The following is a 57,671-nucleotide window of genomic DNA, read 5'->3' as shown; positions in this document are numbered from 1 at the left end:
GCTGTTTTCGCCAGATCACCGAATAAACTGGTTTGATAGATTGACATAAATTTCACTGCCTAGATGGTTACAATCGGACACGCAAACATTTTTTTAGGTAGTTCCGCCCGGTACGCATTGAGATCATTTTCAATCTCAGCAGAAGAACGGCCGAACGGATCTAAACCATGATTTTTGGTTGCTTCCTGTAACCTTGCAGTTTCCAGATCAACCAGAAGTTGTGCCAACGGTTTAATAACAGCCCAGTCAGATTCACTCAGAACCGTAGCAGCCGTTATTAATTTGGCATTATCGATTATTACCGGGCAATTATCTTCTGATGTCACGACACGTCCGTTAACTAAATCACCGTAGCCGGAAGCTTCATTAACCGCTTCTAAAAATAGGTTTTCAATCTGTTCCTGACTAAAGAAATTAATCTGCCGTGTAGTGATATAAGTAGCGGCCAGCTCGCTAATGCTTTTACCGTTGACACTTGTTTCCATGCTTAAATATTACCCTTTTCATGTCCGTAATAATGATAAGATATCTGACCGTTGTACTTAAACGGACTGGTGCGGTCTTCGGCTTCCAGTTCGGCAGCATCAAAGCCATGCAGATAAGCATTTTTGCACGCGAATTTAAGCGTGTATTCTTCCGGAGTGCCGCGATAGACATCAAAATCGAACATATAACGCGACGCAACCGTTCGTTCAGTAGCATGTAGCCGTAAAAACTCTGCAACCGGTCCTTGTACCGTATCTAAGAATGAAATAGAGTTCGTAAAAAATGTTCGTGGAGCCTGTGATGTGCCGGTTTGTATGCCGCCACCAAGAAATACAGGTATAGATTCTTCAGAAATGTTATTCGGCAGAGGAAAACTAATAGTTAAAGCAGATAACTCTTCATGGCCATGAATCACCATGGTGTGTTCTGAAGCTAAAGCAATTACTCCGTACTTTGCTACATTCTCAAGAACATTTTTTTGTGCTTTAGGAGTATACATATTACAACTTTCTTTAAAACAAATTTGAAACGGCACTAACAGTGTCATTAATCAGCTTACCGGTAGCACTTAACCGGCTGTTTTCGACATCTTTGGCATCCCATGAACGCTGCGATCCCAAACTAATCTGTACAGTGGCAAAAACATCGCCTAATGCACAGGTCGGATTGGTTAACGGACGACTGATATTTTCAATAACCATTGGCGCATAAGTAATACCACGGTATTTGAGCGCAACATAGGAAGGTGCCTCGGAAGGAAAAACCAGCTTAACCAGACTGTCCGTTCCGGACATATCGCCACTGAGAAGGCTGCCGGCATCACTCAGGGCATCCTGCACGTTGTTTAACAACATTGTGCCGTCTGCCAGTGATTTCGGATAAGCCATTTTCCATAATGTCTGTATTGGCTGCTCAACTTCACTTACAGGATCTGCATAAGCTCTGAAAACCAAAGTCCCATCAATTTTCAAAGGCTCATGCCCGGTAAAAACCTGTGTTGAATTCAACTTGGTAATACCAGTCCTGCCTTCGCCAAGTTTCAAAAAATTAGAGATGGCAGACAGCGCACCATTTTCAGGGTTGTTACTGTCTGCCTGTTTTGCATCAATAGCCTGTATCAGGTTGGGAATCATGCCGGTTTGCAGCATGGCAGCTAAAGTCGGACTTTTGCTGTCAGCAGTGTAATTCTCAAACGGAGATGACCAGCCGAACTGCTGTGCCAGTGATGAATCAATCAGCGGAGCACTGACAGCCTGACCGGTTATATTGCCTGCTTTATCGCATGGTGCTATAGAAGCAATCAGTTGCGAGTTCAGGCTCCCCCAGTTTGATGTCAGAGTGTATTGCTTTGAAAGCACCTCCACTCCGGCATCAACAAGTGAATTAATCCACGACATGATTGACAGCCTATTTATTCAAGCCAAGTTTTTCACGTTTGCGCATTGATTTGAGACGCTTTAAATTCGCACGACCGCTGTGAGATTTCAGATGCATTTTTCTGACAGCTTTTTTCTGCCCTGCGCTCAATATGACATGTCCTGATACCCGCTTTCTGATCTTCAGCTTTTTACCTTGTCTGACCACCCATTTTTTCTTGTAAACAGCATCCATAACTGCCTGCTGATTACCATTGGATTGTGCTGAATCTAAAACAGATTCTGTACTTCCATCATTCTCATCGAAAGCAAATTTCTCAATATCATCCAAACAGGCTTCTTTTCCTTCCGGCAAAGCATGAAGCAACAGTTCCTGTATATTGGCTGCGGCTTTTTCATCATCATCATTGATAAACGCTTCAAGCTCATCAGGATTGACACCAAATCTCAACATATATGTAGCTGCTGCTTCATAAGCAAGATCGATGTACTGTGCTTCTTCATCGCTTATTTCGCCATCTTCATTTTCATCACAGCCCTCAGCTAACAATGACAAAAAGCGGTCACAAAGCGTCTCACCTTCGTCCAGTTCGCTTTTATCAGTTTCAGCAAACTGATGAACGGCTGATGCGGCTTTCAGTTTTAGATCACTCATAGCGTAAGCTGAACGGCTGTCTGTTGAATCAAACACCACACCATCTGTGACCATTGTTTGCTGTACCGGTTCCGGTAATTTTTGATGAAAAATTTGAGTTATTTGGCGTATTTCTTCTGGTATTTGCATATTTTTTTCCTTAATCAGATGAGTACATATTGGTATTACCAACTACCTGACGTACCACACCTTCGATGCCAAGATTCATTACCCAATCCATGCGGTCATCCGGGTAACGTTCATTACGATATACACTGTAGGTATAGGCCACGCCGCCTAAGCTCTTACTTATAGTCAGCCAGCCGGAAGCCTCCGCCCAGTTCAGAACCTTTTCCAGTTCTTCTTTCTGTTTGCGGATCCGTTCTCCCATCGGTTTTTGTAAGTGCGATTTGCTATAGCGTCCAAAGTAATGCATTAACCAGAAAGTGATTTCGGCTGCACTGGTTAATTTACTGATACCCGTTTTTTGCGTACCGGAAAGGCTGTCTGCCCAAACGTAACCACTGGCGTTGTGATATTCCTCATAGATACAAGGATTAATCCGTGCTTCAGCCAGTGCTGCGATTTCAACCACATCAGGCTGATAAATCTGGGTAAAGTTAGTACCGGTAAGCATATAGTCACTACCTGCTATCGGCTGTTGCAGCGGCGGAAGTCCGAAGCCGTTCAGATTACCGTTACGCACACAGGAATAACCGACTTTCTGACCTACCGAAGATAACAGGACAACGCCGTTTTTATAGGTCGGATCCTGTCGTTTGATGGGTGTCCATGTCCAGTCTATATACATGGATTGCTGTTCATCCCATTCAAAATGAGATTTCCAGCGTATAGCGGCATCAGGTGATAAATTACCCGGAATATCGGCAAACATTTTGCGATTGTTGTATACCGCCGCTCTGAACAATGCATCAATCAAAGCCAGATTTGATGAATCTGTCATGATGTAATAATATTGCAGACTGGTTTTTTTGATCTGCTCGGCAGCCGCCTGAAAGTCTTCATTCGTGATATAGTTAGATCCTTCATAGAAAGGTTCTACACCTTCACCAATCATTTGACTGCTGAATGTGTCACTAGTTAGTACCTCTTTAGCCTGCTGATTAGCTTCAACCTTTAACCAGTCACCATAAAACCGTTCAGCAACATCACCCAGATAATATGATTGCCCGAAATCATCAACGGCATTGATATCTGTCGAACCGGTAATTTCATACAGTATATTGCCGGTGGCGATTTCGGTACCCTTGCTGTTGTATTTGCGTTCTCTGATTTTTAAGGTAACCTCAGTATCTGTTTTACCTCGTTGAAGCTGTACATAGACACCTTCATTAATACAGTCCGCAAGTTTAATGCTCAGGAACCAGTCATCATTTTCTTCAATTTCTTCCGGTGCATCTTCAAAGATAGAAATATTATCGTTTGGACCATGTCTGATAACGATATAGTTGTTTACTGCCTCACTGCTGACTAGCCGCATGACCACAGCGGCCGGTGCTCCAACGGTAAAAGCATCCACTACCTGAATATAGGTGCTGTTCAGCTCTGATTCACGCAACGATTGAGCATCACCCAGATAACGCTTTAATTTATCAGATGATACAAGCATAGGCTTATCAATGCGGCCGCGTGAGGCTTTCAAGACAGTAGCAAACGTCTGATCACCGGTCTGTTGTAACAACCGGTCTGTACGATCAACAGGTAAGTTGATTTGTACGCCCGGCTGCTGGCCGACAAGCGGTGTTGTCTGATAGATATTCTGTCCGCTCATGGCTTATCCTTTATGAACATCAACAATAATGCCGAGGGTTTTACCATCCCATCCGTTAACGGCATTGAATGTATCTGCATTATTGCGAATCTGAGTTAATGTATCCTTAGAAACAGAGGCTGATACATCCATTTCACCGGGGCGCATTTCTATATTAAGCTGTGGAATCACATAAGATGTCGGCGATATATTGCTGATAAAAACCTCTTTAATGGTTTTGGTTTTAGTACCTTTCTGCGGTACCACATCAGTGTTATCGGCTTCGTCCACTTCCGGTGGTACCGCATCAGTGTTATCGGCTCCGTCCACTTCCGGTGGTACCGCATCAGTGTTATCGGCTTCGTCCACTTCCGGTGGTACCGCATCAGTGTTATCGGCTCCGTCCACTTCCGGTGGTACCGCATCAGTGTTATCGGCTTCGTCCACTTCCGGTGGTACCGCATCAGTGTTATCAGCTTCGTCCACTTCCGGCGGTACCACATCAGTGTTATCGGCTTTGCTACCCTTTGTTTGCTCATCTACAGAGTTATTTACTTGCAGTAAAGTATCTTCATTGTCTGTACTTTTCGGGGGACGACCACGTTTCTTTGGCGCATCAGACGAAGTATTTGATGGATTTTTGGCCATTATTACCTCCCTTTATTCAATATCGGTTACGGTTATCAATGCTGCTGCTGAAGCCATATTTGCGAGAGGATTCATCGTGTCTGTGATAGCACCAAAATAGTATGCGCCCTGTTCACCCGCACTATTAATACTGAATGGTGTGATAATAGGGGCTACTGCTTGTCCAGTAAGATAAGGATTACCGGCAACCTGATCTGAGCAGCCAATGGCAAGCATCTGGAATGAATCCCTAACAGGACGATTTAATTTAGGTGAAGGTGTATAGAATACGTCGTATAAGCCAGCCCATTTACCTATCCGGTAAATACCCGGTCGTTTTCTTTCGCCGCTCTTAGTAAATATGCTCGGATCCATTGCCTCAAAATATTTAACGGCAGCCATACCTACATAAATTACGCCCAGACTGCTAAGTTGAGTACGCGCAACCATTTCGGTGTCAACCTGTGACAGGCTGTAAGAGAGGTCTTGAACAATGCTGGCAATATTGCGCTGGCTTAAACGATTTAACCAGTCAAGAGAAAATTGATGCTGATATGATTGGGCTACTTCATACATACAATCAATAGCCACCATATGGCGTTCGTTATAAGACTGAGTACGCAATGCGATTGTGGCTTGTGTGGAAGGATCAATATTCACCTCACTCTGCCATTGTGCTCTTGCTTCAGAGGTAACGTTATAATATCCGCTGAAATAATGAACACCGAAGTGTTTGTATTCAGCATGCGTAACAACTTTAGGCCGTTTATCCTTCATAGTGGCATGTTCATAATTAACATCTGCACTAACACGGATTCTTGTACCGGCAGGTAATGGCGGATTTACCGTTACATCTATTTTACCGGTATCAGTATTCTGGCAAAGTATAGATACATGATATGAGGTTGCATCACCAGGAAAACTAAAAGTAGCAGAACCAGTAAATGTGTTGCTGTTAGTACCGGAAGGTTGCACGATTACAGCAGGAAGCCCGTTAATATAAGCAGTAGCTGTATTACTCCGGATCGGACAGCCCTGAGTATCATTTTCGTGCAGGGTAATTAAAGCAGTATATTGTCCGTTATCACCTTGTGTAGCATCAGCAAAACGTTTGCCTTGCAAATAAGGTTTACCGGAATTCAGCCCGTCTAAACTATCGCCATAATTATAGCCACCAACGTTACTATCAGCCCGATGACTAACCTGAATAATGCGTCCTTCAAGTCCGCCATTATTAATACCTACAGGACATACACCAGAAAAAGGTATCTGCTCATTAAATGCAAGTAAAATTGCAGTCAAAGCCTGTCTTACTTGCAAGGCACCGCCGGATACATTAGACACTTCATCATATACACCAACCGATTTAAGGTGGGTATCTAAACCTAAAGCGCGGGCATAATTCGGATTAATCAGCGGCAGTGCTGAACGTATTGCACTATCTAAAACAGCATCTGGAACATCACGACCGAATTTCTGTTGGAATATTCCTATTTGTTTAACTGTTGAATCCAGAATCAGTTGCTGAGTATTAATGACACGATTGCCCGGTTCCTGAACTGTATCCGGTAACGAATGCAACAAATTCTGAAAAACCGGCGTCAAGGACTGGCTCACTGTATCTGAGGCACTGTCAAAAACACCACTCTTTTGTTTTTCCTGTTGTAATCCCCGGATAAACTCACCGGTTTCAGCCTGATCAGCTAAAGTCACATTATTCGGATTTAATGTTGAAGAACCATTGTTATTTATATCTGCATTTGCACCCATTTAAATCTCCATATTTAGGGTAAAGAATCGCAGTAACTATTTTCTGATGGTTCAATCACGCTTTTTCCGGCTGTTCCCTTTTTTTAAAAATCAGTTCGTCACTCAAGTTAGCACTTTGTTCTACCGGCTGTAATGTATACAGTTTGGTCTGTCCGTTAATTAAACTGAGTGTCGATGTAATGTCTACAACTTCATAGCTTAAGTTAATATTCGGCATCATCAGATAAATGCGGTCATATTTCTGAACCGTAAACTCACCTTCATTGCAAGGTTCAATCATGGCTGTATATATCTGTACGGAATACGTTGAGCCTTCACCTGCAATTTCTGCCATATCCAGATTATTAGTAAATTTCACATGACAGGAACCCTGACATGTCAGCTCATATTCTGATTCATCACCAATACCACCCAGTACACCAGCTCCGCCTATCGTCGGCTCATTTCCATCTCCACCTCCCAGTTCCTTCGGTTTTCTCAGTTCCTTGCGGTATACCGCTGCTTCAATAGATAAAGGGTGATGACTGGTTACTGTTTTGACGGCGTGATTAATAGAATCACTGATTATTTTCATATCAATCATGGTGCTAATTTTCTTTGCTAATCTGGTCTTTAATTAATTTGACGGCAGCTTGTAAATCCGGAGGTAAATCGGTACTACTGAGCAGACGGGCAATTGCACTGATTTGTTCCTGTTTTGACATTTCATCAACCCGTTTTTTTACCAGTTCTTCAGGACGCAAGTTTGTACCGCGTATACTGGCTTTTTTATTCGGGTTAAAAGCATCGGCAAGACGATCAGGAAGCTGGCTGTTGCGTGACTGGCGTACTTTGATATTGCGCCAGTCTTCTTTATCTATTTTTTCTGCAAATTCTCTGGCCTGTTTACGTCCAATTGTTCTGGCTCGTGAGTTAGGATTATTACGATAGGTATTCAGATAGTTCTGCATATCCCTGATCATCGACGGGGAGCGCATACACATACGTGCCACATATAAAACATGCTTACAAGCAAGTCCTGTTAGCTGCGGATTACGTATTTTTGGATAACCTGTTTCAGGCTTTCCGTAAGCAAAACCACCCAGCGTGGCCAGGTAACGGTACCAGTAACGATGCCGGCCGCAATCACAATCAAACCTTACCGGCCCTCTCAAAACATCTGCTGCAAGTTTTTGGGTAATACTTCCGCCGCCACTCAAAGCAGCCTGAAAATTCAGAAACTGTACACTTACCATATGGTGGGTATCAGTAGATCTGGCACTGGCGTTTACCCGGAAAGTAATAACACCATTACGATCTTTACGTGCGACAATAGCCGTATTAATCTCTTCCTGAAAACGTTTGATGTCTTCTTTACGACTACGGTCTATAACGGATTTAAAGGAAATACCTATTCCTATGCCGCTGCGTTTGAAATCCTGCTGGCGTAACTGCATTTGTTTTTTAAATGCACGCAAATCAGCAAAATCTAATTTTCTGGTATTAACACCACTATTCAGATTGATGTTCTTTAAAACTTCCTCAGCCTGAGTTGTACGGCGCAAATCTATATTACCCAGATTCAGAATATTCAATGCACCCGAACGTATCCCGTCTGCCCGTTTTTCTCTGTCACGAATAATTTTCAGAGATTCGGCAATGGTTGGAGGTCTGACCATCTCAATACAAACTCATGCCGTTATTCTGCTTACGTTTACCACTGGCAGCTTTAGTGATTGCGATTGCATTACTCAGTGGAATAAATCGCCTTGCACCGGTCTGAACGGGTAAATCAACATCAACTTTGCCCGTAATCGCGGCAGAAACGAACCAATCAGCACGATTACCGTATACAAACTGATTCGTCAGACTGGGATCCATAGTTTCTCTGGGCATAACATAGTGAGTAATACAAGGATCATATGGCTTTGTATTTCTGCTGGTTTCGGCGATATTACGGAAAGCGACACCAACTGCTATAGCATCAATAGGCATGGAACAAATAAAAAAAGGAATTAATAAGCACCCATAATAAAGGCGTTATATAGCCTTTAATCTAATGTTCCACACTTACAGAAAGTCAGAAATGAATGATGATGTTATAGATCTGTGCGCATCTATAGGTCACTATGCTGAAAAGCCGTTATCAATAACCTCTGCTATCACGACCGAAGAAAACGGCAGAGCACTTTTACTCTTTGACTGCGCTACCGAATATGATTTTGAGGGAAAGGATAAATTTATCCTGATTACTGATTCTACAATTTCAGAAGAATTCGATATGTTATTCAAACCGAACGAGTTCCATGAAGCACTGGAAGCCTATCACGAGCTGAAAGTAAGGGATCAGATTGATCTGGGCGAAGAATTAATGCGATTCGATATCAGTCAGAATATTCAGCCAAACGGTGTCACAGACAACGGTAAACTTCAATATGATATTGATGGTTTAAGTAACGGCAATATAGCTATTCTGGCTACCTGTCTTTATTTCATCAGATATATAAAAAATGCAGGAGTTCTGGAAGCGTGTACCAAATTTGCAGAAACCAGCAAGTCTCTGTACGAACCGGGCACGATTCTGTCATTTTGACAAACCACAGCTAAGTTAAGGGTTTTCTCCCTTTTTTCTGTCTGAAATAAAACCGCCCTTAAAGAGCGGTTTTTATATCTTATCTAGAATCTCTGCTGTATCAGTCTGCGCAGCTCATCATGGTTTTTCCTGTATATCACTATCATAAAGTGTCCAGATATTACCCAGCTCATCAATTTGAAAGCTATTGCTACCCTTCAAATAAGCTTCCTTATAAAACTCCCTGAACTGTTCTGCGGCAGCAATAACTGCTGCTTCACTGGCAAAATTACCATAAATGCCGGCTATCGGATCATTGATTAACTCTTTGCCTAGTTCGGCATGGTGATTATTCAATACCTTTTTCAGAGCCGGCCAGTAAACGCCATACTCCAGATACACCAATGGATTCTTGGCAATCCGCTTGATAATGACATCAGCGGCAAACTGTACAAAGTCGGAATTTCCGGTATTGGTTTTTAGCTCGTCGGCTAATCGGGCAGCTTCGGTATTTGCCTGTTCCTCGGTAATCATATACTGGTATTCCATCATCAGTTCCCCTCTTCAATATCAAGATTAAATTCTGAAATAAGTTCAGAATAATTTTCCTGTAAGTATTGCCACATTTTACGCTGGAATATCCAGACATTATTCGGTGCTTTGGTCGCTTTGTCTATGACTTCATTATCCCTTGCACGTCCTTGACCTGATTTATTACGCCAGCCGATTTCAGAACCGGCACGCTCGGCAATCATGCGGAAACTGTCTGCATTATCGTCCAGTGCCTTTTTAGCCTTCCAGGTATCTCCGGTCATATAAACATAATCTTCCGGCGAGCTGACCTTAAACCGTTTACGCGCCTCTTCAACAGCAGCTTTAATTGGCTGGTATTCCTGTTCCATTAATTTACCGGATCTGCCGATTGAAAAATCATCAAAGTTGGGAATGTCTTCAAATAAATTTCCCATTAATTCTCTGACCCAGCCGTTAGCAATTTCTGTGACCGTATCCATCGTTTCTGCTGCATTAATCTGGGCAATAATATGATCAGCCCGTGATTTATCAGGAGTGAAGATCAGATCTCTTGAAAATCCCAGTCCAGGTGAAAAATATTTCAGGCTGAAACCCATATCTTTAAACTTAAGATTAAATTTTTGCGCAGCATTTATAATTTTAACCACAAAATCTTCTGATTCAATTTTTATAAAATTATCCAGATTATCAGTTTCACATATACTTCCTTGATATTTTGCATATAATTTCTGCTGTTCTGCTACATTTTTCCATTTCTCGATACTGTCTGAAGCAGCAAAGTGATTTATATACTCAGGATTGAATACATAAGGGAAAACACCGGCAACATCCAGAAAATATTCTTGCGGATCTAACTCATGTGTTATTTTCATGTCGGGTAACATGGCCTCCAGCTCAGGAATATACTGAAAAGCATAATCCCAACTGTTACTAACCTTATTGTTATTCATAGCCAGACATTTTCTGTCATATTCGGCCAGATACTGCAAAGCTTCCTGATAGCCTTCGCCATTTTTTTCAATCATGGCGACTATATTTTCCGTATTATACGGAGTTGCAAAGAAATAATTTACCGGAGTGGGTTCGCTTGAAGCAGGCCTGTCTTTATCAAAATAGCGCAAAATCAAGGATTGATTCCGGTTTAAACACAGTAAGCGATAATAGACGTTACCATTACTATCAGTGAATTTAATCAGGCCGCCTACACCTATTCTGTTTTCCTTATAAGTGACATACTGTCCTTTTTTCACATCCTCAATAGTATCGTTTGTATAACTGCCCTCCAGACTAAGAGATTTATTCAACTCTTCCTGAGCTACATGCAGCATGCGGCGATTGGTTTCTAACTGATTCTTCCATTCACGCCGGATCTGTGAATCAACACCTTCACGCAACTTAAATTTATCACGATCAATATAGAAGAATTTGTCTGAATTAACAGAAGTTATAAAGTCATCATCACTCTCTGTATCGTAAGAATAGGCCTCAATAACCTCTTCAGATAACTGACGACGTTTATTCTGCAAATCGGTTAATTTATCCTCATAACGCTTAATTGTCGCGGCACTGGTTTTTTTTCTGCCTGCGTTTTCTATGGATCTTTTGACGTCCTGAATATCACGTTCGATACCAAATAATTCGTTGAGATATTCGCGGCCAAAGTCCTCCAGATTTTCGTTTTTCTTTAAAAAGATAGCTGTTTTCTGGCAGGTTTGCAGATTGACATTCTGACTGTAGCGCGTCTGAGCAATACGTTTGGCACGGGCAGCATCGTCAATACGTTCCTGAAATGTTGCCATGGCGGTTTTATCACCTACCATGCTGATCAGAATATCCTGCTGTTCACGGGTAAGGGATCCGGTTATGACTACCTGATCGCTTTTATCGTCTTTGAGTAAGGTATTAATCCAGTCGGATTTTTTATTGACCAGTCTGCGCCGGTAAGTATCAAAAGTACCGTCTGCATCGTAAAAATATACCGTTACCTTGCCGGTCAGGTTCCCTTGTCTCACTCCGCGACCGTTACGCTGGTGTAAACTGTCCGGTGTCCAGCCGATAGTTAGGTGATGTATGGCCTGACAACCTTTTTGCAGGTTAATACCGACTTCGGCTTTTTTATTGGCAATAATAATCTGATATTTATTGTCCTCATCACCAGCATTAAACCCTTCTTGCACATCCAAAATCTCATCTGGCTGTGAATTATACTGACCGGAGATAAAGGTTATTTTACCCGCCGGTATACCGCAATGTTTCACTAGCAGTCGTTTAATTTTGGTGTGGCTGGACAACATGTCACAGAAAATAATTTGTTTGACGGTCTTTTGTGAGCGGCGTAAACCATCAATTCCGCGCGGGTTGGCCATTTCAGTTTTAACATTATCGATTAACGCTGCCATTTTTGGCGGAATGCTCATATCCGCATTTAATGACAGCTTATCCATAATCGCCTCAAAAGCCATCTGAGTATTGAAGTCGTCGGAATCCAGAATAATCCGTTCACCATCATATACGGCAGTTACCTGTACGGTATATTCAGTTGCAATAATTTCTTTGTTTTCATCCCTGAGTATCGTTTCTTTCAGCACATTTTCAGGAGAAGTAAATTTTCCCAGCCGAGTACGCTTGTCTTTCAGTTTTTTATTATTGAATTGCGTGCAGACTTGTTCTGCGAGTGATTTATCGTCTGTATAGTAAAACGTCGCCCTTTTATCCAAATCAGGATCAACAATAAGATTATTCATTTTGTTAATCAGGTTAAAGGGAGCCGCCATCAGTTCTACCGGTTCCCCTGTTTCACTGCTGATCCGGTTAAAAATATCCAGATCTTCCGGATCGACAATTGCATCAATTTTGGTTTTTGATGCCAGTACCATTTCTTTGGCAACTGAATATGCCACTTTATATTCATGCAGGCGATTGCTGGTGTCATCTGATAGCTTAATTTCTGTTTGCTCTTCTTCTGCGGAGGGTAGGAAAAAATCACTGCCGACTGATTCCGCATCTTCAATTACAGCAATATCCTTAATCAGACTGCGTAATGCAGCCAGATTGCGTAAACCGGTAAAGGTACGGTAAGACTTCATATGACCGGTAATTGACATTTCCTGTTCTTCACTGAAATTACAAACTGTATCCATGAATGCATCTGAACCTGTTGCACCGAGCATAATACTGTTTATACGTTCCTCACCTTCGGTCAGTGTGGCCATGGAGAAGATTTCCAGTGGTGAGTTCGTTATTGGTGTTGCCGTCAATCCCAGAACACCAGTACCATTATTTTGCCGGCGTATGTACCATGCTTTGGCTTGTGCATCCAGTCCCATGCTCGAGGCTATAGGTGTACTGAGAAATTTACCGCCTTTAAAATCGACTATTTCTTTTGAGTTTTTAAAGGCGTGACATTCATCAATGACCAGTGAATCAATTCCTAAATCTTCCAGATAAGGTGCTGCCGTCGCATCTTTTTTACCGCGAATCACATCTGTAACTTTGGCCAGCTTGGATTTTTTCTTTTCTTCCGCCGCTGCACGTACTGCTCTGGCATAGGAATCATCTACATCACGCAGGTGATTTTCGTACTTATCGATAGTTTCATCTTTCAGCCGAATACGTAAGAATGCCTCATAGGTCATGAAAATCTTTTGGTGCCGGTTTTCCATAATCCGGTTCAGGTCTGCATCATAATCAGCCGGACGAACTACCGGATTTCCTTTTTTATCGACGCTCAGGCCGACAAACAGACAACCATCACTGCTACTGTATATCGGAGCTTTATAACCTGCCTCACCCTTGGATTTCTCACCTCTTACGGCTTCTTTGTACCAGTTAGAAAGTACGTTATTCGGGACAACAAACAGGGTTTTCTTTTTTAAGCCCAGATTATGGCTGTACTGGACAGCTAATAAAGCAGTGGCTGTTTTACCAAGTCCTACATCAAAACTGTTGATACCGCTGAAATTTCGCGCCATACGGCGTGCGAAGGCATTCTGATAACCGTGGAATTTCCATTCGGGACTAATTCCGTCAACCTGAAGCGGTGAACGGTCATCAATCTGGCTGAAATAAATGTTTTCCGGTTGATCGGCAATACTTTGCAACCGGGCCATAATCTGCGGATTAGCTTTAACCCATGTATTAAACTGAGTGTTATAACGCCGGATCATCTCATCCAGTTTATTTAACGCTTCCTCCTGGGTATACGGTTTCACATCCATACTGCCCAGTGTAACCGTACCATTTTTCAGATAGTCGCCGACACGGTTTTTCAGTTTATCTTCAAATGTAATGTAGTTCTTTCCGGACGTATCAATATCAACAAAATATTTTTTATTTTGCTGGTTTTGTTTTATTGATGACTGATCAGAGATAAACATCTGAACAAATTTCAATAATTCCTGCGGCTGTATCATGGGACTGCGCATGTCAAAAGCCATACGCTGTAAATCCATTTTATTTGAACGCTGATACGCGACATCTTTCATGTGCTGCAATTTATCTTTGATTGCCGCATCTGTGGTTTTAGCTATTTCCTCATCCAGTTTATGCAGTACCTTGGCCAGATTACCAACAAAGAAATCATCTGCGGATATAACGGATTGACCATCAGCAGCGATTATCCAGTCATCATCGTGTAACGGGTCGAATTTACCACCATCGGCAGTGACAATAGCACGAGCTTTTTCAATATCAATATTAAGGGTGCCGGTAATATATTTATTTTGTTCCAGCTTTTCTTTAGCAGCCAAATCAATTTTAATATCTTCAACTTTACCTAGCCAGTAATCAGAAAATCCTGCTTTACCACGGTAATGAATTCCAATGAATTTAACCGCAGCACGACTGTTCGCATCTATACTGGTGTCGGTTTTACAGCGGTAGTATTTGCGCATGGCTTTAGCCAGAACCGGATACAATGTAACCAGATCATCGCCATTATTTCCGCTATCTGCCTGTACCTGCTTACAGGCTAAACCGGTTGCAATTGCCGGGAATATGTCTGTAGCAGTAGTATTTTCATTCAGGGATTTAAATACATCTGCTGCCCATTCGGGTATATTCTGGCTCTGACAGGTTTCATTCAGATAATCTACCGCTCCTTTAAACTGTGCCCATGTCACACCAGTATTGACTGCTTCAAGCGGAGTGCTGATTTGTGTAACCAGTCGCATCAGCTCTGCTTTATCGTCACTAATAACCGTTGCTGCTGCATCTGCCACCCATGTACCATTTTGCAGCGTGAGAATCTCACCATTCAGGGCAAGGGTGTCTCCCTCACTATAGGTTATTTCCGGTGTTTCGGCGGCATTGAGCAAGTCCAGATTAATACGGCTGTCTGTGCCGAATTTATGTATTAATTTAACGATATTCTGAACACTGTCATCGTTAATGACACGATCTATATCTCTGAATTTGGCAGAGTTCTTTTTGACAAATTCACCCAGTACGAATCGTTTGCCTTCACCTTTAAAATACTGGCCGTCGACAAACTCGCTCCATAAGACATTCGTTTCACGCAATAAGTCGTTATTGATACCTTGTAGCTGATCAATAGCATCGAGCACAGAACGGCTGTGTTTTTTGAATACCACTATATCAACAATAGTGTCTGCATGTGCGCTGCCAAAAATCTTGTTAGGCAGCCGATACGCGCCTTTAAATTCGGCCAGTAACGATAAACGTGTTCGTAATTTCTGATCATTCCCGCTTTTACCGCTAACAACACGCGGGGGAACAACAAAACAGGCAAGGCCGTTTGGCTTGAGTTTGGTTAATGCACGGCGCATAAAATAGGATTCCAGACTGTCTTTCTGAAATAGGGAATCCTTGAACTGATTACCACCGCGATCACTATTTTTACCAAAAGGAACATTGGCAATAATGGCATCGTGCGTTTCATCCGGCGTACTGGCCGCATACTGTTCAAAGGGTGAAATAGTCACACTCTGACCAACACCACTATTGACCAGTTGGTTAATACCACCGGATATACCGTCCAGCTCTACTGCATCCATGACCGCATCAGGCGGACTGGTTGCAGCAAAAATACCGACACCGGCACACGGATCTAATACACGGCCGCCTTTGAAGCCCATTTCTTCCATCAGTGCCCACATAGCGTTAGCCACTGGCTTAGGTGTGTAATATTCATATGCACTGCCCTTTTTACCATCGGCAGAGGTCAAATTACCACCATTGCCAGTGTATTGAGCCAGTATGCTGCGATCCGCATCCGTTACCTGATCAGCACGGCGACTGCCTGATGTGAATTGTTTAAGCAGTGCTACTGCGGCATTATTGGCATCCTGCCGCTGTTTGCGTGTCTGGTTTTCTGTATACGAATAAAAAATACTGGTGTCTTTCTTTTCCTTTCGTGCCGGCGTTTCCGTCTGTTGTTGAGGACTGTTACGCATACCTAGGAGAGTACGTAATCTCTGTACTTCACGGATTAACCCTAGTTTTTTAAGCGGGCTGGTCTGCGCATTACGCTTCAAAATCGTATTTTTGAGTTGATTGAGAAGTCTGATTTTTTCTATGCTATTTAATGACATCTGGAACCTGTAAAACTAATTAAGCGGATAACTTATCGAGCGCATCTGTCTGCTCAGCATAAGCATTCATTGCGTCTTCAAGTAATTTCTCCATCTCTGCATTTCCTGAACCTTCATAAATTCGGGCAATTTGTTCTAATCTGGTATCAAAATCAGGTGCTGTTATGTCTTCGGTTCCGGCAATAATATTTTGCAAAAATTGCTTATCATCCTGAGATGCCGGTTCTGTGGCGGGTGCCGGCTCTGTGGCGGGTGCCGTATTTTCTGAATCTTTCGCCTGTTGTTGGATCTGTTTAAAGCGATTAATCTGATCTGTTAACTGCTTAAGAATTTCCCTTTTAGCGGCAATCCTTTCTTCTGTAACACGAAGATTTTCCTCACGCTTTGCCCGCTGTGCATTTGCCTCTGTAAAACGCTTGCTGTTTTTACTTGCCAGTTTCATGGTACGACGACCGATTTCATTAATATGCTGATCTTTGCCATTCTCTGGTGCGACCAGAATAGTGATATCTTTTTTATTGAGCATCCACCGCCATGCAATCAGATTGTCATCAGGTTTTAACTGATTCGGTGTTTTATCCGGATTGTGCAGAAAACAAGTAATAACCTGTCCGTCAGTAAGCTCAAACACCATAGCAACATTGGTAGTACCGTTTTTTTTGAATGGTTTTGAAATCTGTACACCTTCTGGTGCAACCTGTAATGAATCATCACCGCAACGATTAAAAACACGGCCGAATGTAACTGCGGTCTTTTCTAGTTTGACTTGAGGCACTACCAGTGCATCAAAAACGACCATCTCGCCCTTCTCGTTATAGATTATTTCTTCTATTACAGAATCAAATACAGGTGCTTCCAGTAATTGTTCATCCGCATCAGTATGCCGCATATCATATAAGGCTCTGGCTGCTGCAATATCGGGATCTTCCCAGTCGTATAAATTTTGTTCCATGGCATTCTCGCTATCAGTATCAAAAGGAAGTGATTCAATGGTGGCCGGCTTTTTCTTATCGCCGTATTTAAGCCACCAGCTCAACTGTGCTGCTGTACAGCAAACAATACTTAGCGGTATGAAACTGGTGCATTCTGTATAAACAGACGCAGCATCCTCTTCGGATAAAAAACCAAGCATGACTTTATGCTCATCAAAGCCGCCATCTTTGCTTCGCTGATTCAGGATATAAACCGTATTTGAATCAGGAAACTGCCCTATATAACAATCAACAGGCTCACCATCTGTGCCTTTGGTATCAGAAAACTCGCCATAGCTGGCATTAGCCATGTAAACAGGCATTACTCCGGGCTTAATGCGATAGCCGCCAATAGGAACTTCCACTTTTACCGGCATACCGTAATAACTGGTCAGTAAACCTTTTATGTCTGTGGTGTAATTCATACGGCCTCCGTCACATCGATATTGGCTAATATTGCCCTTTTCTCTGCTATTGCACGATCTAGCATTTCCTCTTCTTCAGCAAATAGAATCTCTTTACGTTTTTGTGTTGATTTCATTCCTTTCGGCAGTTCAATCTTTTTTCTGCTCTGTGCACGCTGAAACTTAGTTGAGTTCTGATCTACGATTTTGATAACTTCGATAATGGCCCGTTTAATATCGTCCTGTTCCTTAAGCGGTATCACCTTTTTATTAAGTTTCACCTGAAAAACGTCACCAGACTGTTTAACCCGTAGAACTACTTGCTGACTGTCATCGAATACCAGATATATCTGACGATAAGAGATACCGTTTTCTCGCTTTAAATTGCCCTCAACCCATGAGGAAGCAATATTGGCACCGGCTCGCTTGAAAGCAGTAAGCAGCTTTTTTGGTGCTGTTTTAGGGTTATCTGTTAGATCTTCCCATGTAAATAATGTGTTATTCATTAGTTTTAATCCTGATACAAATCCTGAACAAATTATTGCTTATACAACTGTGTGAATTTGCCGGTGTTCCCTTGCTTAGAGGACATAAAAACACGGTGTCTGAAATTTCTCAGACACCGTAAAATGAGGATTGAATAAATAGTAGGGATTAATCGGATACGGATTAGCTGTAGGTATTTTGTTAAGTCTGGGCGGCTGCCAGTTCTTTCTGTTCTCTCTGTTTTCTGAGCTGTTCACGTAAAGCCCGGCGTTTTTCCTGTTTATTACCAAATACGCCAGCTCTGTCACTGACGTTATAATGCACACGCTCGAGAAAAGCGAAGCTGAATGCGTCTATGATATCGGGTGATGAAATACCCTGTTCGCGCATCTTTTGCTTACTCATCATTTGAAATCGGGTTTGTTCTGTAAATGAATATGGTAAATGGGTGGCCTGATAAATCATGGTTTCTTTTATCTTGCCGTCTAAATCCGGTAATTTACACCGGCCATCTCTGATAGCATCTCGTAATCCGACCATAGCCTGTGCCCGCAGATTGATAAACCGGCTTTTATTTTCTTTTTTAAAGCACGGATTTCCCCAGCTTACCCGGTGCACATCCACACCCTCATCTTCCAGATCTTTGCACAACTGCAACCCGTTACCACCGGCATCAACCAAAACACGGGCGTTTGAAAGTTTCTGATACTCCTCAATGATTCTTCCTCTGAACTGGCGCATATCAATACTGTTGCTGTACACCAGCAAGGAGACAAACTCTACACGGCGGGCATTTTGACTGCTCTCATCTTCACCCTGACTGGTTCCGTTACCATTACCGATGACTTTAGCCAGCACACAGACGGAATAGTCACGATATTCGCCCATTGCAACGTCACATAGTAAAAACCAGCCATATTGTTCATCTTCCCCTATGATAGGTTTATTCTGTCTCAGTGCGCGATTTAGCATCCGGCGGTTGATAAGGGTTTTTTCCTCATCTTCGGCAAATTCACCCAGTACACGGATACGGTATTCTACCGAATCACGACCACCACACTCTTTTACCCGGTCCCTTATCCATTCCCATGATACATGCGGGGCATCTTCCGAATTAAAGCGCAGATTGACCCAGCCCTCATTAGGATTGTTTAAATAACTGAGTTCATGATGTGTCTGATAGAAAAAACCTACTGTTTTAGTTCCCTGACTGAGCAATAAGGTTTTATTACAGCCCTGTGTCTGCGTACCCATAATCACTCTGAAATGATTGTCTGAAACACCACTGGCTTCATCGACAATTATAAGCTGATTAAAGCGGTGCTTACCGGCAACGGCAACTGAATCAGAATTACCAAGCGCAATTTTATGAATAAACCATGTATCTTTATAGCCAGCGATATACCAGCTTTCCGCCTGGGCATTAATACGTTGCGTTAGCCAGTCCAGTGCAGGAATTGATTTCATGTGGGTTAAACGGTCTTTCATTTCTTTCCAGATACCATCTGCTACCTGCTGCAAAGCCGCTGCACCAACATAGATATTGGAACCTATTTCCTGCTTACCGTCATAAACAGCAACAGGAAAACAAGTAAGAAACCACAGACAAATACAGGCAACGGCCGCAGTTTTACCGGTACCGGTACCTGAAACTACGGATACTTTTGCACGCGGGTCTTCCATGGCTATGGCCAGATTCTGCTGATCCGGAGTTAAAGACAACCCGCATATATCAAAACAGAATCCGACCAGGTCATTCTGATAACGTTTCACGAACTCGTGATAAACCGGCAGATTGATTATTGAAACCTTACCACTCATGAACTGCTTATCTGCCCGCTATGGTTGTTATGATTGCCTGACAAGCATTTCCAATAGTTTTGGTTATAGAGTTTGCTGCACCGGTAATCACAGACAGTATGGCTTCAAAACGCTGCTGTTCGAGGCTTTTCTTATCGGCATTCTGCCATTCAGACGTTTGTGTCAACCCGATAACCTCAGTCACAGTTAGACTGAGCGTTTCCTGATAAGAGTTGTTTTTCAGTTCAAGACAACATTGTGCAAACATTTCACGCATCTCTTTGCCATAACTGACGCGCTCCTTCATTGAACAGGGCATTAAAGAGAAACCGGAAGGACGGCATGCCATCCTCACCTCCTTCTTTCTGACATTCCAGACAGAAGCCGGAATCGCATTCGCGTAAAGCAACAATATGGTCCAGATATTGAGTACCGGCATCAAATGCCTGCATCAGTTCTTCATAATGAGTTTCACTCATGGATAGAATCAGATTGGCATTGTCTGTTATATATTTATCTATACTGACACCAGCTATTTCCAGTGCCTGATTAAACGTAATATTCAGCGGCAATATCTGTGCTGCTGCTGTGGCAATACGCCATACTTCGGTCTTATTGGTGGTGTTTTTGATATAACCGCCTAGTACAACCCGTTCAATGGCTTCCATCCATTCACCAGTAAGAGGCAGCATCCATAACCTATCAGGTTCATCAGAATCAGCATCAAGAACAAATTCATATTTTAAAAACGGCTGTTCATGCGGTTCAGCCAGTAAACCTGGTGCTTTTACCGGATAATCTTTATCTGTTATCAGGTAATCTTCTATAGTTGCGCCGGAATCTTCATCTACCACAATATTCAGGTTAGTGAAGTTAACGTTATAGTAATAATGAATCATGGCTGCATAGCGTTCCTGTGCAGTCCATTCACTTACGGGCAGACTGGTGTCCGTAACAATACCCTCTAGTGCTCTGGTAATTCCTCTTTCATTGAACTCAACCGGAATATTGCATAAGTCAATAATGTCCCCGATACTCAATTCCCGAAATTTGGCATGAATTCTGGAGGTAACAAAATCAGTTATAAATTTCTTCATTAGAATTCTCCATATTTTGCACTTCTTGTGCGATCAGCATTCTGTGTTCCTGAGCTTTGCGGGCAGCCTGTATGCGGTTTTCTGCACCAAGTTTCGCCAGTTCTTCAAGTGCCTCTGGTGAAGCATCCACTTTGGTTTCAACACTGATATTGTTGCCGTATGTATTTCTGCCCAGACGGGATAATGTCCATTCAATTGATTTGATTATCAGTTGTGAACGTAAAACAGACTTCACGTTTTCATCCGGTATTAATTTACCGTCTGAAGTTTCTTTCATTACAATATCAGTACTTGAATCGCGTGCCACACGGATTCGTTCATCATGCATTTCATCCATGTGCGCTTGGCCGGCCGTGTTATATAATTCATACAATAAGCCTGATTTATCCTCTGCCATCCAGCGATAAAAGGTTGCTCTTGTCGGCATACCGGGCAGCCTTAGAACATCACTTAACGTTCTGAATTCACCTGTTTCCTCATCTACTTTCAGCCATTCATCCAGTATTGTTAAGAACAATTCAGGACTAAACCGCTGCTGTTTCTTACGTTCTTCTATTATTCTGGCAACCTCTTCCACTCCCTTTTCCAGTGAGTTCTTTTTAGTCGCTGCTGCTTTAGTTTTTGCAGATTGGGTACGTTTACCGGTTACCGGTGGTTTAGATTTTGCTTTATTCGTACGGGGTGGCTTTTTTACTTCCATTACTGTCTCGCAGTGCATTTATTACTGATGGCTCGCGCGCGCGCGTAATAGCGTGTCTCTTTTTTCAGTATTTCACTGTTCTGACACATTCAACTGACTGAACAGATCATCCTTAAGATACGGTTGCGCACGCTGTTCTTTAGCGGTTTGTATTTGCCGGGTAACTGTCTCTGTAGATTTTAAAGAAGCGGAAAGCTCATTTATTAAATGTTCCACTTTTGCACCGTTACGCAAATCTGGCCATTCTTCAGGATTCAGTTCAATCATTCGATTTATGGCATCCAATAACTGTCTGGATAGTTTGAGTGTCTGCTGCTGTGAGGAAATAATAAGGAGATAATTTTTCATTTCAGTATCCATAGCATCTGCAAGACAGGCTAGATACTGTTGGCTGGACTGGATAATGATTCGTTTGATATGAAAAGCGGCTCTGGTTTCTTCATCTTCACTGATAAAGCCAACGAGATAATCAAGGCTGACACCATATAATTCAGCCAGTTGAACTAACCAGTAAATCGGTATCGGTTTTTTTCCGTTTTCCCACTCACTGAAATGAGATTTATTGAGGCCCGGTACTTTGTCACAAACATCTCTTGAACTTAATCCGATTTGTTTTCGTATCAATAAAAGACGCTGACCGATCAGGTTGCTCATCGCATAAAGGCGTTCGCGTTTCTGATTTTTTGCTAATTGCTTATTCGGACTGCTGGTAGTTGCGAAAACTACTTCTTCAGCATTGTGGACATCACCTACAGGATACTGCTTCATACTCTACTCTCTTGAAAACTACCATAACGAAAACCAATTGCACCATTCAGTTATTCATTATTTGTTTGTAAATTTGAAAGTTATGCTCCTTTCGTAATAACCGGTTTAATCTCTACATCCACACCCGGTCTTTGTCCGGTAGTGCAATACTGTTTGATTACCCGTATATCTATAACCTGAACATCATCTTTATAGACAATGCCGTTCATGGCATCCAGAACTGCTTTTGTGATGTTGTCGCTATCCGGTTTTTTTACCGGGTACAGTTCACCTGACAAAGCCTTTTGTTTTTTTATTTTTGTCCAGCTCTCAGGTATAGGAAATCTGGCACAGATTGATACTGCAACAGCTTCATCGGTTATTTTCCATCCTTGGCTGTATGCAGCAAGAGACGCTACATCCCTGATCAGTTTTTCATACTTTCTTGTGTTTTCCGGTGTATAAGCATGGCCTGATCGGGTAATTCTCGGACGTGCTTTGCCATGAGGCGGTCCATCTATTACAAACTGCAAATTACTCACATTTCACCTACTAATTTAAAACATTTACAACTTCGAATATTTGCCATCGTATGCCTACGAAACGTAGGCGGCATACGTTTCTTATGCCTACGTTTTGCGGGTAACTATTTTCATTATTTCATCCCCTTAAAACGCAACGCAGAATCAAGTTTAACTATAACAAGATTGGCAATATGCCTTTGTAGTGCCAACTCAAGAATTTCTATTACTTCTATTGCTTCAGTATCCTCGGTATCTAACGCTCGCTTTCCGCCTAATTTTTTTATCAGAATAGATAAAAATCGATTCGTTTCTGTATCAACAAATTTATATAATGTTTGCCATATCATCATTGCTGCATCTATTTTTTTCTGATGCCCCTTCAAATATCCATGTTCTGTCAGTTCACAATTAAACAAAGTAGTGCAAAATTTAAGCAGACTACTGTGATAAGGCTGACAACTTATGAAGCCATATTTTTCAGGATCAACAGATACTATATTCTCGCAATTATTATATTTATTTATTTTAATCAATTGATTAATTAATTTTTTATTAATTCTGTCTATGTTGATGTTATTAATTAACTCAAGGCAAGGCTCTACATCTTCGATTTTTCCCCAGTATTTGCCACCATATTGCAAATTAATTCTGTCAAACAAGTACATATATAAGACATAAGCATTATAGGAGAATGCATCACAATACTCTAAACTGCGTTTGTGTAAGGTGATGTTCTTGATACTAGCCTGAGAATTCCAGTCAATCACTCTTCTAACGGCAAAATAGCAATCACCTGCAAGCTCTACTAATATTGGGTGGCCTACAAATTCCATTTGAAGTTTAGTAATACCTCCTTGTGACCTCTGTGGCTGTAGTTGTATTGCACTTTTAAATACTTTTTCAACACAGATATTTGCTAGTTTTCTCGCTAAATTCTTACGTATTCCAAAGTCAACTCTAAGCATTCCTATTCTTGTTTTATCATTTTTTTTATAGTTAATCTCTATGACTAATTCACGAATTCTGCCTAGAATTTCAACCATTTTCTTTAAGGGTGTTTTTTCATCAAATGTAAGCAGTTGCTTAATATCTTTTACATCCTCAGTGGTAATTTGGTTATTCATTTTCACTTCCTGTCTATGGTCGCAGTGGTCTATTGATGTATACATGTTTTCTCCATAGCCGGCTTAATTTGCATCTGTATCTATCTCTATGAAAAACGTTACTGGCTTTTTTAATTCTTTTATTCCGCATATAGGGTTAACCCATACAGGCTGCTTTGAATGCTGAGCCTTTAGTGCATACAGAGGTGCGATCAGGTTATTTAATATTACGATAGCAATATCCAGCAGCCATGAAAGGTGATATCTATGGTGTATTTCCGGATTTTCAAAATTTGGATTGATGTATATAGGGCAAAACAAAAACCAGCCAGTGTGCGTAAAGTCAACTCTTTTAAATTCCATTTTTCTACCTCAGTTTATTTGTATCAGATTATTTGCATTCAATAGCAATTGCGTCCTCAGTACGCCCTCTGCGTGGTACAGGTTCGCAGTTTCTGCATCCAGTATCGTTGTTCTTCTATCCGCCTCATCATGGCAGGCACTGCATGCATACGCGCCTAATAGATCACTGGGTTTAATTCCGGTACCGCAACTACCTGCCAGCCTGTAATGAGCGAAAACCACTGTTTCAGGATTGCCGTTACAAATACCGGGCATGCGCACCTGACATTGCTGTCCTCGTGCTGATCGGGTTATTTTGCTCATGATTAATTTCCTATAGATAAAAGCTCATCAATAGCCTGCTGCGCCTCATCTTCACTAGAGAAGCGGTTACATAAAATCATGTTCCAGCAAACGGTGAAGCAGGCTTGATAGAAGGCGTTAAACTCGTTCTGATCCATACTGGCAAAACTGATTGATTTAGGCTCTTTCACCACACCAGCCGGTGTAACACAAATATTAAAATATCCGGCTTCAATAGTTAGCCAGCGACGAAATGAATTAATGTCTTTGTCTATAACAGGTAGTTTTTCGGCGCGCTTTTTAGCCAGTAAGTTAAGTGCTTCCTCTGCGGCTTTAACAATAATGCCTTTATTACCGGCGAACTTATCCAGCCTCTTTGCTACCCACAGCACCACAGCCCGTTCTTTAGGGGTGATAACTCCGCCTGCCGGTTGCCAGTAATCAAAAGCAAAAGGCAGTAAGCCACCAAAAAATAAACGGTGATGAGGCAGGCTCCGGTCTTTTTGTCTTGTTACTTGTATCTTTACCGGTTGACCTACTTTAATTCCTTTGAATCTATCGGCATCAATTGCTGTAGCTGGTCGGAAGCTGCCATCAACCGCCTTAACTGCTACTATTTCCATGATTAAAATTCCTCAATGCTCCAGCCTCCGCCGTTCTTCTTGGCTTGGCGTTTTATTGCAATAAATTTAAACAGGAACGTAGCATTTGTACTTAATGTCATTTTTTCTTCCATTTGTGATTTTTAATTTCTCTTTTAAGATTTTGAATTTTTAAAATAAACTCTCTTTTGCATTCTTCATCGAATTTCAATAAAAAATAGAAAAATGGAATGCTGATAAACGGCACAAGCAGAATAGGCACCAGCACAGACACCAGAACAAAAGCTACAAGATAATCAATTAGTTTAATTACAATCCTTTTAATATTTTCCGGTTTAAAAAAATCTAGAATTCGTCCAGATAAATCTTTTAATTCATACAAAATATTAATCAGAAAATTTTTAAACCAACGGGTTAAGCTTAAACAAACATTTATTGAATAAATTACCCATGCAAGACAGGCTAATCGTATTAAATACATTTTTTTTACCTGCTATTCCGTTATGGCTTTTATAAGCCCGCTAAGTGCCATTTTTCATCATGAGCACAAATGCCAAATCCGAGTGCCGCCATTTCGTGGGGAACATATTCGCCTTTATTATTTTTTTCTCTTAGCGTCCAGTGACGGCAAGCTATACAGGTATTTTCAGCCACGATGTGATCCCCAGTGAAAAACAAGCACTTCTCCGCCACCCTCTTTTAACCGGTCAAAGATTCGCTGACCAAGTGCTTCTCTGACCTGTGCCTGATTAAGGTTGCTGATAACAATGGTTGATTTCTTGTTTTGATAACGGGCATTAAAAACATCAAACAACGCCCGGCTTTCTGCGTCTGAGCCAGATTGAATGCCTACCTCGTCAACTATCAGAAGGTCGTAATTTCCAAAGGCTTCGATAACTTCCGTTTCTGAATATTTGGCGTTATAGCCTTTCGATTCTCTGACCAGTCTGTTGATTTCTGAAACACTGGTGAATCTTGCTGTACCGCCATATTCTTTAATGACAAGTGAAGCCACCGCGCAGGCAAGATGAGATTTTCCGGTACCTGTATCTCCAATCATTACGATACAGCGTCCAGAATGCTCCTGAGATGGTTTAGACTCCTCAGAAGATGGTTTAAATTCCTCAGAAAAGGCAACAACACGGTTGAATACCTCTTCTTGGTTATCGTTATCTTCGCTCAATTGATAATTATCGAACGTTTTGTCTTGAAAACGTTTTGGAATACCAGATTTGCCTAGAAGCTCATCAATCCGCCTGCTTTTACGTTTTTCCGCTTCTTCCTTTAGCTTAGTATTTTCATCTGCAATTCGTTGTTCTTCGTTTTCACGTTCGCAATCAGGGCACTTAGTTATCCTGCCGTTCTTGTATGTTGTTTGTATATATTCGCCATGAATGCTGCATAGGGCTGTATTTTTCCCAGTCTCAACAAACTGCGGGAAATTAGCCATCATTTTGCTTACTTGTGTTAAACCTACAGCCATGCCTGTACTCCTCCCTCCGTATGCTCCGGAATTTCTTTAACGCTAGGCTTAGGGTTGTTTTTAACGCTTGGCTTAGTTGATTGAGTTTGATTATGGCTTTCGAATAACCACGAAGCAGAAAACCCTTGCCAGTTTCTTTCTATGCATATTCGTAAAGCATTCTCAAGCGTTAACTTAGCCTTATTCGCTTCTCGTTTGATTCCATCTAACGCCGTTTGAGTGAGAGGCGCATTTTTTGCTTTGCGTATAGCAATAAAATCACTGGCAATCTGTTCATCTATGCCTTCAGCCAAGAGTAGCTTCATGCCTTCATTCCAATTTTTCTGATTTATGGCTTTTTTGGCTTTTTTGGCTGTTTCGGGTTTTTCGGGTTTATTTATATTTTTATTATTATTATTCTTTTCTTTGTTAGAAGTATTAGTATTTATTAATACACAGGGATTTTCCCCGTCGGGGATTTCGCCTGTCGGGGATTTTACCTGTTTGGGATTTTCCCTGTTTGGGATTTTCCCTGTTTGGCTTTTTTCCTGTTTGGGTTTATCCCCATCGGGGATTTCACCTGTTGGGCTTTTTGCCTCTTCGGGATTTTCCCTATTGGGATTTTCGATTAAATCATTACTGGCAGCCTCGGAGTTTGTAATTTGCGGAGTATCATAAACTAAATAATCAACCTCACCAGTCGATCTTCGTTTCATGATTACATAGCCTGCTTCCTTCAACTCTTTCAGCATTGCGTATAACGCATCTGTTTTTGAATGTTTCCGGCAGCCTTTAGTTTCATTTTCCAGAGCTTTAACAATTACTGACCAGTCATCCGGTTTTGAAAGTAAAGTACACAACAATCCTCTGGCATCAAAAGATAATTTGCCGGGCTGAAAAATTATATTACCAACCACCGTAAATTTATCCTCACGCTTTGTTCTAACTACAGCCATAGCAAGGCCTCATTTATTTCTTAAAAATTTGTATTTGAGCTTTATTGCGGCAGGTATACCGCGTCTAGTCCAATTACTTACTCGTCTAACTCCATTAAGTGAATCAAATCCACACATTTGAGCGACTACTGTTATGCCGCCAAGTTTGTGAATCAGTTCTTTATCTTTTTGTGCACTCATAGCTCACCTGTAGTTTTAGTTTTTTTTAATTAAACACCATGACTAGAATTTTGACAACAGTTTGACCATTTTTTTTGGTCACTATGATTAATTTCAATGCTCATTATGCTATAATTTGTTTAACAACATAACGTTTAAATGTGCAACAATTATAGGAGTTAAACAAGTAAATAGACGAGTTAGCATGGATAAAAAAATGCACGAATCAGCGGTAAGACTTTATGAAGCTGCGGCAAAAAACTACAACCTACACAAGCAAAGTGAATTAGCTAATGCACTTGGAGTTGTTCAACAATCAATTTCAAACTGGGAAAAGAGAGGAATTTCAAAACAAGGATTACTGCTGATTCAGAAAAAATTGAAAATAAATGCGGATTGGTTAGCTTCAGGAGTTGGTGATGAATTAATTATTGATAATGCAAACGACGGAATTAATAAACAATCTAATATAGGATTATATGGTGATGTATTTCTGTATGATGAAAATTCGCCTCTTTCAGGAGAGTATGTGATGATACCTCTATATCATGATACTTATACACTAGACACAAACACTGGTATTTATGCTTATCAATTTAATCAATCTGATTTTCAATTGCCTTGCTCCAAAGAGTTATTAAAAAAAGTGGGCGTTCAAAAAGAAAATGTAGTGTGTATAACAGTTACTGGTAGTAGCATGGAGCCTGTTTTAAAAGATGGATCGATTATCGCTATAGATACATCCAGCAAAATTATTAAGGACGGAAAGATTTATGCGATTAAACAGGGAAACCTTGTAAGAATCAGAAAATTATATAGAATCGCAAGCGATATCTTAAAAATTAGCTGTTACAATCAAGAAGATAAAGCATATGCTGATGAATTGGTAAAAATAGATGAAATAGAGATTATTGGTACAGCCTTTTGGTGGTCTGTAGTTCAAAGTATTTAAAATCAATCATATATATTACCCAAGCCGCCTAAAGCGGCTTTTTTGTTGTACTGAAAATCAAAAGAAACAACACTAAATCAACAAAACTGTAAAATTAAATAACTCATAAAAACAACGTATTGATTAAAACAAAAATAAAATTTTTAAAAAAATGTTGTTTTTTAAAACAACATAGCGTTTAATATATTCATCAAACGATTTAATCAACTCAGTTGATTAGTTTTATTCATAGCATTATCCGCATCGGCTCAGGGCAGCGGAATATAAAAGCCTGAGGCAAGTTTAAAAGCTTGCTGGCAAGCCGTTAAGCCTTAGCGGGCGGCCGAAACAAAATTCGTAAGCTCTCGTAGGGCTTACAGACAGAAAAGTCTAAAAATCCAAAGAACTTTATGAAAGGACATAGATTTAAAATATTAAAAATATTAATTTTGTAGTTTATATCTGGATGACAAATTCCCAGATATAGCAGTTATCAATTAGTTTTATTTGAGTAGTTGAATTCAGTTTAAAAATCGTAGCGCATTTATCAATGGTAAGTGCGCTTTAGTTTTTAAACTCGTAGCAGTCATTTTAAACCCTGCTATCACTTAGATATATTTGAAAGGAGTTAGTTATGTTGGAAATTACTGAGTCGCATAAAGAAAAAAATATATATCCAGTTGCTCGCAGAAGTCTGGACTATAGATATGTTATCTTATTCTTTTCAGAACAAGATGGGGTAGTTATTGATCCTGCTGATTCCGGAGCAAACCCCGGAGACAGGTATACTGTTCATTATCCTTGTAATAATCCATTTTGGGAACCTGTAGATATCACAATTACAGGTTAAGACAATCCCATTATCAATAATACAAAATCACACTAAACAATCCAGCAAAGCCCAAAAATCGCAGCGCATTCAATTAGTAAATTGAGTGCGTTTTAGTTTTTGAGCTTATAAAAATCAAAGGAGTAAGAAAAATGTTACAAGTTTACAACCCTGATCCACCCGGATACCGGGAAATGATGCAGTATGAAGAAGATTCGCAAAGAGCAAGTGACGCAGCCGAAGAAAAGAAACAAGAAATACTGGAAGAGCTTGAAGACGATAAGATGGTAAAGATCGCAGCGGAAGCTTATGGTGAATTGTATCGTACAAAATATTCTGGTGAAGCGGACAGGATTATAAATGAAATAGTTAAGGCAATTGGATCGGGCTGCAATAAAGAGATGACAGTAGGAGAACTAATAAGCAATCTGTCATCGGAAGCAGAAAAAATAGTAACTGATTATATTTTCACGCATGCTAATTAAATCAAAAGCCAGCCAAAACGCTGGCTTTATTATTTAAAGGCTTAAAAAATGGAAGCTAAAAAAGAAGAGCTGATAATTACCCGTGAATGGCTTAAAGAAATGAAAGCTTGTAAAGTTGAGCTTCAAGCTTTTGAACAGTATTTCCCTAATGGCGGGGAAGCTTTAGAAGTACTAAAGCGATGTGAAGAGTTAGATTATAAGAGTTTTGCAAGGTGGTTAGTATATCACTTGCCTCCTATTTATCCACCTTTAGTACTTAATAATTTAATAGGTAATCTTTTTTACCCCAATGATGTACATATTAAAGGCGAGATTTCTACTCAAGAGGTTATTTACATCAAAGGAAATCTTAAGGTAGACGAGAAATTAACAGTCAACAAATATGGGAAAGTCTGCTCAGGTAAAGGCTGTGTAAATGCTGATGAGATTGATATTAGTGGATATGCATGGATTCATTCAGATACTAAAGCTAACTCTATTATCATGAGTTATTGTGCTGGCATTCACGGTTGTGTTATAGCTGATAATATTAACCTAAGCGGTATTGCTGAGATTTTAGGAATTACTAAAGCTAAGGTTATTAATTTTAAAGGCGGTTTTATCACTGGCGATGTTGATGCTGATGAAATCATCAACGATGGTGGAATAATAAAAGGAAACGTTAACACTATTAAAATTAAAAATATCAATGGTGGTCAGATACGTGGAGATGTTGATGCCGATGAAATTATCAACGATGGCGGATTGATTAGGGGAGACGTTAACACTTTCACCATTGAAAATATTAATGGTGGTAGAGTTAAAGGAAAGATTTCTTATAAAAGTCCTGATGAACATAAATAAAGCCAGCCGGAAAGCTGGCTTTTTAATTAAGGTTTACAACCTGAAATAAGAAAGGAATTGAAATGAGTGAACAAGAAATCCTAAGTAAATTAGCTAATAAAGAAGATTTAACACAAGAAGAAATTGAACTTATGTTGTGGGAGTTCAAAGAAGTTCAAAGCAATATTATTGATACTAGGCATTGGGATACTACTATTTCCGCCATCTTAGAGGTAGATAAAGATCTATATTATGAGGTAACCAGTTGTGTACCGAATAACGCCGAGGACATTGAATACCAACAACCCCGTAGAGTTAAAAAAGAAACGGAACCTGTTGAATCTTTTGTACGTTGTGAGGATTAACTTATTAATTATTAAATTGAAATATAGCCACTAAACAGTGGGCTTTAATTTTGAACTTAGGCTAATCAATCCAAGCACATTTAAACAAGTGTGCTTGTGTGGATTAGTAGGCATGCCAGCATTTAACTGGCATTTTTAATTAATATTGAGACAATATATGTTTGCTGTTTATGGAAAATCATTACAAAAAGAAAGAACCAGAAAGTATAGATGTTGCAAATACAAAATATCAGATGAAACAGCAATGCGGGCGTTTAAGAAAGATACTGGAGCGTATCAGATATCTCCAAAGTATTCATCTGAAGAACTGTGTTTAGAATTTATTAAATTAGCAAACTTATACCCAGAAGTTAGATGTTTATACATTGCTAAATTAGACAGAGTAAAAAACGAAAAAGGCCAAGTCATTATCAATGAAAAAACAGACAAACCAAAAATGAAATACTTCCGATTTAAAGATATCCCTACTCAATAATTTAACCCATGTAACAGCAACAACGAGGGAGTTGTACATGATTAAAAATTCTATAACTGCATTTATTGCAGTTTTTTTAATGTCTGCTTCTCTTTCAGTATCCCCTGCCTTGTCTGACAAGGAGCAATTAGAGATGCGGCGCAGTTATACGGCTAGGCAAATGCAGCAGAAAGAATACCAGGCAGATCTGGAAGTAAAACGGTTAGCGGATACATATGCGCGCATGAGTGATAGCGAACGCATGAAAGGTGATGCAGAGCTTAAATAATTATAGGTTTATTCGGTTATCACCCCGCCCAGCACGCAGGTGGCGGAAAAAACAGCGTGCAGTGCATGGCTGGAGTCTCCAGCCCAGTTGAATGTGCCGACTAGCCGCCGTAAGCGGCCATTCGAATAATCAAATTTAAGGAGAACTACACAATGCTGAAATGTCCGTACTGCGGCAAAGATGCAGCGTTAGTAACTGGTGACAAAATCTACCCTCACCGCCCGGATTTATATGATCGCAATTTTTGGTTATGCGCTGCCTGTGATGCTTATGTAGGCTGCCATAAAAAAGGCGCACATGTCCGCAATGCAGGTAAAAGTGACGGCACTCTCCCCTTGGGTAGTCTCGCTAATGCAGAACTAAGAAAATGGAGGTCATATGTCCATAGTATTCTAGATCCATTGTGGCAAACAAAAAAACTAAAACGAGGAGATGTTTACAGAATACTAGCAAAACACCTGAACATCAGGATCAGTCAATGCCATGTCGGACTATTTAACGAAGATAGATGTAAGCAAGCCATTAAATTTTTAAACGAACGATTCCCAGCCAGCTAAATAGCTGGTTTTTTATTGGAGAATTAATAATGAGTAATAGTCCTGCCGTACAAAAAGCAATTAATATCAAGGCATTTCTGCAACTGCCTGCTACACAGAAAAAAATACAAGAGCTGGTAGATAAAAACTCTGCAAGCTTTGCAACATCAATCATGCAGATTGTTAACAGTAATCCAATGCTGCTTAATGCCGAACCCATGTCAATTTTTAATGCGGCATGTATGGCCGCAACGCTTAACCTGCCAATTAATAATAATCTCGGTTTTGCGTACTTGGTACCTTATAAGAACTCTAAAACAGGGCACGTTGAAGCCCAGTTCCAATTGGGTTACAAGGGATTTATTCAGCTTGCGCAGCGTTCCGGGCAATTTGAACGGCTGGTGTCTCTTCCTGTTTATAAAGATCAGCTAATAGAAAAAGATCTTATCAAAGGATTTAAATTTAACTGGTCGATTGATCCGGACGAAAAAGAACAGCCAATCGGGTTTTATGCTTACTTCAAGCTAATAAACGGCTTTACTGCTGAGCTGTATATGTCAAGAGAACAAATTGACAAGCATGCCAAACGTTACAGCCAGTCATACAGAAAAAATTCCGGAGTATGGGCTGATAATTACGAGCAAATGGCTTTAAAAACAGTAACCAAATTACTGTTATCAAGACAAGCACCTTTGTCTATTGAAATGCAAAAAGCTGTTTTATCCGATCAGTCTGTAATTGAAAATGTAACTGAAGAACACTTTGACTATCTGGACAATCAAACTGGCGTCCTTGACCTGTCAATGCCGGTAGATGATGAATTAATGAAAAAAATCATTGATAACATCACGACCGGAGAGCTTGAAAAAGATGAAGTCCTAAACGGTAAATATGAATTTACACCTGAACAACGGGCAATTATTGAGGAGCTTTAATATGGGAAATTTAAAAATACGGTGCTCAATGATTAGCCAGATCATTGGCGATAGCAGAACTAAAAGCAGTCCGCTTTCAGATACAGCTAAATTCTGTTTAATGAATTTAGCCAAAGAATCTTTATTCGACTTTACTAAATTCCAAGGCAGTAAGGAAACGGAAAAGGGAAAGGTGCTTGAAAATACGGCAATTCAGGCAAGCGGGCTGCATCGCTGTAAAAAATATACAAAAAATGAGACGCGCTTAGAAAATGACTGGATCACAGGTGAATGTGATATTTATGACCCTAAAGAACGTTTAATTATTGATACAAAATGTTCTTGGGATATAGGCACTCACCCATTTTTTATTGAAGAAGCGCATAAAAAGGCAGAAAAAGCAGGATATATCTATCAGATGCAGGGTTATATGTGGCTATTTGATTGTGATAAAGCTGATATAGATTTCTGGCTATTCCCCTGCCCTGAAAATCTGCTGGGCACTTACGATAATCCGGCCATGTTGATTGATGCGGTTGAAGATATTCCTATCACTAAGAGGTTAACAACGGTCACGGTAACAAGAGATGAAAAAATAATCGAAAAGATTAAAGAGAAAGTCGAAATTTGCCAGGAATATTATGACTTGCTGCTAAAACAGGTAGCATAAAAGGATTTCATTATGTCTGTTAATAAAGTAATTCTAGTTGGTCGTCTTGGGCGCGACCCTGAAACACGATATATGCCCAATGGCGACGCTATAACAAATTTCTCGCTAGCTACTGATGAACAGTGGCGTGACCGTAATGGAGAACGCCAAACACGTGCAGAGTGGCATAACGTATCCCTGTACGGCAAACTGGGAGAAATAGCTAACCAGTACCTGAGAAAAGGTAGCCAGGTGTTTATTGAGGGCAAAATTCAGAGCCGTAAATATACCGATAAAGATGGTATCGAACGCATGGCATACAATATTATCGGCAATGAAATGAAAATGCTGGGTAATCGTAATGATGGTTCTGATTCTGGCAATAATAACGCTGCACCGCCTACATCGAACCCACCGCCAGAGGCACCACGCCGGCAACCACCTCAACAAACACCAACAACCCCTCCAATAGATGATATTGAGGACGATATCCCGTTTTAAATAATACAGATAAGACATAGCCAGCACCTAGCTGGCTTTTTTAATTAAGAAATCTAAAAAGGAATGAAACATGACAGATAACCAAGATACTGAAAAATACCTATTAGATAAGATTAATAATGGTGAAGACCTAAATGATTCTGAGCTTACCTTATTAGTAACTACCTTCTCATATATAGTACATACAAATGGAATAGCAGTCTTCTCTGAAGACACATCCACTATCGCAAAATTGTCAAACAGGTATTTTTATTTAGATTATGAACTCGGGACTGATTCGTATAGCAGAGAAACATCGTATACATTTTTTGAACAGCCTGTAGAAGTGCATCTAGAAATTCGTACAGAGGAACATGAACGTTGGGTTGATTCCTCTGGGCAAGTTCTTCTTTAAAGCTAGCTATTAGCTGGTTTTTTATATGGAGTAAAGACAAATGGATACTATCGAAACACGCAAACAAAATGAGCAGGAATTAAAATTCGATATTGTTTATTCATATTATTTTGAAAAATTCATGAATAAATTTTATTCACGGCTTGATAAGCTAATATTATTTATTCTGATGGTTTTGGCTATCATCACAATAACCGGCACATCTAACATTGTGATCATTGGCTCAGTATCCGCTATCCTGATATTTGTTTTAATTGTCTCTCAAGCCGGTGCCCGTGCTCAGGCGACTAAAATCATATACCAAGAGTATTTTAACCTGTATCAGAATTTCGATAACGCAGATATAGACACCATTAAAAGACGGTTTAGAGCGATTCAAGAGAAAGATAACGAAGAAATTAACTGCCTTGCCTATCCTGCCTATGCAGCGACTGCGGAGCATTTAGGAATGACCTCGGATAACGGTTATAAAGAATTACACAGAAAATTAAGTCTGCTTGAAAAGCTGTACGTATTGTTTATTGGTGAAACAATAGAGTATGAATTTAAAAAAATCTAATCCCTATATCAAAATCAAACAGTAACAACGTTGTCGCTAATCCAGGCCAGCTAATTGCTGGCTTTTATTTTGGAGAATAAAAATGGAAGCTAAAAAAGAAGAGTTCATAGTTACCGAGAAATGGCTTGAAAAAATAGGGACTTGTGAAGCTGAGCTTCAAGCTTTTGAACAGCATTTCCCTAATGGCGGAGAGGCTTTAGAGGTATTAAAGCGATGCGAAGAGTTAGGTTATAGAGATCTTGGGGAATGGTTAGTAGATCACTTACCTCCCACTTATCCACCTTTAGAGCTTAATACTTTAATAGATAGTCTTTTCTACCCCAATGATGTCCATATTAAAGGCGATGTTTCTATTCAAGGATTTATTCACATCAAAGGTATTCTTAAGATAGATGGGAAATTAACAGTCAAAAAATATGGGGAGGTCTACTCGGGTAAAGACTGTGTAAATGCTGATGAGATTGATCTTAGTGGAAATGCATATATTCACGCACGAATTAAAGCTAATCGTATTGACATGCGTGGTGAAGCTATCATTTCAGGGGATACTAAAGCTAAAGTTGTTAATCTTGATGGTGGCCGAATCTACGGTAATGTTGATGCAGATGAGTTATACAACGATGGCGGTTACATCAGTCAAAATGCCAAAGCCGATAAAGCTACACTAATTAATGGTGGGAATATTGGCGGTAATATTGCCTTCAAGTGTTTATCTACTGATAGCAATTTTTATGCCCAGATATTCAGAGCTAGCTAACCGCTGGTTTTTTTTATTGGATATCAAAGTATGGCTATCGATTATTATTATAATGAAACTGAATTGGTGCTTGCTCTAGAAGATACGGAAAATCATTTATTTTATCAATTCTATATAGATGATCAAAACAAAATGTTTTTTCAAACACTAAATAGTGCCGAGCAAGTAATAGAAAAAAATAGATATTTTCCTGAGTTCCTAAAAAACTATAAGTTTGTTTGGGTAGAGGATGGTGAAATAGAAAACAAAGTTATCACAATACATGTGCGATTAGAAAATCCTGATCAGGTTACGTATAGCATTTGGAAATCTCACAACTTGAGCGAATGGGTACAGCTTACAAATGAAGAAGTTAAGGCTTTTTACAAGCGACAGGGTGATTAATAAAACTAGTTTGAGGTGTGGTTGGACACCGCCCAGCACGCAGGTGGCGGAAGTAACAGCATGCAGTACATGGCTGGAGTCCTTTCCAGTTGAATGTACCGACTAACCGCCGTAAGCGGTTTATTATGAACCAAACTTTGAGAAAGAGCTTGAAAATGCCAGAAAAAATTAATGTTCCTTATAGTCGAAAAACCGAAGTTCAATTTTTCAAGCTAAGCAATGATGAAATTTTTATTGGTTATTTCGACGACCTAGAAAAATATCTTAAAGATAATGATTGTTCATGCTTAGAAACACTTAACCCAGAGTTAGAGATTGAATGTGATGATGGGACTAAAAAGAAGCTATCAGCATTAGCAATAAAGTACAACGGAAAAATTCTTCCTAGGCAAGTCCTTTACTGGGAAATATAGATGTTTGCATAAAATTCATCAATAACCGCTTTATGCGGTTTTTTTTACAGCCGCTTTATGGAGTAGAAAATGACAAAGGATAAAACCAAAACATTAAGCTCATCTGATAGCTCAAATGTGACAATACATTTAACTATTAAGCATAAAAATCATAATATTGAGTTAACTCTTAATAAACATCAATTTAATCCTAAAACACTGGCTAAAGAGTTAAGCATTTTCATAGCTTCAATAACAGAATGAAATTCTGAAATTTAAGTCTAGATTAAAAAAGTTTTAACATGCGAAAAAAAAATAGAAAAAAGAAATTACGTTTTTCTGATACCTTTCTGGATCTAAATATAACAAGGTTGGCGGCTCCTCATATTCCCAGTGCTAACCCACATCTGACTATGCCCAATGGGATCATAATGCTCAAAGGGATTAGTGGTTTAATGAAAGATGATGACAAAATATTTATTAATCTGTTTCTGAAAGAACGTGTCAGCGAATTAAAAGCCGGAAATATTAGCAATATCAATTTTTCAAGGTTAGTAAATACTTTGTATATGACCTATCGTTTATCCAGTTATTTTCTGGAAAACAATAGATGTAAGGAAGAGAAAGTAATTGAAGCAATGCGTGATCTAGGCACCAGATCATTTAATGCCACATCGTCAGTATTACAGGACTTGTCCCGAAGACGTGAACAAAATGGTCGTTATGTTGCCAGTGGTGACAATATCGTCAGCATTGAATCAATTATCTCTGTATTGGACAGTATTATTGAAATTACCACGATAGGTGAATGGTATACCGTGTGGCACAAGATTGTTCTGGAATTAATGGAACTGGACAGAGAAAACATCAAAAAACAGCGGGCCGCATAAATCAATAAATAGAGCCTAAAGAGGGTCAAGAAATGGCAGGAACTCTAGGTCATAACATTCAGTTAAATTTATTCCCAGCAATAATGCAGGAATATTGTCAGGCAACAGATGAATTAAGTAATTCAGAGCTTTACCAAAAAATTGAAGAAAAATACGGTGGTGGTCTTTTTGGCCACTATTCTTTTATCGGCAAGACAAATGAAAAAGTGGATGTTCTCAAACATAGAATCCGCTGGTATCAGCAAACATTGAAACATACTGGTGTGATAGAACGGGTCGACCGTGGTGTTTGGCGAATGATCCGGCAGACACGGGAATCATTAACTGAGATTGATGATAACTATGCTTTATTGGGATTTTCAACAAATCTTGGCATTGCAGTAATTAGCAAATGCCAGACTTTTTTTAGCCGATTTGACGAGCCTATTCATCTGATTCTGACTTCACCACCCTACCCGCTACAAAATCCGCGAAAGTACGGGAATGTTGATGAATCGCAGTATGTTGACTGGTTGTGCTCAACTATTGAGCCGGTAGTAGCCTGTATGTCACCTGGAGGAAGTCTGTGCCTGAATATTAGTAATGATATTTTTCTCAAGGGTTCACCGGCCAGATCCTTGTATCGTGAAAAACTGGTGATTTCTTTATGTGAACGCTTAGGGTTATTCAAACTTGATGAGTTGATTTGGGAAAACCCGTGTAAACCACCAGCACCCTTGCAATGGGCTAGTAAAAGCAGAGTTCAGTTAAATGTCGGTTGGGAACCAGTGTACTGGTTTACTAATGATCCGAAGAAGTTGCGCAGTGACAATCGCAGGGTTTTACAACCTCATAAAACTGCACAGCAAAAGCTAATTTATAGCGGAGGTGTAAACAAAGTAGCGATAAACAGTGACGGTGCATATCGAAAAAATATCGGTGCATACAGTAACCCGACATCAGGCAGTATTCCACGCAATGTTATCAGACAGGTTCATGATCCTCATGGTATAGCTGCACTGAAAAAACGCTGTAATGATCTGGGAATACCAGTTCATGGTGCAATGATGCCAATTAATCTGGCTGAATTTTTGATTAAGTTTACTACCCAGCCAGATGATCTGGTCGCTGATCCTTTTGCCGGTTCTCAAACCACAGCACTTGCTGCTGAAAGATTAAATCGCCGTTGGGTCACAACTGAGATGCACAAAGAATACGTTCAAAATGGATTTGAACGTTTTAAAATGAATCGTTAAGGATAAATAATGTCTAATTTTTATTTTAATCAAATTTCTATTTATTTAATCAATACCGATAACCTACCAAATTTCGAAACAATTGATGAGAAGCTAGCAAAAGCACAATTTCAACCCTGTACGGGACTGGAGTGGTCCAGTATAGGATTTACTAATCCTGTAGACTTTACATCAGATATGGTATTTCCAGCACAAAACACCATACGAATTGCTTTGAAAAAAGAAGAAAAGGTATTACCGTCAACAGTAATTAACGATCTTCTTAAGGAAAAAATCAATCTGATCCGTGAAGTTGAAGGGCGAAAAGTAGGCCGTAAGGAAAAGCAGGAATTAAAAGACACCATTACTGATGACTTGTTACCTCGTGCTTTTACTAAAAGTAATAATACTGATGCAATTATTGATACAAAGCGTGATTATTTATTAATCAATCAGGCTACAACTAGTCGTGCTGAAATAGTGCTTACGAAATTACGTGAAGCACTGGGTGGAGTGGAAGCAAAGCTGCCACGTACTAAACAGTCGCCTGGTAGTCTGATGACGGAATGGCTGTTAAGAGGAGATGCAGCCGGTCATTTTGAGCTGGACTGTGATTGTGAATTAGTAGGACTAGGTGATAATGCGCCTGTAGTTCGAATTAAGCATCATGATTTAACTGCTGAAGAGATCACTAAGCTCCTTCACAGCGGTAAAGTAGTGACGCAACTAGGGTTGAGCTGGAACGACAGGGTTCGCTTTGTCCTGACAGATAATTTTACTCTTAAGCGAATTCAGTTTCTGGATATCATTCAGGAAGAAGCGTCTGGACAAGCTGATGATGATCAGAGCTTAGCCTATGCATCACAAATACTGATGGCTGAAGCTTTGGGCGAATTACTGGATGAACTGGTTTCCTATCTTGGCGGCTGGGTTTTGAATTAAACTTCTAAAGGTTAAATATGAGTATTAAATCAGACAAATGGATACGCCGTATGAGTGAAGAGCACGGCATGATTGAACCGTTTGAACCTAATCAGATTAAACAGCTAAACGGTGAAAAAATCATTTCCTATGGTACTTCCAGCTATGGCTACGATATTCGCTGCGCACGTGAATTCAAAGTTTTTACTAATATCAACAGTACCATTGTTGACCCGAAAAATTTTGATACGCGTAATTTTGTAACTGTTGAAGACGACTTTTGCATCATTCCGCCTAACTCGTTTGCTTTGGCACGCACTGTGGAATATTTCCGTATTCCGCGCAATGTCCTTACTGTGTGTCTGGGTAAATCCACTTATGCACGTTGCGGTATTATCGTTAATGTCACGCCATTTGAACCAGAATGGGAAGGCTATGTAACTCTGGAGTTTTCCAACACTACACCGCTACCGGCAAAGATTTATGCTAATGAAGGCGTGGCCCAGGTACTTTTCTTTGAAAGTGATGAAGAATGCGCTACTTCTTACAAAGATAGAGCTGGTAAATATATGGGACAACGTGGTGTAACACCTCCAAGGGTATAAAAAGCTACGTCAATCATTTATTAGATTTCTTAAAGTGAAAGTTTCAGTGATGAATAATTCAGAAACATATGATAAAAACATGGCTATATTACATAACAGTGGACTAACTCACTCAGGTAACAGTCATGGTGTACGTATCAAAACTAACGCGGGTAATATCGTGTTTTACCCTACTTCAAATAAATACGTTTATAAAAACAAATCTTACTCAGGTAATGCTAACGATGTAATTGAGTTTATCAGACGTATATAGTGGCTATATTTTAGAGGGAAAAACAAAATGCAAATTAAAAAAGGAGCAACAAGGGTAGTAATTATACTTAAAAAGTATGTTATTAAAATTCCTCGTTTCAAAACGATGCGATCGTTTAGTAATGGATTAAGCGCAAATTTGTACGAAAAAGAATTTTCAGAATTTTTATTTCCTTATGTGAGCCCTACAATTTTTAGTTTGTGGGGCTTTTTAAATATCCAATATAAAGTATCAGTCACTAATCAAGAGGCTGAATTGAATATATGGATCAAAAATTTAGGATCTATTAAATGTGAATCTCAACGTAAATATTTAATTAATTATGTGGAATTAAAAACAGACAGTATTGGATATCTAAATAATAAGATTGTGGCTTGTGATTATGGCTAATAAATACTTTGAATTAAATTATAGAACTTAAAACCAGCTCCTAGCTGGCTTTTTAATTGAGGTTTATAACCTGCAATAAAAAGGAATTTGAAATGAGTGGACAAGTTAATTATTTAGTAGAGGCGCCTGAGTTAGGGCAAGAATATTATGTTTTGTGTATTGAGCCAGAACCCTATTATGTATTATACAATTGGAGAGGTTTCTTTTTTGAAAAAGAACGACTTACCCTGCATAGAATTTATCCAACTAAAGAGGATGTTGAAAGGGCTAGTGAATTCGTAAAGAACTTCTACATATCGCATAAAGAACAATTAAACTATTTGAGATCTGAACCTGAGCCCGGAACCGAAGTATGGTATGGCGATGGTGGCAGTTCGATTGACATAACATATACAAATTTTGACCCTGAAAATATTTTTCACCAAGACTTATTAAATTACTTCGAACTTTATGGAACTCGTGAGGACTTAATAAAAGACAAAAATCTAATAACCGAAGCCTTAGAAGAGGAATACAAAAAAGCTCACTAAACAGTGGGCTTTAATTTTAAGGAGATTATTTTGAGTACAAATAACTTTGAAAATCAGATTTTCCCTCGTAAGTCCAAAAATGGGCGCACGCAAATTGATGGGGATCATCATTTTGATGACCCCTGCTATTAATTAACCCACCAGTATAATTAGAATACAAGGGAATAAGATGTCAACCTTTATTCAAATTCTTAATATTTTAAATGATAACCTACTATCCATTGGATTAATAATTTTTAGTCCTGCTATTTATCAACTTGTTCGTACTATTACACTCTTTTTAGTGTGGAAATTTGCAGTAAATCAAAACAACATTATTGTGATTGAATACTATCCGAACAGGGAATTTAAAAGAGTGACCCTATCCAAGCCGGATAAGACTAAAAAACCTGAACCAGATAAACAATAACTAGCCAGCAATTAGCTGGCTTTTCATTTAGAGAGATTAATATGATCAATACTTGCCTATTTGGTGATGCCGAGCAATGCCTAGAATCTCTTTTACCTGAGTATGCAGGCAAAATACAAATGTGCGTTACCTCGCCGCCCTACTTTGGGCTGCGCGACTATGGTTTACCTGGTCAAATCGGTATAGAAGATACCGTGGAAGAGTATGTACAAAAGCTTGTTAGCGTATTTGATATTGTATGGGATTTACTAGCCGATAATGGTACCTTGTGGCTGAATTTAGGCGATAGCTATGCAGGAAGTGGCAAAGGACGATATAGCGATAATCGGGCTTATCCTACTGGAATGCAGGCTGCAAATAAAGGCAATGTATCAGGCAAGCTTAAGAAAACTCCATTGTCTGGGAATTTAAAGCCTAAAGATTTAATTGGAGTTCCTTGGCGGGTGGCATTCGCCTTACAGAATAAAGGTTGGTATTTGCGTCAAGATATTATCTGGAACAAGACAAATCCTATGCCTGAGCCCGCAACAGACAAGTGCACCAGAGCGCATGAATACATTTTTTTATTATCTAAGGAAAGGAAATACTATTTTGATTATAAAGCCATCAGAGAACCAACCGTATACCTTAAAAATCAAGAACGAAATAAAAGAAGCGTATGGACATTAGCTACACAAACTACACACATCAAACATCATGCGGCATTTCCTCCTGATTTAATCACTCCTACTATTTTAGCAGGTAGCAAAGAAGGGGACATCGTTTTAGATCCTTTCATGGGTAGTGGTACCACGGCAGGCGTTGCTGCTGGGTTAAAAAGGAACTGGATCGGCTGCGAGTTGAATGAAGAAAACAAAGATATTCAAACGGACAGAATCATCAAATTACAAACCAAAATACGAAATGAAAACAGCCAGCATATGCTGGCTTTTAATTACAACCAATGAAATACAGTATGAAAGATAAAAAAATTACCCATAAATGGCTTAAATGGCATGGTGCTTGTGAAGATAAACTCAACGCTTTTAACGAACAATATCCTAACGGTGCAGGAGCTTTAGAGGCTATAACGTTTTACTTATATTTAGGCTATCAAGATTTTGCCTCACGGATAGTAGATAACTTACCTTTCAAGGAGACACCCTTAAAATTTGAGAATGCACAAGGAGGAGACATTTTTTACCCTGGTAATGTTTATATAAACGGTACTGTTAATTCCATTAATAAGATATACATTAAAGGGAATCTTAATGTTAAGAAACAACTTATCGTTAAAGATAAAGAAAATATTTATGCTAAATCCGTTGAAGCTAAGAAAATTGACATTAGTGATAGAGCTTTTATTTATGCAAACTGCGTGAATGCTAACACAATAGATATTAGCAAAGAGGCCCTAATTTACGCTCAAATTGAAGCCAAAATGATTATGCTTTTAGGGGGACATATTAGAGGAAATGTAGAAGCAAAAACAATACATAACAATAAAGGTCTAATCTTTGGTGATGTTAAAGCTGATGAAGTCAAATTAATTAATGATGGAAAAATATCAGGAAATATTCAAACTCAACATTTATCGAGATACACCGTAAAACCTCGTCTTTACTAATGATATAAACATTAATGCAACTATATCCCGGAGTAAACAATGGAAGCAAATAAGCAAACCGTTATCTTATTCAGAATAAGAAATACTACTTTTAATTATGAAACATTATACGAATATTTATCTGATTCAAAAGCTGTAGAGATTCTTGAAGCAGTTGAATTCGATGGATTTATAAAATTCCCCTTCTCAGCGACGGATATTATTGATGAGGCAAACAGGTATTTATATGAAAATGGTTACATTGATGAAGATGATTACTATACCGAGCGAGTAACCCCGGAGACAACGGAAGTATTGCAAAAAGTATTAGATTTAATAGCTAAAAACCACAACAACGGCAATTTGCTCATAAATGGACGTACTATACATACTCCAATAATCATAGTGCAAGAAGATATAGATTACTTTAATGAAACTAAAGAACTTAGTAGCCGTTTAAAAAAGTGGCTGAGAGAAGTTCGTAAAAGAAGTCAAAAAAAACCTAGTCGCTGAATAGCGGCTTTTTTTATCAGCAACGGAGTGAACGATGATCATTACAGTCAAAAAAGAAATATGCTTTAAAGCTAATATAGGCCTTGGTTTTAAGACTTATCCCTATGAGAATATTACTGATTGCTTAGCTAATTGTGAAGATTTACAGTCTATTCAGGCTATCGAAGTATATGAAATTATTCGAGGAAATCAGTGCTTTCCGATATCTGCTGAAAATATTTTAAGAGATGCCGATAGTATAATTTTTGAACACTATTCAGGTACTCTATATGAAGATGAGGTGCGTATTTATACAGATATTCCCGATAAAGTTAAACGGAAACTTCAGAAGATGTTAGATAATTTAGCAAAGAACTTCGGCGATGAGGGTACGTGGAAACTTGGAAGAAAAATAAAAAAATCAATTAAATTGACTAAAGCAGACATAGATGAATTTAATGAAACTAGGCAAGTTAGTCAAAATATTAATTCTCAAATTGAATCACTATATAAATTTCTCTAGTTCTTAATGGAGATTACCATGATTGGCAATTATAAAAATGAACCAGATAAATATTTATATGGAGTTTGTCCTTATGGGGATAAAAATCCATATGGAAATATTTGTCATGACACAATAAAACAAGCAATTGATGCTGCGCCCCTTTCAAAAGAAAATTTACCAACAAAATTACAAATTGCTATTTTCAAAAAAGGTGACTTATTTAAACCAAGCGAATGCAATGCTTTTACTGAAGATGCGATAAAAGATTTACTGGATAAATCTAATGAGATGTTATGCCCTGAGTATTTTTATGATGCTGAATTATTTAAATTAACACCTGCTAAATTGAAAAAATTAAAAAATATTATTAATGATTATTTGGATAAGTGGATTGATACTACTGGTTGCCAAAAAGTGGGGGAACTCCTCGAAGTAATAACCTTAACTAAAAAAGACTACATCAAATACCTATGAATTAAGCCGCTTTAAGCGGCTTTTTAATGGAGATTACTATGAATAACGATTATCTAGATAACCAAGATAAATATATGTATGGTGTTTGTTGTTTAGGTGGTGATGAAAAAGAGGTATATGAAAATACCTATTACAACACAATAGCTGATGCATTATCTGCAACAGCTGCTGCATTATCTGCAATACATTCATTAGCAGGAGAATTACCAGCAGAATTAAAAATTGCAGTTTGTGAACAAGGGGACTTGTTCAAGCCAAGTGAATGCAATGCTTTTACTGAAGATGCGATAACGGATTTGCTAGATAAATCTGATGAGATGGTACAGTTTGATTATTTTTCAGAAGCTGAATTGTTCGACCTTACAGATGAACAAATTCAAGAATTAAGAAAACTAATTAACGATTTCTTAGATCTGAAAATTGATACGACCGGTTATTATAGGGTAGGAAAATTTATCGAAGTAATAACCTTAACCAAAGAACAATATACAAAATACCTATGAACCAAGCCGCTTAAAAGCGGCTTTTTAATTAAGCATTATTAATGAACACGTCCCAGCAATAGCTGGTTTTTTTAATGGGTAAAAATGGAAGATACCTTTACATGTGAAGAAGCGGCCAATCGCTGCAAATGCAAAGTGCAGACTATCAGGGACGCTATTAAAACTGGAGAACTGAGAGCAGCCAAAATTGGCAAAAGCTATGTTATCCGTAAAACAAATCTTGACATTTATATTCGCAATAAAGAAGAATTGACCGCGCAGGCGGTTCAGCAACATAGGAACCGAGTATGTTACACAAACACTCAAACGGCATTTGGTATATCGATATTACAACAGAGAAAGGCAAAAGAATTAGACGAACTACTAAAACTAAAGACAAAAAACTAGCTGAAGAATACCACGACAAAGTGAAGCATGAGTTATGGCGACTGGAACGCTTGGGGGAAAAACCTAAATATCTATGGGACGATGCTGTCCTGAAATGGATAAATGAAAAAGCTGATGTTAAAAAAAGTATGAAATCTGATTTAAGTCGTCTTAGGAATCTTCAGCAGTTAAGAGGATTATATTTACATGAAATAAACCGAAACCTGATTATGGACATAATCAATGCAAGAAAATGTTCTAACAGTACTAAGAACAGATATATTGCTTTAGTGCGGTCAATATTGAATGCATGTGTTAAAGAATGGGATATGTTAGATCATGGAATTCATCTGAAGCTATTTAAAGAACCCAAAAAACGTGTGCGCTGGTTACGGGTTGAAGAAGCGTCAAGACTGCTGAAATGTTTGGATGAATTGGCACCTTACATGGCTACAATGGCACGATTTAACTTAGCAACCGGATTAAGGCAGCACAATATATTTAGTTTAAAGTGGAATCAGATTGATATGAGGAATCAAATATGTCAATACTATCCTGATGAAATGAAGGCAGATGAACCTTATGATTTAGTATTGAACGAAACCGCGATGGAAATTCTGATACGTCAGTTAGGCAAGCATAAAGAGTATGTATTTGTTCACACTCGTAATAAACCAGTTCTCAGTTTAACCTACAAAACGTGGTACAAGGCTTTAGAAGCAGCAAATATTACAGATTTTCGCTGGCATGATTTAAGGCACACATGGGCAAGCTGGCTGGTACAGAATGGAGTGTCGTTGTATGAGCTAAAAGAAATGGGAGGCTGGCAATCGTTGGAAATGGTGCAGAGGTACGCTCATCTCGACAATGATCATTTACACGCACACGCATCAAAGATTGACAGCCTCATGCAAACTACATGTCAAAAAAATGACAAAAATGGAAACTTAATGGACTATTTACTGAAACCAAAACAGCCCGATAACTTATTGACTGTATTATGATATTTTGTGGTGGGTCGTGAGCGATTCGAACGCTCGACCAACGGATTAAAAGTCCGCTGCTCTACCGACTGAGCTAACGACCCAAGAGCGCGCATTTTAGGCAGGAGTGCGGCTGCTGTCAAGTACTTTGCTATTATTCATTTGCGGTAATATGGCACTAAAAGTGCTGCCTTTCCCAGTAATACTTTCAATCTGTAATTTGCCGCCATGTTCTGCCAGAGCGTGTTTAGCAATGGCCAGCCCAAGACCTGTTCCACCGCTCTCGCGTGAGCGGCCTGAATCTACACGATAAAAGCGTTCGGTAAGATGAGGAATATGCTCCGCAGCGATACCATGACCCGTATCGCTCACTTGAAATACAATTTGCTGACTACAATCCGGCACATTCTGTTCCATATAGAGCCGGATAGTAATAGTTCCATATTGCGGAGTATAGCGTACAGCATTAAACAGAAGATTACTGAATGCATTATATAAATCCTGCTGAATTCCCTCTACCCAGATATCTGCAGCTATTTCACAGATAAAACGATGTTTATTTTCAGACAAAATTTCAGCTTCATATACCACCTGCTCAACCAGAATACTCAGGCACAACGGCTGTTTACATAAAGATGCAGTAACCTGATTTTCCAGTCGTGATAAGGTTAATAAATCTGCCAGAAGATGATTCATGCGGGTTCCTTCTTTACTCATCAGTGCAATAAATGACTGACGCTGTTCCTGCGGCAAATCCGGCATATCAGTTAAAGTTTCCAGAAAGCCATTGATTACAGTTAAAGGAGTACGCAGTTCATGTGAAACATTGGCCACAAATGCCGTTCTGGTGGCATTCAACTGTTCGGCAGCAGTAATATCCTGAGTAATAATCAGTGTTGCCTGTTCATCAAACGGAGTCCGGATAATATTTAATACACGTGGTAATCCGCTATTTATATTTTCAAGTGTAAGCTTTATATTCACCGATTCTGTTACCGGCTCATCCAAAAATTGCCGGAAATCATTATTTTCAATCAGATCAGCTAGCATACTGTTATTGTCTTGTTCAGCAACCAGATTCAGATGGATTGCAGCCAGATGGTTCAGCCACTGAATATGTCCATCCTCTCCAAGGATTAATACGCCCTCTGGTATGGTTTCAGCAATACGGTTAAAGCGTAACAAGGCGACACCCAGTTTCTGTTTACGCTTTTTACGGCTACGTGCCTGTAGCATCAAAGTATTGAAAATATTGTTCCAAATCCCGATCCCCTGTGGCACATTACGTAATTTCGGTCTTTCCAGCCACCGAACCAGTTTAAATAAATGATACCAGTAACCCGCCAACCACAAAAAAAACAGGCAGCACAAGCTAATCAGCATGAATTGCAGACCGCCAGTCAGCAATGACGCTACGACAACCACAATCATGGTTGCCAGTATTAAATATAAATGATGGCGCAGTTCAGACAGAAGCATGTTATTTCACAGAAGATAAATTTAAGAAGTATTTCCGGCTATGGTGAAAAGCGATAGCCGCTGCCACGCACAGTTTGTATAAGGTGGTCATGCCCCACTGTTTCAAGTCCTCGTCTTAAACGGCGGATATGAACATCTACCGTACGCTCCTCAACAAACACATGATCACCCCATACAAGATCCAGAAGCTGGCTGCGGGTGTATATCCGATCCGGATGTGTCATAAAGAAATGTAATAACTTAAATTCACTGGGTCCGAAGGGAATGGTTTGTCCGTTTACTTGTACACGCTGCTGCTGCGGATCGAGTTCCAGACCATAAATACGCAGTGGTACACTAGTTTTTTGCGGTGCACGCCGGCGCAAAAGCGCATTAATTCGCGCAATCAGTTCTCGTGGTGAAAAAGGTTTAGTAATGTAATCATCTGCACCCAGATTCAACCCCTGCTCTTTATCTGTTTCTTCACCTCGTGCTGTTAATAGAATAATGGGTAAATCACGGCTGCGAATATCATTCCGCAGCTGCCGGATAAAATCAAGGCCGGAAAGTCCGGGTAACATCCAGTCCACTAGCAGCATGTCAGCCAGCCTGGATTGCAATAATGGCTGTGCTGCTTCTACACTAGGTACACATTGAACAACAAAGCCGGCCTGCTCGAGAGTAAATTGAATCAGGGTAGAAATTGCAGCTTCATCTTCTACAACCAATACCATAACTTCTGCCATATATATTTCCTGACCAGATAATTATCTATTGTGACAGAATAAGAAGAAAAACAGAAAAATATAAAGTCAGTTATCAAGAAAAAACCTGTGCCGGAATATTTCGTTGCACAGGTTCAGAATCGGAGTAACCACAGTAATGCTAACACAATATAAATTTATATCATATCGGGAAATATCGGATATACAGACATACAGTATTAATTTTAGCTGGTAAGCTGTATTTTCAGTTTAGTATTGCATTTATCAGTGATTAAATAATTTCTGATTTATTATTAGCAAATCTATTGGTAAGATGAGACAAAAGTTCGTATGTCTAATAATACTTATGTGTGATTAAACTTAAATCTGTTATCTAGTTTATTCTCATAAAACTCTCCAACAGAGCGTTACTTAATCTTCAAACAGCATTTCAATATAATTATATGTCTTAAGTAATTTTCTATAATCTATCAACAATCCGCACTTACCTAAAAATGCACAAAGAAATAATTTTTCTGCGGGTGTCTCTATAAAATTATTAAACATATTTTGGATAATTTTGAAACTAATTTACAACAGGTTAAAAAATTAAATCACCTGATTATTATTTTTATCTCATTCTATATTCATAAAATATAACTATTTGGTTTAATTTTTTTTACCAAAGTATACATTAGAATAAAAATACCAACATTAAAAAATATTCTATAGATATAAACCTGCCCTGATAACGCTTTTGCAACCTGCCCTATACTGTTTAAATTTCAAACAGCATTAATGTCATTCAGCTATTATTAATATAAAAATAATTTACAATTGATAACATTTAAGTTTAAATTTTCAGATAGTTAATTTTTTGACTTCATCAATTTTTTATAGTCGAATAAAAAAAGATATATCTTTATTTATATGCTGGTTTAAAAGAGTGTGTATCTAACTACGGTGTTTGACTGAAACATAATTCTCATTTACCTGATCATCTTAGCCAATATGAATAAAATCTACAAACTTATCTGGAATGCGCAAGTACAGGCATATATCGTTACATCAGAATTAGCCCGGAAAGGGGGTAAAACTGCACGGCTCAGGCTGGTTAGCATTATAGCTATCAGCATGGCAACTACCGGACTGGCTTATGCACAATGTCCGCTTTCAGCACCAGACAACAAAGTTTGTACAACTTTTCGAGAAAACACACCTGTTATTAGTACATATGCTGACACTACCATCAGCAATAATCGCATTGAAAACAGAGATCCTTCCAATCAAACCATCAATACACCCGACACTGAATTAAATCAGTCGCTTACAATTATCAATCAAAATGGTGCCGGGAATTTAACTGTAAACGCAAATAATAAAAACATAACGGATATTGATGCAACAAATAACAGCCGGACGGGTGCGATTACAATTAACACCACACAAGACATGTTAACTACTGATGCTAAAGGTATTTACATTAATAGCACAGGAACAGATGTCAAACTCTCAACAGCAGCCGTCCATAGCAAACAACGCAAAGGTATTAGTATCAATAATGGAGGCAGCGGTTCCACAGAAATAAAAGCAAATGGCAATATTATATCTGATACTGATGATGCCATTTATGCTGTCAATACTGCCGGATCAAAGGATTTATCTATTACTACTGAGGCTGTTATTGGTCAGGCACATGGTATTTATGCACATAACAATGGTAAAGGGTCAACGACACTTATCGTTAATGAAGGTATTGAATCACGCACTAACGATGCTATATGGGTTAATAATGAGAATGCATCAACCCATTTAAATGTAACCACCAATGGTGCTGTTCAGGGAAATACCAATGGTATTTATGCATATAATAATGGTACTGGTAATACAACCATTAAAACTCTCAAAGATGTGCATGGAGAAAATGGCGATGGAATTTTTAGCGAGAATCACGGAGGGCAATTAACTATTACAAGTGGCAATATTAAAGGTACAAGTAACGGTATTTACGCTACTAACTCTGGAAACGGTTCCACTGACATTACATCAACTGGTACTGTTATTGCTACATCCGGTAATGGTATTTTTGTTAATAATGGCAATAATACAAACGAGCTGAATATAAATACTAACCTTATATCCGGTACAGATAACGGTATATATGCAACCAATAATGGAACAGGCAAAACCACAATCCGCAATCAGGCATCAGTAACAGCAGATCAAAATACAGGTATCAGCATAACCAATACAAATCAGGCTCAAGAGCTGCGCATCGAATCACTTGTTATCAATGCCGGTACTAATGGTATCGTTGCAAATAATCATGCTTACGGTGCCACAAATATTACTTCTAACGGGTCAATTACAGCCACAAGGGGATACGGAATCTGGGCTGAAAACGGGGAGCGGGCTACACATATCAGCATTATTCAATCGGGAGGGACAATTAAAGGTGGAATCAGCGGCATTGAGATACACAATTTTGGTTCAGGTGATACTGAACTTACTCTGGCCAATCAAATAACTGGAGGTTCGAAAGCAGGTATTTTTATTCAGGATAAACCAAACAGTACAACAACTATTACCCTTAATACCGGTACCAGTGTTTCAGCAACTTCTGGTCTGGCTATTAGTGATGAAGATGGTAATGCTAAAGTTACGCTGGATAGCGGTTCAAAAGTCATCGGACGTATTGAACTGGGTAACGGTAGTGACACTCTTTTCATCAATCGCGGAGCCAATATCAGTAATATTACTGTAGTCGATGGTGGGGACGATACCAGCAGTAATGACGGAATGACTGATACACTGAATATTAATCAGTCATTAACCGGTTCAACCACCGGAAATAATAATGGTACAGCCGGAAATATTGCTATTCGTAACTGGGAAAAAATAAATCTTGCTCAAAACAGTATGCTCACTCTGAGCGGAGATTTGAATACTAATCAGCTTAATATCGGGAATGGTACCACAATCAATCTTATCGGTTCCCTAAGACAGGCACAGATTAATGGCGATGTGTTTAACTCAGGCAATATTAATCTCAATAGTAATTTCACCGGAGACAATTTAACGATTAACGGAAATTATCAGGGTAATGGCGGTAAACTGACTCTGGATCTGAAACTTAATTCTGCTTTAAAAGATAATGACAGCATTGCTGACAATACTGCCGATAAACTGACTGTTCAGGGTAATGTGACAGGTAAAACCACCATCAGATTTGCCAGCATTGATGGTCTTGGCGGCGATACCGGAAATACCAATGGCATTGAATTGGTACATATTAATGGTAACAGTACCGGAGATGCTTTTGCATTGGAAGGCGATCATTTAGACAGAGGTGCATATGAATACCATTTGTTTAAAGGTGATTTGCAGCAAAACGGGAATAACTGGTATTTACGCTCTCAAAAGCAAACAAACCCGGGGGATGATAACTCCGGTGGCGATAACTCCGGCGGCAATAACTCTGGTGGTAACAACTCTGGTGGTAACAACTCCGGTGGTAACAACTCTGGTGGTAACAACTCTGGTGGTAACAACTCCGGTGGTAACAACTCCGGTGGTAACAACTCCGGTGGTAACAACTCCGGTAACGGCAACTCTGGTGATAGTGGTACGACAACTAAACCATCAAAACTCAGACCACTATACCGTAAAGAAGTACCATTATTTGCCGCAGTTGCCTCTCAGTTACGACAGGCCGACAGCCTGATGCTCGCTAATATGCATCAGCGTATCGGTTCTACTCCTCTGCCTGATGAACGTATGAGCTGGGGCAGAGTGATTGCCAGCCGTACTGATACTCAGCAAAACGGGCCAGCCAATGCCCGTACTACCGGTAATTATGCCGGTTTACAACTGGGCAGTGATATCTGGAGCAACAACGGCTGGCGTGCCGGCGGATATGTCGGCTATCTGCACGGTAATCTCGATGTTGACGGCTTTACCAGCGGTATTGATACCAGAGCAGGTAAAAACACAACCAAATCTTACTTTATCGGCGCATATGGTAATTACACCCGTGAAAATGGTGCTTATGCAGATTTTGTAGTACAGGGTGCCCGCCATCATGTCGATATTAAACCGGATAACAATCCGTCCGGTAAACAGAAAGGTCATGGCGTTACGGCTTCAGTAGAAATAGGTCAGCCGTTTACTCTGGGCAGCAGCAACTGGAAGCTTGAACCGCAGGCTCAAATTATTCATCAGTGGCTGGATTTAAATGATTCTGATATCAGCGGACGTACTACAGTCAGTCACGGACACAATAATGCCTGGCTCTTCCGCCTTGGCGGAAGACTCGAAGGCAGCTATCAACTGAATAAAGGAAATCTGCGACCCTATGCCCGGGTAAATTTCTTTTACTCACCTGATGGTGCCGACCATACCAGTTACATTACTAATGTAGCCACAACCAGATTAAATGCCGGTGCCTCTCATGCCAGCACTGAGCTGGCAATTGGCGGTACTTACGATATTACAAACAAAATAAAAGCTTATGGTGAAATCGGCCATACATGGTCTAATGGTGGTGATGCACATACCAAAGCGCCGGTAAATGGTTCTGTTGGATTAAAGATTAACTGGTAAATATTATTAGTAAAAATTTATTTATCATTAATTACATTCAATTCCAGGATATATGTTTGTTTCAATTAATTAAAATTATTATATATTATTGTTTTGTCATTATTTATAAACCAATCTAATTTTTATTTCATTTAAAAATGTAGGAGATAAGCAGGATGAACAAAATATATAAACTAATCTGGAATTTAAGATTACAGACTTATACAGTTGCATCAGAACTAGTACACAGTTGCGGTAAACAAAAACTGATTAAACTGACTGCTTGTTTCAGTATGTTGGCAGTCCTCAATCTCGCTCATGCGCGGTGTCCGGTATTATCAACAGCAAATATAACCTGTACACAAAACAATCCCGCAAAAATCGCTACGGCGTTGACTGGTGATTCTATTCAGAATACAAACAATCGAATCCATATTTACAATAATGGAAATAGTTCAATAAATATCAATGTTACTAATGATATAAATATTGACCCATCCACAACTACAACCGATATTTCTCCAGCTATTCTGGCGGAAAACGAAGAAACTGCTACTGATATCAATATCAATACTCAAAATATCAACAGTGCAGTTGATGCCATATCTGTTTCGAATAAGGGTAGCGGTTATACTGTAATTAACACAGGTGATATCACTTCAGATAACCTGCCTGTCTATATTGATGTTGGCAAAAATGCAAAAGATATTACTGTTGCTACTAATAATTTAAAAAGTCCTGCCGGAGGTATTGTCATAGCCAATCATGGTATTGGTTCAAGTTCTGTTTATGTTAACGGTAATATTAATACCCAAAACAATGCGATCTCTGTTAATAATGATGTCTCGAGTAAAAACGTATTGATTAATGCTAATAATATCAATAGTGTTTCAGAGAGCATTCTTGTTAATAATCAAGGAACTGGATCAACCACCATTACAACAGGAAATATTAATTCAAGTAACAGTCAGGCACTTGTAGTTAAAAGTGGAAAAAATACACAAGATATATATAGTTACAATGGTAATGTTGCAGGTCTTACCGGTGGTATTGATATTAATAATGGCGGTACCGGTTCAGTCACGGTCAATACAGGCAATGTAAAAAGTGACTTGGGATCGGGTATCCGTGTTTATAACGACCTTGGTTCAAAAGATATAAATATTTATGCTCACGATATTGAAGCATCTAATTTCGCTACCCAAGCTTTCGGTATTACAGCAAATAACTATGGTACCGGTTCAACTACTATTGTGGTTAACGGTTCAATAAAAACTGGTGAAAGAGGTACTGGTATCTGGGCAGTAAATGGTCGAAAAACTAAAGATTTAATAATTATTGCTGGTAATATCAATAGCAATACTCTTGGGGGAATTTTTGCGGTTAATGCCGGTGCGGGTTCAACCACCGTAATTGCCAAAGACATTACTGCCGATAGCGGTCTAGTAGTAGCAAATGGAGTTATTGCCAAAGATTTAATGCTTCAAGCTAATAATGTCACGGGTGGTGTTGAAGTTGCAAATGAAGGTATAGATGGTTCAACTGCTGTTATTTTAAATAATATCTATAGTAAAAAAGTTTCTGCTCTTAGCGTTGGCAGCAGTAATAAAGCAAAGGATTTAATTATTCATGTTAATGATGCTATCGGATCTTTTAATACTATCGATATTTTTAATTCTGGTACCGGATCAACTTTCTTGACCACTACAGGAAATGTTATTACGACTAAAATAGATGATGTGGAAGATGCCCAACATACTACCTATAATGGAATTAAAATTCGTCATTCTAAACCTGCTTATGAACTCAATATTACTCAGCTAGCCGGTAATATTACAGGGATAAATAATGGCATTTATACTGATAATCAAGGAAGTGGTGACACTAATATACATATTGCCGGTAAAGTAAACGGAGGAGTTGGCGCCGGTATTAAAAATACTGATGCAAGCGGTATAAATACTAATATTACATTGGAAAACGGAGCTGAAATTACCGCAAATTCTGGTATAGCAATTATGAATAATGATTCTAATGCCAATATTATAGTCAATAAGGGCGCTAGAATTTCCGGACAAGTGCTACTGAATAATGGTAGCGACACTTTCACTATTAATCAGGCTGATACGTCTGCCTTAACTCTACTCGACGGAGGAAAAAAAGATGCAGACGGATTAAATCCTGATGGACAGAAGGATATCGACACCCTCAATATCAACAGTCTACTTACTGGTTCTTCTGCCAGTAATGGTGATATGAATAATACTGCATTACGTAACTGGACTATTATTAATGTTGGTCAGCAAGGAAATTCACCGTTATTCGGTAATTTAGCATTAACCGGGGATCTGGAAACCAGGCAATTAAATATTAATACGGGGAGCATACTAAATTTTGCAATACCTAAAAGCACTTCCCTGCAGACAGGTACTGTAGATTTATCCCGTCAGATAAATATTACTGCCGACGTAAATAATGCAGGCACAATCAGTTTTAATAACAATTATAGTGGAGATATTCTGACAATCAATGGCAACTACAACGGTAGTCCGGGTAGTCAGTTACTAATGGATATTGATTCTCACGAAAACACTGCCGATAAATTGTTGATTACGGGAGATGCTACTGGCAGAAGTACAATTAAAATAACGGACATTAAGGGACTGGGGGCAGATACATCCGGCACCAATGGAATTGCTCTCATTACTGTTAAAGGAAAGAGTAATGATGCCATTTTTAGTCTGTTTAATGGCCATATTGATGCAGGTGCTTATGCATATGAATTGGTAAAGAATAATGATGACAGCAGCTGGTATCTGCGCTCAGATAAACAAACATTCTCCAGCGCCGCAAATCTTTTAAAGTCATATGATATACCTGAAGAAATTACAACCAGATCCAGACCACTATACCGTAAAGAAGTACCATTATTTGCCGCAGTTGCCTCTCAGTTACGACACGCTGACAGCCTTATGCTCGCTAATATGCATCAGCGTATCGGTTCCACTCCTCTGCCTGATGAACGTATGAGCTGGGGCAGAGTGATTGCTAGCCGTACCGATATTCAGCAAAATGGGCCGGCCAATGCCCGTACTACCGGTAATTATGCCGGTTTACAACTGGGCAGTGATATCTGGAGCAACAACGGCTGGCGTGCCGGCGGATATGTCGGCTATCTGCACGGTAATCTCGATGTTGACGGCTTTACCAGCGGTATTGATACCAGAGCAGGTAAAAACACAACCAAATCTTACTTTATCGGCGCATATGGTAATTACACCCGTGAAAATGGTGCTTATGCAGATTTTGTAGTACAGGGTGCCCGCCATCATGTCGATATTAAACCGGATAACAATCCGTCCGGTAAACAGAAAGGTCATGGCGTTACGGCTTCAGTAGAAATAGGTCAGCCGTTTACTCTGGGCAGCAGCAACTGGAAGCTTGAACCGCAGGCTCAGATTATTCATCAGTGGCTGGATTTAAATGATTCTGATATCAGCGGACGTACTACAGTCAGTCACGGACACAATAATGCCTGGCTCTTCCGCCTTGGCGGAAGACTCGAAGGCAGCTATCAACTGAATAAAGGAA

The 57,671-nt window shown here is 39.4% G+C and carries 67 protein-coding genes and 1 tRNA gene (1 of these 68 running past the window's edge); 35 read left to right on the top strand and 33 right to left on the bottom strand.

All coding sequences use genetic code 11. The annotated features are described in order from the left end of the window. The 11 genes in view from GYY70_RS00765 to GYY70_RS00715 are tightly spaced (at most 55 nt apart) and all read right to left on the bottom strand, a layout consistent with a single transcriptional unit that may run on beyond the window. Positions 1-47, bottom strand: partial view of a hypothetical protein gene (locus GYY70_RS00765; protein WP_174830912.1) — the 5' end (the start) only. 817 nt of this gene lie to the left of the window's left edge; the window shows 47 of its 864 coding nt (coding positions 1-47); the start codon lies at positions 45-47; its stop codon lies beyond the left edge, outside the window. A 12-nt stretch (positions 48-59) separates the two neighbouring features. Then, the gene (locus tag GYY70_RS00760) at positions 60-485 is read right to left on the bottom strand and encodes a hypothetical protein (RefSeq protein WP_174830911.1); all 426 of its coding nucleotides are present in this window, start codon (positions 483-485) and stop codon (positions 60-62) included. A gap of 2 nt (positions 486-487) precedes the next feature. Then, positions 488-985: a hypothetical protein gene (locus GYY70_RS00755; RefSeq protein ID WP_174830910.1), complete on the bottom strand. Its 498-nt coding sequence runs from the start codon at positions 983-985 to the stop codon at positions 488-490. Positions 986-998: 13 nt separating this feature from the next. Then, a complete protein-coding gene (locus GYY70_RS00750) occupies positions 999-1,883 on the bottom strand; it encodes a hypothetical protein (RefSeq protein ID WP_174830909.1) in 885 nt (294 codons plus the stop codon). Between the two features lie 10 nt (positions 1,884-1,893). Then, on the bottom strand, positions 1,894-2,646 hold the full coding sequence (locus GYY70_RS00745; protein ID WP_174830908.1) for a hypothetical protein: 753 nt from the start codon (positions 2,644-2,646) through the stop codon (positions 1,894-1,896). Positions 2,647-2,656: 10 nt separating this feature from the next. Further along, complete coding sequence (locus GYY70_RS00740) at positions 2,657-4,288, bottom strand: hypothetical protein (protein ID WP_174830907.1); 1,632 nt, start codon at positions 4,286-4,288, stop codon at positions 2,657-2,659. 3 nt (positions 4,289-4,291) lie between these two features. After that, entirely contained in the window at positions 4,292-4,915 is a 624-nt protein-coding gene (locus tag GYY70_RS00735) for a hypothetical protein (protein WP_174830906.1), read from the bottom strand. 12 nt (positions 4,916-4,927) lie between these two features. Next, positions 4,928-6,664, bottom strand: coding sequence for a hypothetical protein (locus GYY70_RS00730; protein WP_174830905.1), 1,737 nt, complete (start codon positions 6,662-6,664; stop codon positions 4,928-4,930). Positions 6,665-6,719: 55 nt separating this feature from the next. Beyond that, positions 6,720-7,238 carry a hypothetical protein gene (locus GYY70_RS00725; RefSeq protein ID WP_174830904.1) on the bottom strand — a complete coding sequence of 173 codons (519 nt, stop codon included), beginning with the start codon at positions 7,236-7,238 and terminating at the stop codon, positions 6,720-6,722. A gap of 13 nt (positions 7,239-7,251) precedes the next feature. Further along, positions 7,252-8,322, bottom strand: coding sequence for a hypothetical protein (locus GYY70_RS00720; RefSeq protein ID WP_174830903.1), 1,071 nt, complete (start codon positions 8,320-8,322; stop codon positions 7,252-7,254). Position 8,323: 1 nt separating this feature from the next. Then, the gene (locus GYY70_RS00715; protein WP_174830902.1) at positions 8,324-8,638 is read right to left on the bottom strand and encodes a hypothetical protein; all 315 of its coding nucleotides are present in this window, start codon (positions 8,636-8,638) and stop codon (positions 8,324-8,326) included. Positions 8,639-8,729: 91 nt separating this feature from the next. Here GYY70_RS00715 and GYY70_RS00710 point away from each other — a divergent pair, with 91 nt between their 5' ends. Continuing rightward, positions 8,730-9,236, top strand: coding sequence for a hypothetical protein (locus GYY70_RS00710; RefSeq protein ID WP_174830901.1), 507 nt, complete (start codon positions 8,730-8,732; stop codon positions 9,234-9,236). Between the two features lie 117 nt (positions 9,237-9,353). On the opposite strand, the gene GYY70_RS00705 is transcribed toward GYY70_RS00710, so the two are convergent. The 19 genes from GYY70_RS00705 to GYY70_RS00615 form a co-directional block, all read right to left on the bottom strand. Beyond that, positions 9,354-9,767 (bottom strand): hypothetical protein, encoded by a 414-nt coding sequence (locus GYY70_RS00705; RefSeq protein WP_174830900.1) that lies wholly within the window; start codon positions 9,765-9,767, stop codon positions 9,354-9,356. Further along, complete coding sequence (locus GYY70_RS00700; RefSeq protein ID WP_174830899.1) at positions 9,767-16,300, bottom strand: DEAD/DEAH box helicase family protein; 6,534 nt, start codon at positions 16,298-16,300, stop codon at positions 9,767-9,769. The genes GYY70_RS00705 and GYY70_RS00700 overlap by 1 nt, the downstream gene beginning before the upstream one ends. Positions 16,301-16,319: 19 nt before the next feature. Next, positions 16,320-17,696: a hypothetical protein gene (locus GYY70_RS00695; RefSeq protein WP_174830898.1), complete on the bottom strand. Its 1,377-nt coding sequence runs from the start codon at positions 17,694-17,696 to the stop codon at positions 16,320-16,322. Next, positions 17,693-18,181 (bottom strand): hypothetical protein, encoded by a 489-nt coding sequence (locus tag GYY70_RS00690; protein WP_174830897.1) that lies wholly within the window; start codon positions 18,179-18,181, stop codon positions 17,693-17,695. Before GYY70_RS00690 ends, GYY70_RS00695 begins: the two co-directional genes overlap by 4 nt. Before the next feature lie 181 nt (positions 18,182-18,362). Further along, positions 18,363-19,982 (bottom strand): hypothetical protein, encoded by a 1,620-nt coding sequence (locus GYY70_RS00685; protein WP_174830896.1) that lies wholly within the window; start codon positions 19,980-19,982, stop codon positions 18,363-18,365. A 7-nt stretch (positions 19,983-19,989) separates the two neighbouring features. Beyond that, positions 19,990-20,238 (bottom strand): hypothetical protein, encoded by a 249-nt coding sequence (locus GYY70_RS00680; protein WP_174830895.1) that lies wholly within the window; start codon positions 20,236-20,238, stop codon positions 19,990-19,992. Then, positions 20,231-21,058, bottom strand: a complete 828-nt coding sequence (locus tag GYY70_RS00675) for a hypothetical protein (RefSeq protein WP_174830894.1) — start codon at positions 21,056-21,058, stop codon at positions 20,231-20,233. Before GYY70_RS00675 ends, GYY70_RS00680 begins: the two co-directional genes overlap by 8 nt. Continuing rightward, entirely contained in the window at positions 21,039-21,758 is a 720-nt protein-coding gene (locus GYY70_RS00670; protein ID WP_174830893.1) for a hypothetical protein, read from the bottom strand. Before GYY70_RS00670 ends, GYY70_RS00675 begins: the two co-directional genes overlap by 20 nt. A gap of 72 nt (positions 21,759-21,830) precedes the next feature. Beyond that, entirely contained in the window at positions 21,831-22,526 is a 696-nt protein-coding gene (locus tag GYY70_RS00665; protein WP_174830892.1) for a helix-turn-helix domain-containing protein, read from the bottom strand. Positions 22,527-22,606: 80 nt separating this feature from the next. Next, complete coding sequence (locus GYY70_RS00660) at positions 22,607-23,047, bottom strand: RusA family crossover junction endodeoxyribonuclease (RefSeq protein WP_174830891.1); 441 nt, start codon at positions 23,045-23,047, stop codon at positions 22,607-22,609. A gap of 113 nt (positions 23,048-23,160) precedes the next feature. Next, entirely contained in the window at positions 23,161-24,153 is a 993-nt protein-coding gene (locus GYY70_RS00655) for a hypothetical protein (protein WP_174830890.1), read from the bottom strand. 63 nt (positions 24,154-24,216) lie between these two features. Continuing rightward, entirely contained in the window at positions 24,217-24,495 is a 279-nt protein-coding gene (locus GYY70_RS00650) for a hypothetical protein (RefSeq protein ID WP_174830889.1), read from the bottom strand. A gap of 9 nt (positions 24,496-24,504) precedes the next feature. Next, complete coding sequence (locus GYY70_RS00645; protein ID WP_174830888.1) at positions 24,505-24,798, bottom strand: DUF1364 domain-containing protein; 294 nt, start codon at positions 24,796-24,798, stop codon at positions 24,505-24,507. 2 nt (positions 24,799-24,800) lie between these two features. Further along, positions 24,801-25,400: a DUF1367 family protein gene (locus GYY70_RS00640; protein ID WP_174830887.1), complete on the bottom strand. Its 600-nt coding sequence runs from the start codon at positions 25,398-25,400 to the stop codon at positions 24,801-24,803. A gap of 97 nt (positions 25,401-25,497) precedes the next feature. Next, positions 25,498-25,860, bottom strand: a complete 363-nt coding sequence (locus GYY70_RS00635) for a hypothetical protein (protein ID WP_174830886.1) — start codon at positions 25,858-25,860, stop codon at positions 25,498-25,500. 29 nt (positions 25,861-25,889) lie between these two features. After that, the gene (locus tag GYY70_RS00630) at positions 25,890-26,033 is read right to left on the bottom strand and encodes a hypothetical protein (protein WP_174830885.1); all 144 of its coding nucleotides are present in this window, start codon (positions 26,031-26,033) and stop codon (positions 25,890-25,892) included. Beyond that, positions 26,026-26,862: an ATP-binding protein gene (locus tag GYY70_RS00625; RefSeq protein ID WP_174830884.1), complete on the bottom strand. Its 837-nt coding sequence runs from the start codon at positions 26,860-26,862 to the stop codon at positions 26,026-26,028. The genes GYY70_RS00630 and GYY70_RS00625 overlap by 8 nt, the downstream gene beginning before the upstream one ends. Beyond that, entirely contained in the window at positions 26,853-27,797 is a 945-nt protein-coding gene (locus tag GYY70_RS00620) for a hypothetical protein (protein WP_174830883.1), read from the bottom strand. Before GYY70_RS00620 ends, GYY70_RS00625 begins: the two co-directional genes overlap by 10 nt. A gap of 9 nt (positions 27,798-27,806) precedes the next feature. Next, complete coding sequence (locus GYY70_RS00615) at positions 27,807-27,977, bottom strand: hypothetical protein (RefSeq protein ID WP_174830882.1); 171 nt, start codon at positions 27,975-27,977, stop codon at positions 27,807-27,809. Between the two features lie 196 nt (positions 27,978-28,173). Here GYY70_RS00615 and GYY70_RS00610 point away from each other — a divergent pair, with 196 nt between their 5' ends. The 32 genes from GYY70_RS00610 (at position 28,174) to GYY70_RS00455 (ending at position 47,358) form a co-directional block, all read left to right on the top strand. Next, positions 28,174-28,908: a S24 family peptidase gene (locus GYY70_RS00610; RefSeq protein WP_174830881.1), complete on the top strand. Its 735-nt coding sequence runs from the start codon at positions 28,174-28,176 to the stop codon at positions 28,906-28,908. Between the two features lie 613 nt (positions 28,909-29,521). Continuing rightward, on the top strand, positions 29,522-29,737 hold the full coding sequence (locus tag GYY70_RS00605; RefSeq protein ID WP_174830880.1) for a hypothetical protein: 216 nt from the start codon (positions 29,522-29,524) through the stop codon (positions 29,735-29,737). 131 nt (positions 29,738-29,868) lie between these two features. Next, positions 29,869-30,201: a hypothetical protein gene (locus GYY70_RS00600; RefSeq protein WP_174830879.1), complete on the top strand. Its 333-nt coding sequence runs from the start codon at positions 29,869-29,871 to the stop codon at positions 30,199-30,201. Between the two features lie 48 nt (positions 30,202-30,249). Further along, positions 30,250-31,044, top strand: coding sequence for a hypothetical protein (locus GYY70_RS00595; protein WP_100126567.1), 795 nt, complete (start codon positions 30,250-30,252; stop codon positions 31,042-31,044). A 62-nt stretch (positions 31,045-31,106) separates the two neighbouring features. Beyond that, positions 31,107-31,388 (top strand): hypothetical protein, encoded by a 282-nt coding sequence (locus GYY70_RS00590; RefSeq protein ID WP_174830878.1) that lies wholly within the window; start codon positions 31,107-31,109, stop codon positions 31,386-31,388. 157 nt (positions 31,389-31,545) lie between these two features. Then, entirely contained in the window at positions 31,546-31,863 is a 318-nt protein-coding gene (locus GYY70_RS00585; protein WP_174830877.1) for a hypothetical protein, read from the top strand. 37 nt (positions 31,864-31,900) lie between these two features. Next, the gene (locus tag GYY70_RS00580; RefSeq protein WP_174830876.1) at positions 31,901-32,131 is read left to right on the top strand and encodes a hypothetical protein; all 231 of its coding nucleotides are present in this window, start codon (positions 31,901-31,903) and stop codon (positions 32,129-32,131) included. Positions 32,132-32,283: 152 nt separating this feature from the next. Beyond that, a complete protein-coding gene (locus GYY70_RS00575; RefSeq protein ID WP_174830875.1) occupies positions 32,284-32,688 on the top strand; it encodes a zinc-finger-containing protein in 405 nt (134 codons plus the stop codon). A gap of 29 nt (positions 32,689-32,717) precedes the next feature. Further along, complete coding sequence (locus GYY70_RS00570) at positions 32,718-33,602, top strand: recombinase RecT (RefSeq protein ID WP_174830874.1); 885 nt, start codon at positions 32,718-32,720, stop codon at positions 33,600-33,602. Position 33,603: 1 nt separating this feature from the next. Next, entirely contained in the window at positions 33,604-34,251 is a 648-nt protein-coding gene (locus GYY70_RS00565) for a translocation protein TolB precursor (RefSeq protein ID WP_174830873.1), read from the top strand. A 12-nt stretch (positions 34,252-34,263) separates the two neighbouring features. Then, entirely contained in the window at positions 34,264-34,731 is a 468-nt protein-coding gene (locus tag GYY70_RS00560; protein ID WP_174830872.1) for a single-stranded DNA-binding protein, read from the top strand. Between the two features lie 70 nt (positions 34,732-34,801). Then, complete coding sequence (locus GYY70_RS00555; protein ID WP_174830871.1) at positions 34,802-35,125, top strand: hypothetical protein; 324 nt, start codon at positions 34,802-34,804, stop codon at positions 35,123-35,125. 40 nt (positions 35,126-35,165) lie between these two features. Beyond that, complete coding sequence (locus tag GYY70_RS00550) at positions 35,166-35,684, top strand: hypothetical protein (protein WP_174830870.1); 519 nt, start codon at positions 35,166-35,168, stop codon at positions 35,682-35,684. 82 nt (positions 35,685-35,766) lie between these two features. After that, a complete protein-coding gene (locus tag GYY70_RS00545; protein WP_174830869.1) occupies positions 35,767-36,441 on the top strand; it encodes a hypothetical protein in 675 nt (224 codons plus the stop codon). Between the two features lie 30 nt (positions 36,442-36,471). Then, on the top strand, positions 36,472-36,825 hold the full coding sequence (locus GYY70_RS00540; protein ID WP_037474712.1) for a hypothetical protein: 354 nt from the start codon (positions 36,472-36,474) through the stop codon (positions 36,823-36,825). A gap of 125 nt (positions 36,826-36,950) precedes the next feature. Beyond that, positions 36,951-37,238, top strand: a complete 288-nt coding sequence (locus tag GYY70_RS00535) for a hypothetical protein (RefSeq protein WP_078475262.1) — start codon at positions 36,951-36,953, stop codon at positions 37,236-37,238. Between the two features lie 69 nt (positions 37,239-37,307). Then, positions 37,308-37,481, top strand: coding sequence for a hypothetical protein (locus GYY70_RS00530; protein ID WP_174830868.1), 174 nt, complete (start codon positions 37,308-37,310; stop codon positions 37,479-37,481). A 38-nt stretch (positions 37,482-37,519) separates the two neighbouring features. After that, the gene (locus GYY70_RS00525; protein WP_174830867.1) at positions 37,520-38,107 is read left to right on the top strand and encodes a hypothetical protein; all 588 of its coding nucleotides are present in this window, start codon (positions 37,520-37,522) and stop codon (positions 38,105-38,107) included. A 32-nt stretch (positions 38,108-38,139) separates the two neighbouring features. Continuing rightward, positions 38,140-39,342: a site-specific DNA-methyltransferase gene (locus tag GYY70_RS00520; protein ID WP_174830866.1), complete on the top strand. Its 1,203-nt coding sequence runs from the start codon at positions 38,140-38,142 to the stop codon at positions 39,340-39,342. A 9-nt stretch (positions 39,343-39,351) separates the two neighbouring features. Beyond that, a complete protein-coding gene (locus tag GYY70_RS00515) occupies positions 39,352-40,263 on the top strand; it encodes a recombination-associated protein RdgC (protein WP_174830865.1) in 912 nt (303 codons plus the stop codon). Between the two features lie 17 nt (positions 40,264-40,280). After that, positions 40,281-40,847, top strand: a complete 567-nt coding sequence (gene dcd / locus GYY70_RS00510) for a dCTP deaminase (protein ID WP_174830864.1) — start codon at positions 40,281-40,283, stop codon at positions 40,845-40,847. Positions 40,848-41,127: 280 nt separating this feature from the next. Beyond that, complete coding sequence (locus GYY70_RS00505; protein WP_174830863.1) at positions 41,128-41,490, top strand: hypothetical protein; 363 nt, start codon at positions 41,128-41,130, stop codon at positions 41,488-41,490. Positions 41,491-41,582: 92 nt separating this feature from the next. Then, positions 41,583-42,020, top strand: a complete 438-nt coding sequence (locus GYY70_RS00500; RefSeq protein WP_174830862.1) for a hypothetical protein — start codon at positions 41,583-41,585, stop codon at positions 42,018-42,020. 169 nt (positions 42,021-42,189) lie between these two features. Beyond that, a complete protein-coding gene (locus GYY70_RS00495) occupies positions 42,190-42,429 on the top strand; it encodes a hypothetical protein (RefSeq protein WP_084562565.1) in 240 nt (79 codons plus the stop codon). Positions 42,430-42,470: 41 nt separating this feature from the next. Then, on the top strand, positions 42,471-43,376 hold the full coding sequence (locus GYY70_RS00490) for a site-specific DNA-methyltransferase (protein WP_174830861.1): 906 nt from the start codon (positions 42,471-42,473) through the stop codon (positions 43,374-43,376). Positions 43,377-43,384: 8 nt separating this feature from the next. Further along, complete coding sequence (locus GYY70_RS00485) at positions 43,385-44,035, top strand: polymer-forming cytoskeletal protein (RefSeq protein ID WP_174830860.1); 651 nt, start codon at positions 43,385-43,387, stop codon at positions 44,033-44,035. Between the two features lie 39 nt (positions 44,036-44,074). Further along, on the top strand, positions 44,075-44,527 hold the full coding sequence (locus GYY70_RS00480) for a hypothetical protein (RefSeq protein WP_174830859.1): 453 nt from the start codon (positions 44,075-44,077) through the stop codon (positions 44,525-44,527). Positions 44,528-44,561: 34 nt separating this feature from the next. Then, a complete protein-coding gene (locus GYY70_RS00475; RefSeq protein ID WP_174830858.1) occupies positions 44,562-45,029 on the top strand; it encodes a hypothetical protein in 468 nt (155 codons plus the stop codon). 18 nt (positions 45,030-45,047) lie between these two features. Further along, the gene (locus tag GYY70_RS00470) at positions 45,048-45,485 is read left to right on the top strand and encodes a hypothetical protein (RefSeq protein WP_174830857.1); all 438 of its coding nucleotides are present in this window, start codon (positions 45,048-45,050) and stop codon (positions 45,483-45,485) included. Positions 45,486-45,523: 38 nt separating this feature from the next. Further along, complete coding sequence (locus GYY70_RS00465) at positions 45,524-45,988, top strand: hypothetical protein (RefSeq protein ID WP_174830856.1); 465 nt, start codon at positions 45,524-45,526, stop codon at positions 45,986-45,988. An 84-nt stretch (positions 45,989-46,072) separates the two neighbouring features. Beyond that, entirely contained in the window at positions 46,073-46,375 is a 303-nt protein-coding gene (locus tag GYY70_RS12295; protein WP_174830855.1) for a helix-turn-helix domain-containing protein, read from the top strand. Then, positions 46,276-47,358: a site-specific integrase gene (locus tag GYY70_RS00455; protein WP_174830854.1), complete on the top strand. Its 1,083-nt coding sequence runs from the start codon at positions 46,276-46,278 to the stop codon at positions 47,356-47,358. Before GYY70_RS12295 ends, GYY70_RS00455 begins: the two co-directional genes overlap by 100 nt. 7 nt (positions 47,359-47,365) lie before the next feature. Here GYY70_RS00455 and GYY70_RS00450 read toward each other — a convergent pair. From GYY70_RS00450 to phoB, 3 genes are all read right to left on the bottom strand, one after another. Continuing rightward, positions 47,366-47,441 (bottom strand) — tRNA-Lys (locus GYY70_RS00450). A gap of 13 nt (positions 47,442-47,454) precedes the next feature. Next, positions 47,455-48,816, bottom strand: a complete 1,362-nt coding sequence (phoR, locus tag GYY70_RS00445; protein WP_174830853.1) for a phosphate regulon sensor histidine kinase PhoR — start codon at positions 48,814-48,816, stop codon at positions 47,455-47,457. Positions 48,817-48,854: 38 nt separating this feature from the next. Continuing rightward, on the bottom strand, positions 48,855-49,541 hold the full coding sequence (phoB, locus tag GYY70_RS00440) for a phosphate regulon transcriptional regulator PhoB (protein ID WP_084547573.1): 687 nt from the start codon (positions 49,539-49,541) through the stop codon (positions 48,855-48,857). Between the two features lie 969 nt (positions 49,542-50,510). Between phoB and GYY70_RS00435 the strand changes: the two genes are divergently transcribed. Together GYY70_RS00435 and GYY70_RS00430 are read left to right on the top strand one after the other, a co-directional pair. Further along, a complete protein-coding gene (locus GYY70_RS00435; protein WP_174830917.1) occupies positions 50,511-54,101 on the top strand; it encodes an autotransporter outer membrane beta-barrel domain-containing protein in 3,591 nt (1,196 codons plus the stop codon). Between the two features lie 155 nt (positions 54,102-54,256). Beyond that, a partial coding sequence (locus GYY70_RS00430) for an autotransporter outer membrane beta-barrel domain-containing protein (protein WP_174830916.1) occupies positions 54,257-57,671 on the top strand: 3,415 nt, incomplete at its 3' end.

The organism is Snodgrassella sp. ESL0324 (assembly GCF_013344955.1).
Taxonomy (GTDB): domain Bacteria; phylum Pseudomonadota; class Gammaproteobacteria; order Burkholderiales; family Neisseriaceae; genus Snodgrassella; species Snodgrassella alvi.
The sequence above is the reverse complement of the archived record's forward strand: the minus strand, read 5'-3'. Positions and strand labels throughout refer to the sequence as shown.

What these genes read in the sequence shown, in the direction of transcription:
- GYY70_RS00635 (WP_174830886.1), bottom strand. Translation starts at nt 25,860, where the DNA reads ATGTATTTAATACGATTAGCCTGTCTTGCATGGGTAATTTATTCAATA.
- GYY70_RS00645 (WP_174830888.1), bottom strand. Translation starts at nt 24,798, where the DNA reads ATGAGCAAAATAACCCGATCAGCACGAGGACAGCAATGTCAGGTGCGC.
- GYY70_RS00610 (WP_174830881.1), top strand. Translation starts at nt 28,174, where the DNA reads ATGCACGAATCAGCGGTAAGACTTTATGAAGCTGCGGCAAAAAACTAC.
- GYY70_RS00435 (WP_174830917.1), top strand. Translation starts at nt 50,511, where the DNA reads ATGAATAAAATCTACAAACTTATCTGGAATGCGCAAGTACAGGCATAT.
- GYY70_RS00580 (WP_174830876.1), top strand. Translation starts at nt 31,901, where the DNA reads ATGATTAAAAATTCTATAACTGCATTTATTGCAGTTTTTTTAATGTCT.
- GYY70_RS00675 (WP_174830894.1), bottom strand. Translation starts at nt 21,058, where the DNA reads ATGAAGAAATTTATAACTGATTTTGTTACCTCCAGAATTCATGCCAAA.
- GYY70_RS00615 (WP_174830882.1), bottom strand. Translation starts at nt 27,977, where the DNA reads ATGAGTGCACAAAAAGATAAAGAACTGATTCACAAACTTGGCGGCATA.
- GYY70_RS00695 (WP_174830898.1), bottom strand. Translation starts at nt 17,696, where the DNA reads ATGAATTACACCACAGACATAAAAGGTTTACTGACCAGTTATTACGGT.
- GYY70_RS00505 (WP_174830863.1), top strand. Translation starts at nt 41,128, where the DNA reads ATGCAAATTAAAAAAGGAGCAACAAGGGTAGTAATTATACTTAAAAAG.
- GYY70_RS00700 (WP_174830899.1), bottom strand. Translation starts at nt 16,300, where the DNA reads ATGTCATTAAATAGCATAGAAAAAATCAGACTTCTCAATCAACTCAAA.
- GYY70_RS00655 (WP_174830890.1), bottom strand. Translation starts at nt 24,153, where the DNA reads ATGAATAACCAAATTACCACTGAGGATGTAAAAGATATTAAGCAACTG.
- GYY70_RS00490 (WP_174830861.1), top strand. Translation starts at nt 42,471, where the DNA reads ATGATCAATACTTGCCTATTTGGTGATGCCGAGCAATGCCTAGAATCT.
- GYY70_RS00680 (WP_174830895.1), bottom strand. Translation starts at nt 20,238, where the DNA reads ATGCGTGAAATGTTTGCACAATGTTGTCTTGAACTGAAAAACAACTCT.
- GYY70_RS00730 (WP_174830905.1), bottom strand. Translation starts at nt 6,664, where the DNA reads ATGGGTGCAAATGCAGATATAAATAACAATGGTTCTTCAACATTAAAT.
- GYY70_RS00530 (WP_174830868.1), top strand. Translation starts at nt 37,308, where the DNA reads ATGACAAAGGATAAAACCAAAACATTAAGCTCATCTGATAGCTCAAAT.
- dcd (WP_174830864.1), top strand. Translation starts at nt 40,281, where the DNA reads ATGAGTATTAAATCAGACAAATGGATACGCCGTATGAGTGAAGAGCAC.
- GYY70_RS00475 (WP_174830858.1), top strand. Translation starts at nt 44,562, where the DNA reads ATGATCATTACAGTCAAAAAAGAAATATGCTTTAAAGCTAATATAGGC.
- GYY70_RS00640 (WP_174830887.1), bottom strand. Translation starts at nt 25,400, where the DNA reads ATGGAAATAGTAGCAGTTAAGGCGGTTGATGGCAGCTTCCGACCAGCT.
- GYY70_RS00715 (WP_174830902.1), bottom strand. Translation starts at nt 8,638, where the DNA reads ATGCCTATTGATGCTATAGCAGTTGGTGTCGCTTTCCGTAATATCGCC.
- GYY70_RS00750 (WP_174830909.1), bottom strand. Translation starts at nt 1,883, where the DNA reads ATGTCGTGGATTAATTCACTTGTTGATGCCGGAGTGGAGGTGCTTTCA.
- GYY70_RS00690 (WP_174830897.1), bottom strand. Translation starts at nt 18,181, where the DNA reads ATGAATAACACATTATTTACATGGGAAGATCTAACAGATAACCCTAAA.
- GYY70_RS00565 (WP_174830873.1), top strand. Translation starts at nt 33,604, where the DNA reads ATGGGAAATTTAAAAATACGGTGCTCAATGATTAGCCAGATCATTGGC.
- GYY70_RS00650 (WP_174830889.1), bottom strand. Translation starts at nt 24,495, where the DNA reads ATGGAATTTAAAAGAGTTGACTTTACGCACACTGGCTGGTTTTTGTTT.
- GYY70_RS12295 (WP_174830855.1), top strand. Translation starts at nt 46,073, where the DNA reads ATGGAAGATACCTTTACATGTGAAGAAGCGGCCAATCGCTGCAAATGC.
- GYY70_RS00705 (WP_174830900.1), bottom strand. Translation starts at nt 9,767, where the DNA reads ATGATGGAATACCAGTATATGATTACCGAGGAACAGGCAAATACCGAA.
- GYY70_RS00455 (WP_174830854.1), top strand. Translation starts at nt 46,276, where the DNA reads ATGTTACACAAACACTCAAACGGCATTTGGTATATCGATATTACAACA.
- GYY70_RS00605 (WP_174830880.1), top strand. Translation starts at nt 29,522, where the DNA reads ATGTTGGAAATTACTGAGTCGCATAAAGAAAAAAATATATATCCAGTT.
- GYY70_RS00585 (WP_174830877.1), top strand. Translation starts at nt 31,546, where the DNA reads ATGTTTGCTGTTTATGGAAAATCATTACAAAAAGAAAGAACCAGAAAG.
- GYY70_RS00570 (WP_174830874.1), top strand. Translation starts at nt 32,718, where the DNA reads ATGAGTAATAGTCCTGCCGTACAAAAAGCAATTAATATCAAGGCATTT.
- GYY70_RS00755 (WP_174830910.1), bottom strand. Translation starts at nt 985, where the DNA reads ATGTATACTCCTAAAGCACAAAAAAATGTTCTTGAGAATGTAGCAAAG.
- GYY70_RS00480 (WP_174830859.1), top strand. Translation starts at nt 44,075, where the DNA reads ATGGAAGCAAATAAGCAAACCGTTATCTTATTCAGAATAAGAAATACT.
- GYY70_RS00735 (WP_174830906.1), bottom strand. Translation starts at nt 4,915, where the DNA reads ATGGCCAAAAATCCATCAAATACTTCGTCTGATGCGCCAAAGAAACGT.
- GYY70_RS00740 (WP_174830907.1), bottom strand. Translation starts at nt 4,288, where the DNA reads ATGAGCGGACAGAATATCTATCAGACAACACCGCTTGTCGGCCAGCAG.
- GYY70_RS00710 (WP_174830901.1), top strand. Translation starts at nt 8,730, where the DNA reads ATGAATGATGATGTTATAGATCTGTGCGCATCTATAGGTCACTATGCT.
- GYY70_RS00600 (WP_174830879.1), top strand. Translation starts at nt 29,869, where the DNA reads ATGTTACAAGTTTACAACCCTGATCCACCCGGATACCGGGAAATGATG.
- GYY70_RS00500 (WP_174830862.1), top strand. Translation starts at nt 41,583, where the DNA reads ATGAGTGGACAAGTTAATTATTTAGTAGAGGCGCCTGAGTTAGGGCAA.
- GYY70_RS00725 (WP_174830904.1), bottom strand. Translation starts at nt 7,238, where the DNA reads ATGAAAATAATCAGTGATTCTATTAATCACGCCGTCAAAACAGTAACC.
- GYY70_RS00745 (WP_174830908.1), bottom strand. Translation starts at nt 2,646, where the DNA reads ATGCAAATACCAGAAGAAATACGCCAAATAACTCAAATTTTTCATCAA.
- GYY70_RS00670 (WP_174830893.1), bottom strand. Translation starts at nt 21,758, where the DNA reads ATGGAAGTAAAAAAGCCACCCCGTACGAATAAAGCAAAATCTAAACCA.
- GYY70_RS00560 (WP_174830872.1), top strand. Translation starts at nt 34,264, where the DNA reads ATGTCTGTTAATAAAGTAATTCTAGTTGGTCGTCTTGGGCGCGACCCT.
- GYY70_RS00495 (WP_084562565.1), top strand. Translation starts at nt 42,190, where the DNA reads ATGTCAACCTTTATTCAAATTCTTAATATTTTAAATGATAACCTACTA.
- GYY70_RS00555 (WP_174830871.1), top strand. Translation starts at nt 34,802, where the DNA reads ATGACAGATAACCAAGATACTGAAAAATACCTATTAGATAAGATTAAT.
- GYY70_RS00465 (WP_174830856.1), top strand. Translation starts at nt 45,524, where the DNA reads ATGAATAACGATTATCTAGATAACCAAGATAAATATATGTATGGTGTT.
- phoB (WP_084547573.1), bottom strand. Translation starts at nt 49,541, where the DNA reads ATGGCAGAAGTTATGGTATTGGTTGTAGAAGATGAAGCTGCAATTTCT.
- GYY70_RS00535 (WP_078475262.1), top strand. Translation starts at nt 36,951, where the DNA reads ATGAACCAAACTTTGAGAAAGAGCTTGAAAATGCCAGAAAAAATTAAT.
- GYY70_RS00760 (WP_174830911.1), bottom strand. Translation starts at nt 485, where the DNA reads ATGGAAACAAGTGTCAACGGTAAAAGCATTAGCGAGCTGGCCGCTACT.
- GYY70_RS00575 (WP_174830875.1), top strand. Translation starts at nt 32,284, where the DNA reads ATGCTGAAATGTCCGTACTGCGGCAAAGATGCAGCGTTAGTAACTGGT.
- GYY70_RS00525 (WP_174830867.1), top strand. Translation starts at nt 37,520, where the DNA reads ATGCGAAAAAAAAATAGAAAAAAGAAATTACGTTTTTCTGATACCTTT.
- GYY70_RS00470 (WP_174830857.1), top strand. Translation starts at nt 45,048, where the DNA reads ATGATTGGCAATTATAAAAATGAACCAGATAAATATTTATATGGAGTT.
- GYY70_RS00625 (WP_174830884.1), bottom strand. Translation starts at nt 26,862, where the DNA reads ATGGCTGTAGGTTTAACACAAGTAAGCAAAATGATGGCTAATTTCCCG.
- GYY70_RS00595 (WP_100126567.1), top strand. Translation starts at nt 30,250, where the DNA reads ATGGAAGCTAAAAAAGAAGAGCTGATAATTACCCGTGAATGGCTTAAA.
- GYY70_RS00685 (WP_174830896.1), bottom strand. Translation starts at nt 19,982, where the DNA reads ATGAGTGGTAAGGTTTCAATAATCAATCTGCCGGTTTATCACGAGTTC.
- GYY70_RS00665 (WP_174830892.1), bottom strand. Translation starts at nt 22,526, where the DNA reads ATGAAGCAGTATCCTGTAGGTGATGTCCACAATGCTGAAGAAGTAGTT.
- GYY70_RS00485 (WP_174830860.1), top strand. Translation starts at nt 43,385, where the DNA reads ATGAAAGATAAAAAAATTACCCATAAATGGCTTAAATGGCATGGTGCT.
- GYY70_RS00720 (WP_174830903.1), bottom strand. Translation starts at nt 8,322, where the DNA reads ATGGTCAGACCTCCAACCATTGCCGAATCTCTGAAAATTATTCGTGAC.
- GYY70_RS00540 (WP_037474712.1), top strand. Translation starts at nt 36,472, where the DNA reads ATGGCTATCGATTATTATTATAATGAAACTGAATTGGTGCTTGCTCTA.
- GYY70_RS00515 (WP_174830865.1), top strand. Translation starts at nt 39,352, where the DNA reads ATGTCTAATTTTTATTTTAATCAAATTTCTATTTATTTAATCAATACC.
- GYY70_RS00590 (WP_174830878.1), top strand. Translation starts at nt 31,107, where the DNA reads ATGAGTGAACAAGAAATCCTAAGTAAATTAGCTAATAAAGAAGATTTA.
- GYY70_RS00520 (WP_174830866.1), top strand. Translation starts at nt 38,140, where the DNA reads ATGGCAGGAACTCTAGGTCATAACATTCAGTTAAATTTATTCCCAGCA.
- phoR (WP_174830853.1), bottom strand. Translation starts at nt 48,816, where the DNA reads ATGCTTCTGTCTGAACTGCGCCATCATTTATATTTAATACTGGCAACC.
- GYY70_RS00550 (WP_174830870.1), top strand. Translation starts at nt 35,166, where the DNA reads ATGGATACTATCGAAACACGCAAACAAAATGAGCAGGAATTAAAATTC.
- GYY70_RS00545 (WP_174830869.1), top strand. Translation starts at nt 35,767, where the DNA reads ATGGAAGCTAAAAAAGAAGAGTTCATAGTTACCGAGAAATGGCTTGAA.
- GYY70_RS00620 (WP_174830883.1), bottom strand. Translation starts at nt 27,797, where the DNA reads ATGGCTGTAGTTAGAACAAAGCGTGAGGATAAATTTACGGTGGTTGGT.